Origin of the sequence: Paradesertivirga mongoliensis, from assembly GCF_024436395.1 — a bacterium.
In the GTDB taxonomy this organism is placed as follows: domain Bacteria; phylum Bacteroidota; class Bacteroidia; order Sphingobacteriales; family Sphingobacteriaceae; genus Paradesertivirga; species Paradesertivirga mongoliensis.
In genome coordinates this window covers 574,653-632,323 of the sequence record NZ_JAFMZO010000004.1, presented here as the reverse complement: position 1 = coordinate 632,323, position 57,671 = coordinate 574,653, and the positions used below count along the sequence as shown (strand labels likewise).

The following is a 57,671-nucleotide window of genomic DNA, read 5'->3' as shown; positions in this document are numbered from 1 at the left end:
CACACTCGAGGTTGATGGTGTAAAATCATTTAAGCCGCATGCAGGTGTTCCAATTTTAGATTTCACAAACGTGGAAGATGCGTTTTTATATGATTCATTCCCTGCAGCCGGAACAGACAATTTCTTGCGGGTACGAGGCGATAAAACAAAGAACATCACGCTTGACGGTAATAATTTCAAGAACGTAAAGACACCGGTTATTAAAGAGGCCGGAGTTTTAGAAACGATTCAGGTAGAACCCAGAAACATCGTGAAATAATGGCTCATCCCTTTTTTAAAAAAATAAGTTTACTGGCTTTAGGTGGATTGCTGATTGCAAGTTTCACTAAGGCTCAGGACTATAAGCTGTGGTACAATAAGCCCGCACAAAAATGGACTGACGCTCTTCCAATCGGAAATGGCCGTCTGGGCGCCATGATATTTGCAGGCCTGGAAAGCGATCGCATTCAATTCAATGAAGAAACACTCTGGACCGGCGAACCCAGAGACTATCACAGGGAAGGTGCTTTTAATCAGCTTTCGGAACTAAGAAGGTTATTATCTGAAGGTAAACAGAAAGAAGCCGAAGCTCTTGCCGCCGAGAAGTTTATGGGTATGAAAAGTACCGAAGGCCAGAAGGAGAAATGGTTTGCCGAGATGCGTTCATTTAAGGGCATGAACGGAAACCCTTCTCTAGAGAATTTTGACGACAGTAAATGGGAACTATTTCCGGTTCCTACTTATGAAGGCTGGGAAACTAAAGGTATGGAAATAGATGGTGCGGTATGGTTTCGCACTACCTTTAACCTGCCAGCTAAATGGAAAGGAAAAAACCTCGTTCTGGATCTGAACCGCATTCGCGATGAGGATTTTACGTATATTAATGGTAAACTAGTCGGGCATACCAGTAGCACCGAAGGCAGGAAATATACCATCCCAAAAGATGCGCTAAAAACGGGGGCGAATACCATCGCCATTCAGGTTTTAAACTACTTTGATAAAGGCGGAATTGCCGGTTATAAAGATACCAGCAGGCATATTGCGGTTTACCCGGAAGGTAGCACTGCAGCCGAAGGAATCTCATTAGTTAAACCATGGAAGTTTAAAGTACAAAACGATGAACCTCCTGCTGTACCAACGTTTCAGGCAAGTTATCAGCCTTTCGGCGATGTTTATCTTAATTTCAATGGAACCTCATCGGCTACGAATTACAAACGCGAACTGGATCTTCAGACCGCAGCATCAAAAACTACTTACACATTAAATGGTGTAAATTACACGAGGGAGTATTTTGCAAGCCAGCCGAACCAAGCAATCGTTATCCATATAAAAGCTGACAAAGCGGGGAGCGTGAGCTTTTCGACGTTGCTTAACAGTCCTCATAAATACTCAAGCACCCGTCACGTAGACGATAAAACACTGGGTTTATCGCTGAAAGTACGAAATGGTGCATTGCGAGGCGAAAGTTTACTGAGAGTCGAATCAAAAAGCGGAAATGTTTCGGTAGATAATGAAAAAATCACTGTAGAAGGAGCCGATGAAGTGACTCTTTACCTCACCGCGGGGACGAATTATGTGAACTATAAAAATGTTTCCGGAGACCCTCTCGCTATTTGTCAGCAAGCGCTGACCAGCATAGCCGGGAAGAAATATACTGAGATAAAAGAGGCACACTTAAAAGAATATCAACAATATTATAACAACTTCTCGATATCGCTGGGGAAAAGCGCTAATGATCATCTTCCGACAGACCAGCGTTTAGCCCGGTTCTCTGATTCGGTTGATCCTTCATTTGCGGCCTTATATGTGCAGTATGGTCGTTACTTGCTAATTTCAAGTTCAAGGCCAGGTACCAGACCTGCTAACCTGCAAGGCATCTGGAACGACTTACTTAGTCCGCCATGGAATAGTAAGTATACCACCAATATCAACGCCGAAATGAATTATTGGCCGGCAGAACTTCTGAATTTATCACCCATGCACGAACCGTTCTTCAAAATGGTAGAAGAGCTGGCAGAAGTGGGACAAAAGACTGCAAAAGCGCATTACAATGCTTCAGGCTGGATTTTGCATCACAATACCGATCTATGGAGAGGAACTGCCCCCATAAACGCGTCCAATCATGGAATTTGGGTAGGAGGAGCAGGCTGGGTGAGCCTTCACTTGTGGGAGCATTATTTGTTTACGCAGGATAAAGAATTTTTAAAGAACAGAGCTTACCCAATTATTAAAGGAGCGGCAAAGTTTTTTGTGGATTTTCTGGTAAAGGACCCTAAAACCGGTTGGTTGATCAGTACGCCGTCTAACTCTCCCGAGAATGGAGGTTTGGTTGCCGGACCTACAATGGATCATCAGATAATCAGAGATCTTTTCAAAGCCACCATTCAAGCCAGCGAGCTCCTGGGAACGGATGCCGATTTTAGCGAATCACTCAAGGCAAAATTGGGTCAAATTGCTCCTAATCAGATCGGCAAGTTTGGTCAATTACAGGAATGGCTTGAAGACAAGGATGATACCACAAACAAACACAGGCATGTTTCGCATTTGTGGGGCGTACATCCTGGCAGTGATATTACCTGGGACACAAACCCTGATATGATGAAAGCAGCCCGTCAATCCCTTATTTATCGCGGCGACGAGGGCACAGGCTGGAGCCTAGCCTGGAAGATCAATTTCTGGGCCCGCTTCAAGGATGGTGAGCATGCTATGAAAATGGTTAAAATGCTATTACGGCCCGCAAGTGGAAACGGGGGATCATATGTAAACCTTTTCGATGCACATCCTCCATTTCAGATTGATGGAAACTTCGGAGGTGCAGCTGGAATTGCTGAGATGTTGCTTCAAAGCCATACTAAATACATTGATCTTTTACCTGCATTGCCATCTGACTTTAAAGATGGTAAAGTAAAAGGAATTAAAGCTCGCGGTGGTTTTGAGTTCGACCTTGACTGGAAAAACGGGAAGCTTAGTTCTGTTACTGTGAAGTCTCTTGCTGGGAATGTTTGTACGCTGCGTTACGGAGATAAGGTTGTTAGTTTTCCTACAAAAAAAGGTAAAGAATATAAGTTGAATAGCGCTTTGTCGAAGAGGTAAACTCTTTGAGGCGCTTGTAATTCTGCGTTTAATTATTTGTCATTTTGGTCCGCCAGTTAACGGAAGGAATCTAAGCGTTTGATTGAATGCTGAAAGATCTCTCCTTCGTCGAGGTGATAAGGCGGGATAGACGAGGCGCAGGAACAAAGCGTTGATATTATGTATGCGATTTTCGACGCTCTGTCATTTCGACCAGAGGAGACCTGCGAAGCAAGCATGAATGCCATAGTAGAATTAGCGCTTATGAATAAATCTAAAGCGTTCACCATGCAGAAAAAGCGGGTAGATAATGCCCACAAATCAATTAAATTAAATTTGAATGGTACATCACACTACATTTCTCAAATTAAGATATATCCTCTTTTTTTCGTTACTAACAGTTTGTGAATCCCTACACGCTCAATCAGTCCGAAGAGATATTTCTCTCGATAGTGACTGGCATACCATAGCAAACGATACCAATAAACATGCTTTTGACGGCTTTCATAAGCCAGGCTTCAGTCCCCGCAACTGGGAGAAAGTAAACGTTCCGCATAACTGGGATAAGTACGAAGGTTATAGAAGAGAACTTCATGGAAACCGGCACGGCTATGCCTGGTACCGCAAAGTGTTTAAAGCCAGGGACCTCAAAAAATCTAAGCGTTATTTTCTCTTTTTTGAGGGAGTTGGGTCTTACGCCACTGTTTGGCTTAACGGAAAGCAGGTGGGGTATCACGCAGGGGGAAGAACAACCTTCACTATCGACGTAACGAATACTATCAACTTAAAAAGAGAAAATATCTTAGCCGTAAGGGCTGATCATCCGCCACATATTCACGATCTTCCTTGGGTTTGCGGCGGCTGTTCTACCGAAAGAGGATTTTCTGAAGGCTCGCAACCGATGGGAATTTTTAGACCCGTACATCTTATCGAAACAAACGACTTGCGTATCGAGCCTTTTGGCGTTCATGCCTGGAATGATAATAAAATATCCGCGAAAGCGGCATTGCTGAATTTCACCACGGAGTTGAAAAATTATGGCAAGCAAACCAGAACTGTATCAATCATAAACAGGCTGATCGACAAAAACGGAAGGGTAATCTCAATACAGAAAAATGCAGAAACCATTGCATCCGGAAAAACCCTGAAAGTTGCTCAAAGAACTGAAACAATATCTAATCCCATACTTTGGTCGATCGAGAACCCCTATCTGTACACGGTAGTAACATCTATCGAAGAAAAGGGAAAACTGCTCGATTCTATCCATACACCATATGGTATCAGGTGGATTAGCTGGCCTATCGGGAGAAATAATAACGACAAGCGTTTCTTTTTGAACGGTAAACCTGTATTTATCAACGGCATTGCCGAGTATGAACATTTATTGGGTCAAAGTCATGCCTTTTCGGCTGAACAAGTCCGATCGCGGGTATTGCAAATGAAAGCGGCTGGCTTTAATTCCTTCCGGGATGCGCATCAGCCTCATAATCTTCGTTACCAGGAATATTGGGACAGGGCCGGAATAACCTTATGGACCCAAATGGCCGCACATATCTGGTATGATACTCCTGAGTTTCGGACAAACTTTAAGAACCTGCTAGTGGATTGGGTGAAAGAAAGAAGAAATAGCCCGTCAGTGATTCTATGGGGTTTAGAGAATGAGAGTACGCTGCCGGAAGACTTTGCACGCGAATGTACCGAACTGATAAGAAGTCTGGATCCAACTGCGTCTTCGCAGCGTTTGGTAACCACCTGTAACGGTGGAAAAGGAACCGACTGGGATGTGCCTCAAAATTGGACCGGAACCTATGGCGGTGATCCAAAAACCTACGCAGAGGACGTTCAACGCCAGGTTTTAATCGGCGAATATGGTGCATGGCGGACACTTGATCTGCATACCGAAGGTCCCTTTAATCAAAGTGGCCCGTATAGCGAAGACCGCATGTCGCAATTAATGGAGTTGAAAGTCAGGCTTGCGGAATCGGTTAGCGACAAAACCTCGGGACATTATTTCTGGCTCTTTACTTCTCATGATAATCCAGGCCGTGTGCAAGGGGGAGAGGGTTTACGAGAGTTGGACCGCATTGGACCTGTAAATTATAAAGGCCTGCTTACGCCATGGGAAGAACCTCTGGATGTTTATTATATGTTCCGATCAAATTATGCGCCTAAAGAAACCGAACCAATGGTGTACATCGCCTCCCATACCTGGCCCGATCGCTGGACTAAGCCGGGAAAGAAAGACAGCATCACCGTATATTCAAATTGCGATGAAGTAGAACTGTTTAACGATGTTGATCATTCTTCCTTAGGAAGAAAAAAAAGAGGTGGGGTAGGAACGCATTTTCAATGGGATAATGCGAACATCAATTACAATGTTTTATACGCAAAGGGATATGTAAACGGAAAAGAAGTGGCGAAAGATTATATCGTACTTCATCATCTGCCACGGGCTCCACATTTTAATGAGTTTTTAAAAGACGCTAAGCCCGTTACCGCAGCACAGCCAAATTATAATTACCTGTATAGGGTAAATAGCGGTGGCCCGGATTATAAAGATGAGAATGGAAATATGTGGCTGGCCGACAGGCAGCAATCAGGTGAAAATACCTGGGGTTCTAACTCCTGGACGAAAGACTTCCCGGGTACACCGGCTTACTTTGCCAGTCAGCGCCGCACTCACGATCCAATAAAAGGAACAAGAGACTGGCAGCTTTTTCAGGACTTCCGTTATGGAAGAGATAAATTAAACTTCCAGTTCCCGGTACAAGATGGAGAGTATCTGGTCGAGTTGTACTTCGTAGAGCCATGGCTTGGAACTGGAGGAGGCTTGGATTGCACAGGCATGCGCATTTTTGACGTAGCAATAAATGGTGATGTGGTATTAAACGACCTTGATATCTGGAAAGAGGTTGGACACGATGCAGTGCTAAAGAAAACAGTAAATGCTAAAGTAAAAGGCGGACAAATAATTATCTCTTTTCCGGAAGTGAAATCTGGTCAGGCGCTTATCTCAGCTATCGCGATAGCCACTACTAATAAAGCTGCGGTTCCAGCACCGCCTTCTAAATCTATTGTTCAGAACCTGACAACCAACAGCGGAAGCGCCGGGAGCTGGACTCTGCAGACCTGGATGGATACTGGAATGAAACAGTACGAAGACGCCGAAGTGAAATTTGTTTCCCTGCCATCAAACCTCTACGGTGCCGAATGGATAAGAACATCATTAGCTCGGGCGACCTCAGGTGAGAAACTTTTCATTGTTGCTGAAGAAGCAGATGTTTTTCTGGCCGTCGACGAATCGGGACGCTACCTGCCAGCAATGCTTGAAGGTTATGAAGACACAAAGACCTTTATTATTAACTCAGAAAATCGGAAGTATCGTGTTCATCGCAAAAGGTTCAATAAAGGAGATCGTGTTTCGATAGGCAATATGTTGAGTGGACAAATGTACACCGTAGCCCTGCTGCCTGCTTCGAAACTGGAGCCTGCACATGATCTGAAGAAGGTAATTTCTTATAAGGCCATCGAAGCTAAATTTATCGGCTCCGGTTTGAAGAAAGAAGTGTTAATGGGGCGTGAACGTGTAATGTTTACGAAGCAATCCGGCGATATACTCGAATTTACGATGAACACCGGAGTAGCCGACACCTATTCTTTAACCGTAAAGTATCACAATCCTTTTCAAAAGGTATTGAAAGCGAAGATCGAGGTTTTAGCCGCCGATGGTACTTCGATGAAAAAAGCAGAGTCTTTCGATCTTGCCCCCACAAAGGAGGGCAAGTGGAATTATTTTACTACTAACACGGGTACAATGATTAATGCCGGCACTTATAAGGTACGAATCATTGCTGAAGACATGGCTGGAGTGAGCGTTGACGCCCTGGACGTCCAATAACATTTTTGATACAAACATGGTGATGGTAAAATCCTACATTAACATGATAATAATAACCACTTTTTCCGAACCGGATCTTGTTAAATTAGTGTAACGATATACACTGTTTGACTAGGCAATAACCAATTAAAGATCTTTATCAAGGTAGTATAAAATAGATCGAATTACTTCATTTTTCTAAAAACACATTTAGTGTTTAATGGAGAATTATTGTAAAATATTTTCATCCTGCGATAATTTTATTAACTAATTAAACCAAATGATATGAAACAATCTCTACTATTTTTTATGGCTGTTTTTGCAGGTCTTAAAACAGATTCATACCCCTGAACGCCGAAGGAGCGGTCTGAGCGAACGACAATGATGTTCCGTGGAAACAGGCCAAGCTTAATACACTGGATGGATTTGGCGAACGTGAAGAAACTCTACGACAAATCTTTTTAACTAACCGATTATTAATTAAAAACAAATTCATGGATTTGACATTATCAAAAACCCAGATTATGGGTCACACGCGCCTCCGGATACTTGAAGGGGGCAGCCTCAAAAAAGCGCTGTTAGTTACTAAAATGCTCTCTGTTTTTTTAGTAGCGGGCCCCTTAGAATTATCAGCCAAAGAATTCACGACTGAAAAAATCCGCTCTGTGTCGGCACTCCCCATCAGAGGAACTGTTTATGATGAGAACAACGAGCCCCTGATAGGTGCAAGCATCACAGTGAAAGGCACACGGAACTCCGTGGTTGCAGATGTGAACGGCTCATTTACGATAGATGCTGCCGTTGGCGATGTATTGGTGGTAAGCTTCCTTGGATACCAGGATATGGAGTTAAAGGTAACGGATGCAGGTACTGCCTTGAGTGTTAAACTTCAACCAGGTGATAACTCACTAAACGAAGTAGTGGTGGTGGGCTACGGTACCACGAAAAGGCGCGATCTTACAGGCGCTGTTTCCTCGGTAAAGCCCGAGGAAATTACGGCGAGGCCGGGGCCCAATCCTATAGAGTCATTACAGGGAAGAGTAGCTGGTTTAGATATCTCCCGTTCATCGGGACAACCGGGTGAAGGAGTTAGTATTCAGTTACGTGGCAATAGGTCCATTAAGGCAGACGGAACACCTTTGTTTATTATTAACGGGCTCCCCGGGGATTATGAAACACTAAATCCAAATGATATTGAATCTATCGAGGTGTTAAAAGATGCGTCTTCCACTGCTGTCTACGGTTCGGAGGGAGCCAACGGAGTCATTATTATTACAACAAAAAGCGGAAAAGCCGGAAAATTAAGTATTGATTTTAATTCCTATTATGGTTATAACGGCTTCTCGGTTACCCCGAAGATGCGAACAGGCCAATCTTATTTAGAGGCTAAACGCGATGCGTATAAATATACATACGATGCCACGGCTCAAAAATGGACAACAACCAATGCGCTTTGGAAGTCTCCGACTGATGACGAAGCGATCTTTGGCGCTGCGAGATATGACACGTTCCAGGAGGGGCAGTTTGTCGATTGGGCAGACTTGTTTTTACGCGATCATGCGGGCACACAGAATTATAGTCTGGGTGTTTCAGGTGCGAATGATGTAACTAAAGGATATATTTCGTTCAACGTTACAGATGAAAAGGGTCAGTATACCGGAGATCAGTATAAACTATATTCATCAACTATGCGGATTGACCATAAGATCAGGAAGTGGCTTTCGATTGGAAGTAATCTTCAGGGCTCATATGTAGACAGAGACAGAGCGCAGGACAAACTAGAAAACGCATTGGTTACTGACCCGCTCGTGAGACCCTACAAGGCGGATGGATCGCTCAATCCGGATTTGGGCAACAACGTATACAACCTTCTTCTTAATTATCAGCCCGGTGTGTATGGGAATGTGCAGAATAATACGAGTTTAATGATAAATCCGTATATCGAGATCAGGCCATTAAAAGGTCTAACCTTTTTAACCCGTGCCAGTGCACTGCTTAATTATAACAATACTTATCGCTTTGATGGTATTGGTTCTGTCGCCTATACTTATAATAATTCCAACGTTGCCAGAGCTCAAATCGATCAAAATCGCAGTCAACGATATCGATGGGAAAATATCCTGACCTACAATTTAAATCTGGCTGACAAACACGATCTAACCTTTACCGGTGTTACTTCCTGGTTTCATAGACAATCTACGGGAACCCAAATGAATCAAACAAACATTACATCCAATAATTTCCAATGGTATAATTTCCAAGGTGAGGATAATACAGGCGCTACATCTAATTATCAGATGGAGAAAACTTTAGGATTGATGGGACGCGTAAACTATTCTTTTTTAGGCAAGTACCTTTTTTCGGCTTCCTTGCGCCGAGACGGGGCCTCAGCACTATACAAAGACAACCAATGGGAAAACTTTCCTGCTCTATCTGCAGGCTGGAGAATTTCGGACGAGAACTTTATGGTCGGTACCAAAAATTGGTTGAATAATCTGAAACTTCGTGCAAGTTGGGGTATTACAGGGGCGGCAAGTATTCCTCCGTATAGTTCTGTGCAGACCATGGAGACCAGAGACATGTCTTTGGGTGGGGTAGCCCATCCTATTTTTCGTAATTCACCGTTTATTACTAACGCAGATCTGAGATGGGAGAAATCAAAAAGCACAAACGTGGGTATAGATGCCGGACTATTCAAAAATCGGATAGATTTAGCTCTAGATTATTATAATACAAATACAGATGGGGTTATTTATAACGTTACCTCGCCATCAATTTATGGAACGTATTCACCGGGTGTTTATTATCAAACCAACATTAACGTCGCTGAAACCAATAATAAGGGTATAGAACTTACATTGAACACCCGAAATATAGTTTCCAGAAATTTTGAATGGACTTCCGCCATTGCTTTTGCACGAAACAGAGAGAAAATTGTAAAGTTAACAGGAGGAACAGCTAATAATATTACCCTTAATGTATCGGATGGTGAAAATCGCGCTGCGGGAAACTACTCACTAACAATTGGTGAACCGATAGCTTCTTTCCGTAACTTTAAGTTAGACGGAGTTTGGCAAATAGGCGAAGAGGCTGATGCCGCAGTGTTCAGTAAACGTCCGGGAGATTTGAAAGTAAATGTTCCAGGGATGACCCGCGTTGGGGCCGGTGTTTTTGTGAAACAAGCTGCAGATGGTACAGAAACGTATTATTATACGAATCTTGCCGAGGCTCAGAAGTATAATCCTGCTCTAACAGCTGCCAATTCCAGATACAACGTAGGGAACAATGATTTCCAGATTGTTGGCCATAATACTCCTGACTGGTCGTTGGGTTTCCAAAACAACTTTAAGTACAAGGGCTTTGATTTGGGTGTATATACTTATTTCAGATGGGGGCAAACCATCAACTACACCATGATGGGATGGTATCAGCCAAGCTCATTCGCACTTAATGCGAGTCCATCGAGAACATTTCCAGAACATTTTAACTACTGGACACCAGAAAATCCATCCAACGATTTTCCGGTAATGAACTTCCAGGAAGCGCCTTCAACGATGACTGGATTTTCGGGTCTTAGCTATGTCGACGGCTCGTTCTTTAAAATCAAAAACATTACTCTTGGTTATACTTTGCCCAAAAACATCATTGAAAAAGTATCAATGCAGAGAATGCGTTTGTATGCCACTGTTACCAATCCCTTGGTGGTTGCAAAAAATGATCTGTTAAAGCAGTATGACCCTGAAATGAATGGTGAACTGGATTATCCATTAACTAAACAGGTTGTTGTAGGCTTGAATGTAACATTTTAATAATTAGGTGATAAAGCCGGGGATAGACGAACAACGTGATTTGTATTAAGCCTGTTCGCCGCTCTATGGTAAACCAATAAAAAATTATAAACATGAAAATTAACATAACAACAAAGAGAGTTTTATACAGGTGTGGATTAGGCTTGCTCATCACACTATCTGTACCCTCATGCAAACTGGAGGAGTTTAATCCAGCTGCCGTATCCGAAGAAAATGTATTGAGAGATTATAATGGCTTTAAAGCCTATCAATCCAATATTTATTCAAATCTTTGGGGTTCTCTTATAAATATGCCATACGGTCTTGTTGCTGAGCTTGGTACAGACCTTTGGACATTTCCTGCCAATGGCTCGAGCGTAAAGGAACTGATGGCGTACGAAGAATTTACGAACAATTCTGCGCACGTAAGAAATGTATGGGATTTTGGCTGGGGCGCTATCAATAATTGCAATAAAACGATCCAACTTTCCACTCAGCTAAAGGATGGAAACGCCAATGATATCAAAATCCTGGTAGCAGAAGCGAGGTTGATGAGAGCGTATTACTATTCAGTTTTAGTAACGAATTTTGGAGATATTCCATTAGTTCTGACCGACGATCCCGTTAAGAATTTACGTCCGACACGTGTGAAAGTTCCTGAAATTTATGCTCAAATTGTTACAGATCTAAAAGCTGCGGCGGTAGATCTGCCGGTAACGCCATTTGAAAACAATCCTCAGCGCGTAACCAAGAAAGCTGCGCTCGGTCTTCTTGCCCGTGTGTATGCTCAGGGAGGCGGAGAAGGGTTGACTGAAGAAGGCAAATCGTATTGGCTCCGTGCTAAAGAAGTAGCAGAAGATTTAATTAACAATAAAGCTACCTACGGCGCAATGTTGTATCCCGACTTTGCTCAGGTTTTTGCCGATGCCAACAATAGAAATAATGCTGAGGCTTTATTTACAGCTTATGGATTGAACCCCTATGATCCTTCATATAATGTAGCCACTAGCAACACCAAGCCAAATTATTATCTTCATTTCTATCCTAAGTTCGATGATGCATTCGGAACATCAGATGTTTTCAAAAGAAGCGTAAACTCTAATACCTCAAATGCCTATTATGGACGTTTAAACCAGGCGTTTGTTGCACCTACGAAATATTTGGTCAATTGCTTTAATGCAACATATGATAAACGATGGGAGAATACCTTTGCAACTGCGTTCACAAATTACTCGTCGGAGCAGGCTATCGCGAGTAATGGTGGTGCAAGCAATGCTCCCGCTCCCGCGAGAGTAACTTATAATTCCGCAACAGTTGAACTTACCGAAGCTATGGCTGCCAAATATGGTATCGACCCTTCGCATAAAGGAAAAAAGATATATCCTTATGTAGATGTAAACGCCAAAATGGCGCCCACCTTTGCTACATGGCAATACGTTCCTAAAGTGTGGCCCAAGGGTGTTCATACAGGAGCAATTTCAGCTTTGCAGACTGTTCCAAATGCGAACGTGCATCCTTATCCTCTGGCTCCGGACGAAGATAGATTCTTCGCATATTTGAGCAAAGAACCACTTAGCGCCGCAGACAAACAAGCGCGGGCCTATGTAACGGTGAATATTGATGACTTGTTCGATCCGGCAGATCCAACAGGCGGAACGTACAAAACGAATAATCCAAATAACGGATTAAAGCCATCAGGCCTGGCCACTCTGTTCCCGGCTATGATGAAGTTTAACCACAATTTCGAAGGAGGATGGCTCGGTGGAAACTTCCAGCAAAAACTAGGTAACATCATAGTAATGCGTATGGCAGAAGTTTATCTAATTGCTGCCGAAGCCACTCTGCGTTCAGGCGGAACTGGAGCAGCAGCTGCTGCACATTTAAATGTATTGCGTCAGCGTGCAGTCCGTAATCCTGCAGATTTCAATACCGGAACGGGTATGCAGTTGACTACAGCAACCATGAACGATGTATTTGATGAATATGCACGCGAACTTTGCGGTGAATTTAATCGCTGGGCCTTATTAAAACGTCATAAAGCGTTTGAAACCCGCTTAGCATCTTATAACTCCAGGGCTGCTGCAAGTTTTATTCCTGCCAGACACTACAATAGACCTATTCCGTTTAACTTCCTGAATACTATTCAGAATGCAGATGAATTTGGAAATAATGGTTATTAGAATTTTAAATAGATAAACTCATTCAGAATACAGCTTAGAAAGCAAGTCTTTTGTATGATGATAAAAGCTATAGTGATTCACTATGGCTTTTATCTTTTATGCTTAGCTAAGATCATATAAAACCTGGAGAAAATGCTATAGGAAATGGCCGCCGATGCGATGGATATTTGAATTAACCTTTTTATTAAAGCCTACAACTTATTAATGAACAGCCTTCCGCTTTTTGATCTTGCAGTAATCGTAGTATACCTTCTGGCCATGGTGCTGGTTGGGTTCTATTTTTCGCGGACAAATAAAGATTCCGAACAATTCACCACAGCTTCAGGTACGATTCCCGGTTGGGCTATCGGAATGTCTATTTACGCAACCTTCCTTAGCAGTAATACTTTTCTGGGGGTTCCCGGTAAGGCATTCGGATCTAACTGGAATGCGTTTGTTTTTAGCATTTCAATGCCATTAGCTGCCTGGGTGGCTTCGAGATATTTCGTGCCCTTTTATAGGAGTACCGGCGAAATTTCTGCTTATACACATCTTGAGCATCGTTTTGGTGCCTGGGCTCGTACCTATGCCGTTGTTTGTTTCTTACTTACTCAGCTCGCCCGTATGGGATCTATCTTCTTCGGCATCGCATTGAGTCTTCAGGCCCTAACCGGATACTCTATGCAAATGATTATGATTGTTATGGGCATCGTAATTATTATCTACACCGTGATGGGTGGCATTGAGGCGGTAATATGGACAGAGGTGGTACAGGCCGTTGTAAAAACGTTTGGCGCCGTATTGATTCTCTATCTCATCATTACAGAAATGCCGGGAGGTGTTCCCAAAATCATTGAGATAGGGCTTGAGCAGGATAAATTTAGTTTGGGAAGTTTTCTGCCTGACTTCACGCAAGCATCTTTTTGGGTGGTGCTTCTGTACGGATTTTTTATTAACCTGAATAATTTTGGTATGGATCAGAACTATATTCAGCGCTATCACACCGCATCCTCCGAAAAAGCAGCTGCGAAATCGATCTGGCTCTGTGTGTGGTTGTACGTTCCAGCCTCTTTGCTGTTTTTTATTATAGGCTCTTGTTTGTTCGCTTATTATCAGGTTAATCCGGAACTTATTGAGACTATAAAGCAGCAAGTTGCCGTGGAGAGGGCAGGAGTGGGCGCCTCTGCGACCGAAGTTGCAGCCATGGCCACGTCTTTACAACCCGCAGATTATGGAGATAAGGTAATGCCGCACTTTATGGTGACTAAAATTCCAGCAGGTTTGGTGGGACTGATAGTCTCGGCAATATTATCTGCAGCAATGAGTACGATTAGTTCGGGAATGAACGCCTCTGCTACGGTATTTTCAGTGGATATCTATAAACGATACTTTAAGCCCGGAATTAATGAGAAGCAAACTTTGAGGTTATTACATGTGGCAACCGTTGTTTTCGGCCTCCTGGGCTTAATTGCAGGAATTGCCATGATCGGAGTAAAGAGTATCCTCGACGTATGGTGGGAGTTATCCGGAATTTTCGCAGCAGGTATGCTAGGCTTGTTCCTTCTTGGGATTATCAGCCGACAGGCTAAAAACCACGAAGCATTAACCGCTACCATTATCGGTATTCTCGTAATTCTGTGGATGACATTTTCACATCTTATCCCAAGCGATTATGAGTTTCTGAGAAGTCCGCTTCATAAAAACATGATCATTGTGGTAGGAACACTTACAATCTTTTTAGTTGGGATCTTTCTTACACGACTGCGAAAGTCGTCGGCAACGGCTTAACAACATTTATTCAGACATTAACACTTTTTTATAATGACAACTACACAAAAAGGATTCATTCCAGTAATGCTCACTCCTTTTAACGATAATGGAAGCATTGATTTTGATACGTTAACAAGTTTAACAGAACTTTATTTAAAAGCCGGAGCAAAAGGACTGTTTGCCAATTGCCTTTCCAGTGAGATGTTCGAGCTGAGCGCTGATGAGCGGATCGCTATTATAAAACATGTGATTAAGGTTACTGACGGAACCGTGCCCGTGGTTGCTACCGGTACTTTCGGCGGACCGATCAAAGAACAGGCCGATTTTGTTAATAAGGTGCATGATACCGGGACAGCCGCTGTAATACTTCTAAACAGCTCGCTGGCAGAGCAGGATGAACCGGATGAGGTTTTTAACGAACGGGTTTTCGAACTGCTTGAACGTACCCCAAACGTCCCGGTAGGTTTTTACGAATGTCCGGTGCCATACAAAAGACTTTTGTCGCCACAGCAATTAAAAACCTTTGTTGCAACAGGCCGAGTGATTTACCATAAAGACACCTGCCTGGATATAAACCAGATCAGAGAGAAGCTCGCTGTAACCGAAGGTACCCCGAACTTTGGATTATACGATGCTTATATGGCGCACGCGGTGGAAACCTTAAAGGCAGGTTCGGCCGGATTATCTTGTATTCAGGGGAACTATTTTCCCGAGTTGATAGTCTGGTTATGCGACAATTACAATAATCCCCAATTACAGGGAGAAGTGGATAGGGTGCAGGCTTTTTTGATCGACAAAATGGATGTGATGCATAATGTGTATCCCATTGTTTCAAAATATTTTCTTCAAAAAAGAGGATTAAACATAGACACGTTCACCCGTCGTAATGTGGGCCTTTTTACTTCCGATCTGAAGTTACAAATTGATACGCTCTACCGCGATTATGAGGAAATTAAGACGGTGATGGGATAGATGCTTGATCCGGTTAGTCATCGGATGACTGATGTTGATTTCTGTAGATCGATAATCGTGTAAGTCATCCGACAACTAATCCAGGGTACAATGCTGTAAAACTTCGCTTAATCCATCGGATGAAATTGATAAATCGACCTATTCATCCGATGATCGAAGATAATTTTCGAGTTGATGATTGCTTCGAGTATTGGTTCCGGAATGGCGGGAATGGATGTTTTTAGCCGAGATTTAAGCGAAAAGCAGGTTTATGCCCGAATGCAGATTTTGTAGTATTGCTTTCGTAAGGTCAAGGTAAGGTGAAGCTAAGGTCAAGGTAAGGTCAAGGGGTGTGTGTCTCGTCATCGGATGAAATTGACAAAGGGGCCTATTCATCCGATGACAATAAATAGCAACAGCTAGGCAACATTCTGCTTAGACTTATTAAGATACTTTCTCTTATACTCCAAAGGAGTAATACCTGTAACTTTCTTAAAATGCCTGTAGAAGTTGGAAACGTTATTAAATCCGCAGTCGAAGCAAATTACCTCGGTTGGTAATTTATCTTCCACCAAGGCCCGGCATGCATGACTGATGCGTATTTCGATCAGGAAGTCGTAATACGTTTTCTTTGTCATCAATTTAAAATAGCGGCAAAAAGAGGTTACGCTCAAGTTACTGATCGAAGAGATCTCTTCCAGCGTAATATCCTTCTTATAATTAGTAAGAGTGTAATTACAAACCTTGTTCAATCTTATAGTATCGGTTTCGTTCGACTGGTAGAAGGTGCTTTGTCCGGAAACTATGGTTTTATATTCATCAGTTTCGGCAAGCGTTTTTAAGATCTTAAGTAAAACGATAATCTTGTCGAGATTGGTAGCGCTTAACGCCTCCCTCATTAACCCTGCAAGCTTTTGTCTGGTTTTACCGGTAATCGCCATCCCGCTTTTAGCGGCTTCAAATAGCTTCGGTAAATGATAGGCTTCGGGCAGGTTCAGTAAATATTTTCCCAGACAATCGGGGAGGAAGTGGATTACAATTACCTCAATCTCATGGTCGGGACTATTTTGGAAATACTCCTCGGTACACCTCCAGGTATGAGGCAGGTTTTCACCTATTAAAACAAGGTCGCCAGGCGAAAAGTTGCTGATATTATTTCCAATAAACCTAAGGCCTTCGCCCTTGATCACGTAATGCAGTTCAAGCTCCGGATGATAATGCCAGATTCCAACGAAGTTGGGCTTAATATCATGCCGGATACTAAAAGAACTTTCAAGCTTTACAGGAACTTTATGAAAAAGTGGCTTCATGCTGCTTACAAATTAGGTTCAACCTGTGTTTAATATATATGAACTTTAAATATAGAAATATATTTCAATGCAATGGTAACATCCTACACTAAATAGATAAAAATCAGCAAAATTTAAGTCCCTCTATTCTACACATTTGTATTGTTAGCGTTAGCGAAAAAGCTGATTATAAACATATATCATTCTCATCATTACGCATCAGTAACGATGAAATTGTTACAATTAATTATTCTATTCAAATCATATGAGCGAAAAAAACGAGATTTTAATTGTCGCAAGCGGAGATCTTAGGCTTTCGGCTAATCAAAGCTGCTGGGCTGCGCAGGAAGAAATGGAGAATTTGCTAAGGGCCGCCATCGAAAAGCAAGGCCGGACGGTAAGGCGAGCACATTTGTATGATAATGCAAAAAAGCACGGCTTTATTGATTCGCAGAAAATGGGAATGGAGGTGTTTCGTGGCATCGATAAAAAACAACCTCTGATTGTAGCGGAAAGCGTATGGCAATATTCTCACCATGTGCTGGCGGGTTTATTTACTCATGAAGGTCCGATTTTAACAGTTGCTAACTGGAGCGGGCAGTGGCCGGGTTTGGTAGGGATGCTGAACCTAAACGGGTGTCTTACAAAAGCAAATGTAAAATACAGTACGCTTTGGAGTGAAGATTTTAAGGATCAGTTTTTTGCGAAAGGATTGAAAGAATGGATAGAAACAGGTACAATCAAGCATGATCTTAGCCATGTAAAAAGCAATGCATTATCTGCTATACCCGCCGAAGACAACCAGACAGGCCGTGCTTTCGCCGCCCGTTTAAAAAGCGACAAAGCAATAATGGGTGTATTTGACGAAGGTTGTATGGGTATGTACAATGCCATCATACCTGACGAGCTCTTGCACCAGACCGGAATTTTTAAAGAACGTTTGAGTCAGTCTTCTCTTTATGCGGCGATGCGCAACGTGAGTAACGAAGACGCGCGCGCCGTTCTGGATTGGCTTTTCAGCAAGGGAATGACCTTTAATTGGGGGAGTGATCCGGAAACGGAATTAACGGAAGAACAAACGCTCGAACAATGCAAAATGTACATAGCGGCAGTTCGCATTGCCGACGAGTTTGGCTGCGATACTATCGGTATTCAGTATCAGCAAGGCTTGAAGGATCTTACCGTAGCCAGCGATCTGGTGGAAGGTTTGTTGAATAATCAGGACAGGCCTCCGGTGTTTTCGGCAGATGGAAGAGAATTATATCCCGGACAGGCGCTGCCACATTTTAACGAAGTGGATGAGTGCGCAGGCCTGGACGCCTTACTTACTTATCATCTATGGAAAGAACTTGGTTTGCCGGGCGAAAACACGTTGCATGATATTCGCTGGGGCGAAAACTTTAATATCGCCGGCAAGGACGAATTTGTATGGGTTTTCCTCATTTCGGGGGCAGCTCCACCTGCACATTTTATTGGCGGATACAAAGGGGCATCAAGCGACAGGCAGCCGCCAATGTATTTCAGATTGGGCGGCGGTACGTTAAAAGGAATAAGCAAGCCTGGTTATATTGTTTGGAGCAGAGTTTACGTTCAAGATAATACACTTCATTGCGATTTAGGTGTGGGAGAGGTGGTTTCACTTCCTGAAGAGGAAACCCGGAGAAGATGGGAAGGAACAACACAGCAATGGCCAATTATGCATGCAGTTTTAAAAGGAGTAAGCCGGAATCAGCTGATGGCAAAACACAAAGCAAACCATATTCATGTGGTGTATGCTGTTGACGAGGCATCTGCACATCGCGCTTGCCGGATTAAAGCAGCAGCCATGTCTGAACTGGGATTGCAGGTTCACTTCTGTGGAGACGTACAATTTTAAATTAATATCATATGAATCAATTAGTTAAAAGAATTACAATCCTGAGTATTGTGGTAATGACCTGGGGTACGTCTGTATTTTCGCAGGAGACGGCTACTGCTGCCGAGAAAGAAGCAGCCTATACTAAAGTGATCACCGAGCGTGCTGATAAAATAGTTCAAGCTTTAAGCATCTCGGATCAGAAAAAAGCGCTTAAAGTACGTGATATCATCGCCGGGCAGTACAGAGGATTGAATAATATTCATGAAGCCCGGAAGGCTTCAGTTAAATCTGCCAAGGAGATTAATAAAGAAAACAGGGCGTTAGCAGATTCCGCTGTAAAAAAGATTGAAGAGGAGGAGAAATTGCAACTCAGTAAGCTTCACACCGCTTATTTAAAAAGCCTTTCTGCAGAACTTAATCCTCAACAAGTTGAAGCGGTTAAGGATGGGATGACTTACCGTGTTCTGCCTATCACCTACAATGGTTACTTGCAAATGTTGCCCAACCTGACAGAAGATCAAAAAAAGCAAATCTTAGCATATCTTACCGAAGCGAGAGAGTTTGCCATGGATGCTGAGTCGTCTGAAAAAAAACATGGATGGTTTGGCAAGTATAAGGGTAAAATCAATAATTATTTGTCTGCTGCGGGTATAAATATGAAACAGGCGAGTATCGACTGGCAAAACAGGATAAAGCAGGAAGAGGCTAAAAAGAAGATGTAACGAGGCCCCGCTTAAGTGTAATTTCGACACTTGGCGGGAATGCTAACATCCTACAATATCTGGAAAAAATGCTATATAAAGCGGTGTGGGTTATGTAATAAATTTATACCAACTAAACCAATAGAACTTTTACAATTTTCAAGGCTTCGCATAAATGATGAGTATATCAGGTAAACCTGTTTGCGGCTATTTAATATATAAACTAAACTAAAGTCTGGGATGAAAAAGTAATTAACGCTCGGGGCCATGTGTAGTCATGCAGCCCAAACCTGTTTAACAGGTCTCGATTTGTCTAATGATAATTTTTAACGATCAACAATTATGAATTTATTTTTACAAACGCAGTATTATTTAAGCCGGGGGAACAAGATGAGCCTTGCTTTACTAATTGCGGCTTTTTTAACCGGAACGGCCAACGCCGAAACACACAATACCGGTTTAACCTCATCTATTAAGAAAAACCTGGAAAATGTAACGGGAACGGTGAAGGATGCAAAGGGAGAACCTTTGCCGGGCGTATCAGTTTTAATTAAGGGAACAAAAACCGCAACAGTTACGGATGTTGAAGGAAGATTTAGAATTAATCTGCCTACGGGAAATGAAACTTTGGTTTTTACGTATCTGGGGTTTGAAACCCGCGAGATTGCAATGTCGGGACGTACCACCATTGATGTTACCTTGAATGAAAGTACAGCAATGTTGGATCAGGTGGTTGTAACGGGTTATGGTACCAAGAAACGTTCTGAAATAGTAGGAGCGATTGCTACGGTAACGGGCGAGGAATTGATGGATATTCCTGCTCCAAACCTGGCGGGCGCCATGAGAAACCGGATTGCAGGGGTAGGGGTTAGCCAGGTTTCAGGTAGACCGGGAGCACCTATTACCTTAAATATAAGGAATGCATCGAGAAGTGACATTGCGGGACAGTTGGGTGCAACTACCGAACCTCTTTACGTGGTTGATGGTATTACCATTACTAGGGAGGAGTTCGATAATATAGACGCTTCAATGATTGAAAACATGTCTATTTTAAAGGATGCTTCTGCCTCAATTTATGGTGCGGCCGGAGCAAAAGGTGTAGTACTCATAACCACGAAAAGAGGGAAATCCGGAAAACCAAGCATTAGTTATAACGGATATGCTGGTATTTCAGACGCTGCCAGTACTCCCGAGATGCTTTCCGGATACGAACATGCGCTTTTGCTGAACGACACGTATCGGTTAAGAAATGAGGAAACCTCAAAGTTTTTTTCTCCTCAGGATTTAGAGTATATAAGGGGATTAAACAATAAAAGCTGGTTCGACCAATTATGGAAACCTGCTGCTACCCAAAGACATAATCTGAGTGTGTCGGGTGGAACTGAGAAACTTACATTTTTTGCCGGAGGCAGCTATCAAAACGAAAATGCGAACTGGGAGGGGATGAAATTTGATAAATATTCTTTCAGAAGTGGTGCAACAGCAACTATAACTGAAGGACTGAAAGCAGATATTGGTTTTAATGTTGATCAGAATGTAAGGACTGCCAAGCATAATTTAACGAACGAAGATCAGGTATTCTTCGAGAGAATTATTTCTGTTCCTAGCTGGGTTCCGATGTCTATTGACGGGCAGCTTGTAAACTATAATGGTAGTAATCCACGAGGCCTTTTAGAATCAGGCTATTTCAATGATCGTAAATCTCGTGGCTACCGTATTAACGCCAGCTTAAGCTATGAGCCGCAATTTCTTAAAGGCTTAACTGCAAAGTTGCAGGTCTCGCAGGGAAGTAACAGCACCAATAGTCGCAGTTATGATGCACCTTACAATCTGTACAACTTTGAAAGGATGGGAAATAATAATGAATTATTTTCAAATACTCCTCTTTTATCAAGTGATCCTGATAATGCTGGGGTTCAGGTTCCGTTCAGCCGAATCAGACGGGCTAACGATGCACAACTTTCACCAACATTGTCTGAGTTCAACAGTTACCAGGCCTTCTTTACACTTCAGTACGCAAAGACACTTGGACTGCATAGCTTCAATGTTTTAGTTGGTGGCGAGCAAAGCGAGGCTAATGATGAAACCTTAGGTGCGGTCTGGGCGAACCAATTAATCCCCGGTGGCGAGGAATTTTGGGCTTTCGACGCAAATCGGTTAACCAGAGGGCAGGTGAGCAGGGGAGAAAGCACAAAAAGATCTTTCTTCGGACGCTTTAGCTATGATATAGATAAAAAGTATCTAATTGAAGGTGTTGCCCGTTTAGATGCTTCATCAAACTTCGCTTTAGGCAATCGTTGGGGCCTGTCTCCAAGTTTGGGGCTTGGATGGGTGGTTAGCAGGGAAAACTTCTTTAAGGATAATGTAGATTTTGTTAACTTTTTAAAGCTTAAAGTTAATTACGGTATTGCGGGCGACGATCGCGTAGCGGCGAGATTATGGCAGGACCGATACATTATTGATACAAACAACGGTTATCTCTACGGGAACAACAACGGAAATTCGTTAATACCTAGTGTCTTTCCTAATCCCGAGATTACCTGGGAAAAGAAAAGAACCTTTAACGCCGGGTTAGAAGCAACAATGTTTAATAATAAGCTTGATTTAGGAGTGGAAGTATTCCAAAACTACACCTATGATGGACTCGACAGGGGGGCTAACAATCTGTATCCTTTGTATTTAGGAATCGATGCTCCGGTAGTAAATTACAGAGAAGTTTATAATTGGGGCTCTGAGTTCACAATTGGATACAAAGCGAAGATTGCGCGCGAAGTAAGCTTAAACGCAAGTATAAATTTTGGCTATGGCAATTCTGTGGTGGAAAGAACTATTTATGCGCCTGGAGACTTTCTCGAAACGAATTTGGCCGATGGCCTGGCCACCTCTTTTGGAACTGACCCTAGAAAATATAATCAGAGTAACATTGGGTTAATCTATCAAGGGACGTTCAGAACCCAGGCAGAGGTTGATGCCTTTATGGAAAAGAATCCTAATTATCGTTTGTATAACCAGATTCCGCAACCCGGATTTCAGTATTTTGAAGATACAAATGAAGATGGGATTATTAACGACTGGGACATGGTTCCGATGTACAACAACACCAATGCGGTCTTTAATTCTGGTATAAACTTAGGATTAGGTTATAAAAGCTTTAACTTAAGTACCAACATCTTTGCCAGAATAGGCGGAAAAGTATTTTACGATGGTCGCGCCAGAATTGCACCATCAACGACCAGAAATATTTTATCAATATGGGAAGACCGCTGGAGCCCGGAAAACCCGGATGGTAGGTTCCCAAGGTTTGATCAACCATCTTTAACGCGCAACTCAACGTTTTGGGCTGTTGATGGTACAACTGTAAGAATAAATAATCTCACCTTGAGTTATAAAGTTCCAGCTAAGTATGCCGGTAAGTTAGGATTAGGAGGTGCAAGAGTGTTGGCTACCGGTAATAACTTGTGGACTATCGTAAATCCACTTCCGTATAAAGATCCTTATACGTCGAGTGCTTATGATTACCCTATACTGAGAACTATTTCTTTAGGATTAAGTGTGAATCTATAATTTATTAGACATGAAAATTTACTCAAATAATATATTAAAAAAGGCGATTCTTGCCGTTACAATTGCTTGCAGTGTTTCTGCTTGTAAAGTAAATGATGATGAGTTTTTTGAACTCCCTGATAGAGGTGGAATAGATGCTGCTTCGTTGTTTGATGCGGAAGGATCTGTACAATTACATATAAACAGAGTGTATGACAACGTTATCCCTCAGTTTATTTATCAGGACAATGTCAGCTCGACCATGTCAGGTAGGTATGGTATACACCTGGCTAGTGATGAAAACATATTTCCCGCAGCAGACCAGTGGGCAAGGACTGCTCTTGGACTGCAGAGTGCTTTGATTAATCACGATGTGCGGTTCGCCGGTAATACTTACAACCACGCTTCGGGAGGTAATAAATATTTTGACATTGCAAAATGCAATGCTGCAATAAAATATATTCCTGGAGGGAAGATGTCTGATGCAAAGAAAAAGGAGTTTCTGGGTCAGTACCACGCGTTGCGGGCTATGACTTATTTTGAGTTGGCCAAAGTGTATGGCGGTGTTCCATTGACCTTAGAACCGATAGACCCTCAAAATATCAATGTGAAAGGCAGAGCGAGTGCAAGACAAATATTTGATGTTGTTTTGTCGGACATTAACAAATCGATAGAGTATTTGGAAGGAGTTCAGTGGCAAGATGCAAATGGCAGAGGTAAGATAGACAAGCTTATCGCCACTTGTATAAAAGCTGAAGTTCTGATGTATTGGGCCAGCCCTCAATTTAACCCGGGTAATGATGAAAGCCGTTGGATTACCGCTCGAGATGCAAATAAAGTTGCTTATGAATTAGCTTATAATACCCATGGTAAGAGGCTATTGCCCAACTATGCCGATATCTTTAGATTAGAAGGCACAGAAAATACTGAGGCGATTTTAGTAAGAACTTATTCCAGTACGCTAGAGCGAAGAGGCCATGACGGTGAGTACCGTGCAAGACCAGCAAGTGCGCAGGGCGGCGCGCATCAGGGCTTCCAGGCAAGCACCAGGTTATTAGATGCCTATCCAATGAAGGATGGTAATCCAATTGGATCAACTGCCAGTGCTTATACTTATGATCCGGTGATGTTCTGGCAGAATCGCGACCCGAGATTCGAAGCCACTATCGCTTATAATGGAAGTACCTGGCCATTAGATGGTGATCTGAATAGAAAGCAATGGACTTATAATACTGCTATCAATGAATCAAATTTAAGAGGAGTTTACAGTAAGAGGTTTACATCAATTGCTCCGCCAACATCCGTCAGATACCAGAGCAACTTAGGCGGAAATGGTATGGACTGGATTGAGATACGGTTAGCAGAAGTGATGTTGAACTATGCGGAATGTGCTAATGAAACTGGAGACCTTGCAACTGCCAAGGATATGGTTAGGGAAATCAGAAAGCGCGCAAAAATAGAGCAAGGTACAGGAACGAATGACTACGGCTTAGGATCAATAACTAGTGAAGGTCAAATGCGTGATTTGATCTTGAACGAACGTATGATTGAATTCGCATTCGAAAACAAACGAAATTCTGATTTAAGAAGAACACGCAGAATGCACCTGCTTACCGGAAATATGGAGACTATCGAGGTTTTGCTACGCAATGGCAATACTACAAAGAATATTCTGGAAGCTAAGGATGCAAATGGTGTTATGTTTAGAGATAAAATTAACATCAACGATAAAGCAACTTACTTACAGTATTTTCAGCAAGCAAGGGTTATATCCCCAGGAAATTATCAGCCCTATAACATTCCCGAATTTCATTATTTCTATACTTTCCATAATGATTTCGTCAACTCGGGAATCGATATTCAACCAACCATAGGTTGGGCTGGTGGTACTTTTGATCCGCTAGCAGATTAGTGAACAGAATACAAATGTTTTTAAAATATAGACATGAAAAATAAAAAAAATAAGTTGTTGAGTTTGCTTTTTCTGACTACGATAACAATCTATTCCTGTAAAAAGGATTCGGAAAATATATTTAATATGTTTGACGAAGTTGACGTGGTTTACACATCAGCTTTAAATAGCGATGAAATATTGCTGGACTTTGAGATTAGTACACCTACAAGTAATCCTACACTTAATCAGATGTATACAATAAATATATCTGAAACAGGCAGTACCACTCCCGTAATTACCAGAACTAACACAGCTGCTGAAAGAAATAAGTATGTGGCGACTATCAAAGTGAAAAAAGGTAGTCCTCAGAGTACCTACGAAGTTTGGGCTACTAACGCGAGCGGAGCTAAAATTGCCGCAGCTACTGTTCTGTATCATGGCAATCCGTTGGTTGACCCCAAGCTTGTTTCAGATTACACCAATGTAAATGATGGCGAAACCGTGTATATTGATTATTCAATTACATCAAGCAATGAAGACATGCACAGTGTTGTTGTTGAAAAAGTTGCCGGTTCAAGTAGTGGTAACCCTGAACGTACTGCGACGGTAGTTTCAGATGAATCAGAAAGAAGGAGTTATTCCAGAACTTTAAAACTAACGATGCAGAGGGACGGAAAAAGCACTTACCGGGTATATGCTTTAAACGAAAAAGGGCATTACATTGGCGATGGCTATAAGGAAGTAACGATAGAAGTAAATCCTAGTTATAAAGTAATTGCGAGCAGGAGAGTATATGCTCCTGATACTCTTACTAAGGTTAATCCTTCATTCTACTCGATTAGCAAGGGTACTTCATTTAGCTACACAGAAGGGCAGGCGAATTCTGCTGATATAGATTTTGGAATTTGGAGAACACCAGATCCCAGACCGGCGCATGCGGGAAGGTATATTTATAATTATTACTCTCTTAGTGCCACAACTAATCCTTTCCCAACCTACGATATCAGCGCATGGACGAAGAGGGCAACGGTATTTAGTGCACCGGTGACAGGTGGAACTAACACATTCCTTTACACATTAGTTTCTGGAAGTGTAATTGAGGAACAGGCAAAAGCAAGGACGCTTAATGTTACTTCTACGAATTTTACTACCTGGCAGGCTGGTTTGGCGGCAGGCAATGTTGTTTACTTTAAAACTCCTGAAGGCAAGTATGGGGCATTTTTGGTGAACGGGGTGGCTTCAGATTATGAAAACAAAGCTTACGTTAGTATTGATGTTAAGATTCAGAATTAATCGTATCTGAATATATTTAGTAAGAGGCCTGATATCTTTCAGGCCTCTTTTTTATTTACCGATTATAAGGTGTCGAAGCGATTCGATTATAGTTTTTGGACTTTTATAGTTTTTATTTCTACGCCCAGTGTCGCCGAACGTTTTTGAGTCGCTCGTTGTCAGACTTCAACCGGTTGGAAGGTTATTATCTATGTACATCGACAATAATACCGCGGAATAGGAGGATCTAGTGCCGTTACTAATAAATAACCTGGCGATGTCTAAACTGGTTTGCGATTGTTGCACTTTCTTAGAATCATTATCTGATTCGCCCCCTTTCAACCCCTTCAAAAAGATACCAAATCTTAACGCGATTTTTAGCGGTCTAACATTTTCAAATTGACGACTTTTTTCTTGGTACTGGTAATATTATAGCTCACTTAGTTGAAAGCTACAGGGCATCATTTATTTTTTGAAAAAAATATTATAATATCTTACCATTTTATTTGACTAGCTAAATCACAAAAATTACTAACTCCACGAATATTATCTTGTAGAAATCTCGATGTGAGTACTCGAAATTGTCAAAGGTGATTTTTTTTATAAAATCTTAATAATCAAATTTTAAGCTAATTTTAAGTTTATTTTAAGCTAATTTTAATCTCTTTTACACGTCTCACTTTATCGTCGTTTTTAAATTTAGTCGCATTGCTCTATTGGATTTATCGTCATTTTCTAATTGGTAAGATCATACAATCTTTGGAAAAAATGCTATATAATCCGCGACGGTTTTCAGGATACATTTGATATACCGTTTTAAACCAATAATCAGCTTTATAAGCGATGAGTTATTCAAATAAGTAAGGGGCGCAGGCAATACCTTACTTACAACGAATTCAGATAAAAAATCGGGAGAAAGTAACACATCAGGAATCATTATCTGACAGATTATCTGCTCCGATCAGTAACCGATAAATGCTAAAAAACACTAACAATTTAATGACTTCGTAATATGAACTTTTCAAAAACGCAGTATTATTTGAGTAGGGGCTCGAGGATAGCCTGCACTCCTTTATTAATAGCGATTTTTCTATCAGGAACTTCCCAGGCCGAGACGTCCAGCAAAATCGGGGTTACGCTCGGCGCAGAACTAAAAGACGCATTAAGGGACAACATCACCGGAAAGGTTACAGACAGCCAGGGTGAACCCCTGCCAGGCGTAACTGTGAAGATCAAAGGAACAACTACGGCGACTGTAACCGATGTTGAGGGTGTGTTCCGTTTGAACCTGCCTACCGGAAATGAAACATTGGTGTTTAGCTACCTCGGATTTCAGACTATGGAAGTGGCAGTTAAGGGGCAAACATCTTTTGATGTCAAACTTAAAGAAGATGTTACTGCTTTAAGCCAGGTTATCATAACGGGGTATGGCGGTACTACAACAAAGGGAGCGTCGACAGGAGCGATCGATAATTTGGACGCTGCAGAAATCGAAGATCTGCCTTTAGGGAATCTGGGTGCAGCTTTAGCGAGCCGGATGTTGGGGCTCTCTGTATCTGGAGGCACTTCGCGTCCAGGTTCTACAGCGCAGTTAACAATTAGAAACCCCTTAACCTTGTCAAAGGATGGAAGTAATTCTCCCTTATATATTATAGATGATGTAATCCAGGTAGACGCACAAGGCGTTCCTGACAACACTCTTTTTAATAATCTTGACCCATCGGAAGTTGAAAGTATTTCAATTTTGAAGGATGCCGCCGCTGCGATTTACGGTTCTCGTGCTGCAAACGGTGCCGTTATTGTTCAAACTAAACGCGGAAAGATAGGTAAGCCGCGAGTAAGTTATAGCAGTTCGTTCGCTATAAATGATGAAGCATACCGAACTAAAATGCTGACAGGCTATGAGTTTGCTCAATATATGAATATCAGAAATGGAGCATATGGTTCTAATAGGATTGCAAGCAGTCCTGGCGATGTTAAATACGTTTTTACAGCAGAAGAATTAGAGCATTATAAAAACAATAATTACGATTGGTTGGACGATGCATGGACCTCTGCTTCGAATATGCGGCATACTTTTAATGTAAGCGGCGGAGCAGATAAATCTACCTATTTTGCCAACATCGCTTATTATACACAAGATGGTAACCTGGGTAGTCTCGATTACAATAAGTGGACCTTCAGAGCAGGCGCAGATGTAAATGTTCTCTCGAACTTAAAAGCCGGATTGCAAGTGTCTGGTACTTTCGACGGACTTACCAAAACATTCAATAAAATCGGTGGTGAGCAGGAAGAGAATGATTACAGAAACCTGCTTCGTGCACCACAGTATATTCCTTACTATGTGGACGGATTACCGGTAAAACTTCCGGGAACCGATGCTCTTTCACGATATAATTATTATGCAATTACTGATCTGAATAACCTGGCAACCGGTGATGATAGAACTACTACCTTTAATTTATATGCCGAATACGAACTGCCTTTTATTAAAGGGTTGAAAGCCCGGGCATCGTACGCCAGGAACATAGGTTCGTCAAGGGGAACCCAAACCGGAACCTGGTTTGACGTGTATGATTATGGAACTGCGCATATTATCGATTCAAATACTCCTCGCAGTAAAAAGTCTTATGAGAATGGAAATCGTTTGTACTTTTCAAACAGACATTTTTTATCATACCAGGCAAATTTGTCGGCAAATTATACGCGCCAGTTTGGCCAGCACAATGTAAGCGGCTTTTTTACAGTAGAGCGATCTGAAGCCGAATCGTCTCAGGAGGATGTATGGCGGTATGACCCGACCTTAACAACAAACGGGCAACTTAACACCGCTTTTGGCGAATACGAAGGAAAAAGTGCCGGAAATGAGTCAGGTACCCTTGGTTATGTAGGTCGTGCTCATTACGATTTTGCAAATAAATATCTAGCCGATTTAGTATTCAGAAGTGACGCATCGACCAAATTTGCACCAGAAAACTATTGGGGAAGGTTTTACTCCGCTGCTCTAGGTTGGGTAGTTTCAGAAGAAAGCTTTTTCAAGGTACCTGCTGTTGATTTCCTTAAGCTGAGATACTCGGTTGGTTTACTGGGAAGAGATGATACTAAGCCATGGTTATGGAGACAGCGTTACAGTTACCAGCAAGGAAAAGGTGGCGTATTTGGCGATGACGACAGCAATCCAGCTAGTATAGGTATGAAAATGGAGGCGTCACCAAATCGTGATGCTACCTGGAGTGATGAATTCAAGCAAAATCTTGGACTCGACGCACGTTTTTTAAACTCAAGACTTTCGACTACTATAGAAGCTTTTTATAATAAAGGAACCAATATGCTAATAGAAAGAACTGCAAATGTTCCTGTTACAGTTGGTGGTAGTGTGGCCTCTGTAAATTTTGGAGCCGTAGATTTTTTCGGTTATGAGATTGGTTTAGGCTGGAATGATAATATCGGAAAGGATTTCAGATACGGAATCGACACTCGTTTCTCCTGGTATGATAATAAACAAACTAAAGGAAATTTCAACGATAACGATGCAGCATATCCATGGAGAGCCCAACCTGGAAAGTCAACAGATATAGGCCAATGGGGTTACGACTATTTAGGAATGTTCCGTTCCCAAGCAGAGATTGATGCGTACGTACAACAATACAATATTACTGAGGTGCATGATGTAGAGGCTGATAATTTAAAGCCTGGAATGCTATATTATAGAGATGTAAGAGGTCCTTTGCAGTCGGATGGTACATTTGCGCCAGCTGACGGTATCATTGACGACAATGATCAGGTTTTATTGGCAAAAAGAGCCGACAACCATTATGGATTCGGCATTACGCTCAGATTTGGGTATAAAGGTTTTAGTTTCGACAGTGCAATAGGTGGTTCTTTTGGTGGTTGGTCTGAAATTGACTCGAGAAAGCCCTTGAACCAGGATATCAGCCGAATTTACCAAAGCGTTCCCGCTTATTGGAACGATATTTATGATCCGGAATTAAATCCGAACGGAAAATATCCAAATCCTCACAACGAAGATATCAGTCTTGAGCCTACTTCAGAATTTTGGAGGGTATCCTCATTTAGAATGAGGATGAGAAACTTCAACCTAAATTACAGTTTACCCAAAAAGATATCAGACAAGTTGCATGTAAAGAATGCCCGGGTTGTGTTTACTGGTGTAAATCCGATAAACTTTTATAACCCCTTCGACTACAAAGATTCTGAAGGTAGCTGGGATGCATTCCCTGCTTTGAGAACATTTTCTTTAGGCATTAATCTTTCACTATAGATTTAGAAATTATGAACAGAAATAAAATTATATGGTTTTTTGCCTCGCTATGTATTATAGTTTCGGCAAGCTGTAAAAAAGACTTCCTGGAAGAGAAACGTGATTTAAATGGCGAGAACGAGCAAGTATTCAAAGATCCTGTGCTTGCCCAGTCATATGTCGATTATATGTACTACTCATTTCAGCCTGGAGATAATGCAGCAGCATTCTCATGGGAATTGGCCCATGGAGATGCCTTTTCAAGAACAACCGAAGAATTCGCAGGACAAACGGATTGGAACAGGGTATGGTCAAAAATCGACTATAATCAAAATCATGCCTCAAAATACTTTGGCGAGAAATTGCCTACAGGTGGGCCTAAAAATAATCCTTACACAAGAATCAAACAGATTAATATCTTTTTAAGTGAAATTGATAAATATGGTTTGCCAGAGAAATTGCGTGAGGAACTGAAAGGACAAATGTTGTTCTGGCGTGCTTTTCAATATTTTGATCTGGTAAGACTATATGGAGGAGTACCACTAATACTAGAACCTCAAAATCCAATTGTAATAGAAGGGGCGGCTAGTATTGAAGTGCCTCGTAGTAAATCCTCAGAGGTCATCGAGCAGATCGTAGCAGATCTGGACGCTGCCACCGAATTTCTTCCTCCTAACTGGGGAAACAGTGATTGGGGTAGAATTACAAGCGGTGGAGCTGCTGCCTTGAAAGGCCGCGTTCTTTTAACCTGGGCTAGTCCGCAATTTAATCGTAACGATGACAGAGCTCGCTGGCAGAGAGCTTATGATGCTAACCTTGCTGCAAAAAATTTGTTAGAAGCTAGCGGATTTGGTTTATACAAAAAAGGAAGCCTCGCTAATGCAACAGCATGGGAAAAAATGTTTTTTGAGGAATACAATAATCCGGAAGCCGTAATCATAACTGGTTTCAATAGTGTCATCTCAGATCAGGTACAGAAAAATAACGGTTGGGAACAAGCTGCACGTCCGAGAGAAATTGAGGGAGCAGGATCTTTATCTCCAACTAAGCAAATTATGGACGCGTTTCCTATGAAAGATGGGAAAGACCGCAATAGTTCAACATATACGTATGATCCAAATAAGTTTTATAAGAACCGTGATCCCCGTTTTTACAAAACATTTGCATATAACGGGTCGCATTGGCCCTTTAACGAAGACAAAAATTACAGGCTCTGGACTTATAGCTGGTTTTCTGCAGCAAGTAAAGCCACTCCGGATAAAACTACTGAAACTGCGGGCTCAAACAGCAGCGGAATTTATATAAGAAAAGGAACAAATCCAGATGCAAGTAACTCCCGCGGGGATTTTGGTTACAGCGGTACCGATTTTATGGAGATGCGTTTCGCTGAAGTGGTTTTAAATCTGGCTGAATCCGCGATTGGAATAGACAAACTTTCTGAAGGTTTAACATTAATCAAGTCAATAAGAGAGCGTGCCGGTGTTGAGAACTTAGATCTCGCTTATGGCTTAAGTAATGTTGTTACCCGTGATCAACATTTTGCGGCAGCTATTAACGAACGGAAAATTGAATTTGCTTTTGAAGGAAAACGCTTCTGGGATTTACGCCGCTGGATGCTATTCGATGACGAGTTTGGTACATTAACTCGTCTTGGTATGGATCCTTTAAATGGTACCCGACGAACTGGAATCTGGATTTACGTGAAAAAAGATGATGGAAGTAAATATGTTGAAGTGACTAAGCCTGATCCTACGACGGATCCGAAAGTTATAGGGGATCCTATGCTGGTAAATAGCCGCGGTGTTGTTCCGGTAATCTCACGTGAGCCAGCTGCTTATCCTCCAGGTATAACTACCTTCGACGAATATCTAGATTATCTATACGATAACCATTTTGTAGTTATCGAAAAAGATAATCTTGATCCTACCAACAACAATTGGAAGTTTAAATGGTACAAGGAATACTATTTCTTGGGTATCAATAAAAGTATATTAGATGTATCACCTTATCTTGAACAAACTCAAGGATGGAATAGCGTGAACGGAGCAGGAACTTTCGACCCATTGCAATAGTTGCTTTTTAAGTTAAAAAAAGGGGGCGCATGCTCCCTTTTCTTTTTTGACCTTCCAAATTGTGTTCTGTAACATTCTTGATGAAGCTAATATCCTACAGCACCATGAGAAAATTCTACAGAAAATAAAGTCCTTTTCGGCTGATATTTGATATTACTATAACGTTGTAGCCGGTTAAACTTAACTCAATGCCACGTCACACACCGAGACATTTTCATTTTGCAGCTAAAGTATTTATAGTTCTTATAGCTTCTTATCAAGTGTCCGTTTTTCAATCTTGTTCGAAATCGTACGGCGTAAATCCGGCCAATACGGTGTCCTACCTGAATAGCAATGGATACACAAAAACTGAAAAGTGCGTTTACAGTATAGATCCTCTTAAAAGCAGACTGGAAAGATCCGAAAAACAATTACGATACTTTGAATCTGCTTAAATAATAGCCATGATGAAATATTTTAAATTTATAAACTTCGGTGTCCTTCTTTTTTTGCTTAGCGCGTCTGCACCGCTGGTAGCTCAGACCGCCAAAACTGCTAAGGAAGAAAAAATCGCCTATAAGAAGGTACTAGAAGAGCGCGCAGATAAAATCGTTCAAAGCCTCGATGTCACCGGAAAATCGAAATCAACCAAGGTAAGAGAGCTAATCGCAGATCAATATTTCGCCCTGAATACTATCCAGAAAAAGCGAGATGAGCAATTAAAAGCTATTGGCAATACCAATCCTGCTAGGACCGCAGCAATTAAAAGTTCGGCCGAGCTGGAACTTAAAAAATTACACACTCAATATCTGTCTAAACTAGGCCGCCATTTATCTCAGGCCCAGATCGAAAAAGTTAAAGATGGCATGACGTACAACGTTGTCCCTCTTACGTTTGCCAATTACCTGCTGCAAACGCCCTACCTTACACAAACCCAGCAGGATAAAATAAAAGGTCTTCTGGTTGAAGCCCGTGAGCTTGCTATGGATGGTAGTTCTTCAAAAGAAAAGCATGCCTGGTTCGGAAAGTATAAAGGTAAGATTACCAACTATCTGGCTGCGGAAGGATTCGACATGAAGAAGGAGAGTGCCGACTGGGCTAAAAGAAGAGATAAAAGCTCAACAGCTATCGAGATTGTTCAATCAAATAAAGTAACAAAAGCTCTTGATATTAAAGACAAATCGCAAAGCGAGGCCGTCAGAAATCTAGTCGCTCATCAATACCAAAAGATACAGGAAATGATAGCGGAGCGGGATGCCAAAATGAAGGCAGCCAGTCAGCAGCCAAAGAGTAAAGAAGAAACCGATAAGGCAGCTTCTGATATTTGGGCCAGCTATCAAACACAGCTTCACGACCAACGCAAGTTATTCCTTAAGAAGCTTTCGACTTTAGTGGATTCGAACAGGGTTGAACTTGCCCAGAATGAAATGACCGACCATCGGTTACAGCAAGAGTATACTCATTTCCAGGCCTTGTTGCCAAACCTCAGTACAGAGCAAAAGAAACAGGTCTACGATTATTTATCAGAGGCCCGGGATAACGCCATGAATGTTTTGGACGAAGGTGACCGCCTTAAATGGTTTATCAAATTCAGAGGAAGGGCGAATAATTATCTGGCCAAAGCGGGTTACAATCTGCGCAAAGCCACAGAAGAACTGGAAGCAAAACTTCAGACCGAAAAGATAAAGTAGTTAGAAATATACACATCCAAATAATATAAAGCATGAATAAAGTTTTAAAACGTTCTTTTCTACTTGCGGGCCTATGCGGAATAGGACTCACAAGTTTTGCGCAGTATCCAAAGGTTCCGGAGGCAGTCGGCCGTGCATCGGCTGCTATGATGGATCAAGCTCGTAAACAATCAGATATTGCCTGGCAAAAAGCTCTTCCGATCATTGAAGCCGAAGCCAGACAAGGAAAACCATATATTCCATGGGCCGGACGTCCGTCAGATTTACCTCAGGCTTCAATCCCGGCGTTCCCTGGTGCAGAGGGGGGCGGTGCCTTTTCCTTTGGTGGTCGTGGTGGTAAAGTTTACGTGGTAACCAGTTTGGCCGATAGCGGTCCGGGTACATTACGTGAGGCCGCCGAACAGGGTGGTGCACGTACTATTGTTTTCAACGTAGCCGGTATCATCCGTTTGAAAAGTCCGCTGATCATTCGCGCACCATATATCACAATAGCAGGACAAACAGCACCCGGTGATGGTGTTTGTGTAGCCGGTGAATCAATATGGATCAATACGCATGATGTGGTGATCCGTTACATGCGTTTCAGAAGGGGAGAGACCAATGTGGGTCGCCGCGATGATGCGATAGGTGGAAATCCGATAGGAAACATCATGATCGACCACGTTTCTGCCAGCTGGGGATTAGACGAAAACATGTCGATGTACCGCCATATGTATAATGACAGCACCGGCAAGGCAGAAGAAAAACTGGGTACGGTGAACCTTACCATCCAAAACTCTATTTTCTCTGAAGCATTGGATACCTGGAATCACGCTTTTGGAAGCACATTAGGTGGCGAAAATGCTACTTTCATGCGTAATCTTTGGGCCAACAACGCAGGAAGAAACCCTTCCATCGGCTGGAATGGTTTATTCAATTTTGCCAATAACGTTGTATTTAACTGGGTACACAGATCTACAGATGGCGGCGACTATAAAGCCACTTTTAATATCATAAACAATTATTACAAACCAGGACCTCTTACGCCAAATACGCCGCTTCGCTACCGTATTCTTAAGCCAGAATCAGGAAGAAGCAAATTGCCGTATGTCGTTTTCGGCAGAGCGCATGTACAAGGAAATATCGTTGAAGGAAATGCAGACGTCACAGCTGATAACTGGAACGGTGGCATCCAGGTAGAAGGTAAAGATGGAGAATTGATGAGCCACAGTGCAGCCAAGCCATATTTCGCTGCTATGAAAGTGGATAAGCCTTTCCCAATGCCTCCGGTTGCTATACTTCCCACGATGCAGGCTTATAACTTCGTTTTAAACAACGCGGGGGCTTCCTTGCCTAAGCGTGATCCGGTAGATACCAGGGTTATTGAGCAGGTGAGAACCGGAAAGATCGTTACACCTAAAAACGTAAAGCTTCCTGCAACTCAATTCGAACATCGCAGATTGCCTATCGACTCTTATAAAGGTGGTATTATCACCGATATCAGTCAGGTAGGCGGATATCCTGAATATAAAGGAAAACCTTATAAAGATTCTGATAATGATGGTATGCCTGATAACTGGGAATCTCAAAACGGATTAAACCCTAAAGATGCTTCAGACGCAAGCCTGGATAAAAATAATGATGGCTATACAAATATCGAAGAATATTTAAATAGCGTGGTTGCAGTTGCTACTGTGAAACCTTAAGACTTCATTGGTTAGTTGGTTTATGGGGAGCTGGTTACTCCCCATTTTTTTTGATTTCAAGAGCTTTTGTGTATGGTAAAATGCTATAATAGCATGAGAAAATAATACAGTATATCGGGGCTTTTAACCTTATTTTTGTATATAGTTTATATGTTCTAATCATTAAATAACCTTTAGAGAAAGCTTGCTTAGGTAATAAGCTTTAAACTATTCGGTTTAACACAAGCTATTTCGAATTTTTAAACTCGATTCATGACGAACAAAATATTTAAAGGGCTGCTTAGCCTTCTTATTGTAGCATCTAGTCAGGCGGTCTTCGCCCAGTATCCTACCATCCCTCCAGCTTTGGAAAAGCAAGGCGATTCTGCCTTAAATGAAGTTAAAAAACTGTCGGACATAGCATGGGCAAATGCATTGCCTCAAGTTGAAAAAGAAGCTAAAGCCGGTAAACCATTTATTCCATGGGCTGCAAAGCCTTCGGATCTTCCGCAATCTCCCGTGGCTGCCTTTCCTGGCGCTGAGGGCGGAGGCGCATACTCCTTCGGTGGCCGGGGCGGTAAAGTATACGTTGTAACCAATCTTAACGATAGCGGAAAAGGTAGTTTTCGCGAAGCCTGTGAACAGGGAGGTGCGAGGATTGTAGTTTTTAACGTAGCCGGAATTATTCGTTTAAATTCTCCTGTAATCATACGGGCACCGTATATCACTATAGCCGGACAATCTGCGCCTGGTGATGGAATTTGCATTGCAGGGGAATCGGTTTGGATAAATACACACGATGTGGTGATCCGTTATATCAGATTCCGCCGTGGCGAAACGAACGTGTTGAGGAGAGATGATGCCATTGGAGGTAATCCGGTGGGAAATATCATCATCGACCATGTTTCAGCAAGCTGGGGATTAGACGAAAATATGTCGATGTATCGCCACGTATATGATGCAGGCGATGGAAAACAGCAAAAGCTTCCGACAGTGAACATCACCATCCAGAATTCTATCTTTTCTGAAGCATTAGACACCTATAATCATTCCTTCGGAAGCACACTTGGTGGCCTGAACAGCACCTTTATGCGTAATTTATGGGCAAATAATATCAGCAGGAATCCATCCATCGGTATGTATGGCGATTTTGGATTTGTAAACAACGTGGTGTTTAACTGGTGGAACCGCTCAGCTGATGGCGGCGACAATAATTCTTTATACAATTTTATCAATAACTATTACAAACCAGGTCCGATGACACCGCGTGACAAGCCAATTGGGCATCGTATTCTAAAACCTGAATCTGGTCGCTCTCAGGATAAAAAGACGCTTTACGGTAAAGTATACGTTAGTGGTAATATCATTGAAGGAAACGAGCGGGTCACAAAAAACAACTGGGACGGCGGTGTTCAGATCGAAGATATGCCCGATGCAGGCAGATACACCGATAGTATCCGGGTTAACCAGCCTATGCCAATGGCAAAGGTCTCCATCATACCTGCTCAGGATGCCTATAATTACGTTCTGAAAAATGTAGGAGCGAGTTTACCCAAAAGAGATCCGGTTGATTCCAGGATCATCGAAACTGTGAAAACAGGGAAAATATATTACAAAGAAGGCGGTAAAACCGATGTAGGCAAAGAGTTTATCAAACGTCGTCTGCCGTCAGACTCTTACAAATCAGGTATAATTACAGATATCAGCCAGGTTGGCGGATACCCCGAGTATAAAGGAACTCCTTACAAGGATTCGGATAATGATGGGATGCCTGATGCCTGGGAAGTAAAAAACAAATTGAATCCTAAAAACGCCGCTGATGCCAGCATGGACGGAGATAAAGACGGATACAGCAATATCGAAGAATATTTGAATGGTTTAGTTCAATTGAACACAGTTAAACCACTATAATAACACAGCGTAGATGATTTTCAAAGTCACCAGCCTTCTTAAGTTTAGTTTTTTTACAGGTGTTTTGGCCTGTAACACGCTTGTATTGGCTCAAAAGCCGAAACCAGCACCAGAACCGGTTGCTTTTAAGGAAGGTAAACTAGTTTATCATCCGAACGAAAAAGGTGACAGGATTCCCGACTTCTCTTTTGCAGGATACAAGGCAGGCGAAGAAGCCATTCCGACTGTTCATGTAAAAGTTTTCGTTCCTTTTAAACAGGGTGATGCTACCTTAAGAATTCAATCAGCGATTGACTATGTTTCATCTCTGCCTGTAGATAAAAATGGCTTCCGTGGAGCAGTTTTACTGGATAAAGGTTTGTTTTCCGTTGGAGGATCACTTAAAATCAACGCTTCGGGTGTTGTTCTTCGTGGAAGCGGCGCTGGAGAAAATGGTACAACAATTTTAGGAACAGGCTTAAGCCGGGAGACTTTGATTTCGGTCGCAGGAGAAGCCGATAAACGTAATTCGACCGAACAAAAGATTGCTGAGGCGTATGTTCCTGTAAATGCGATGAAAGTCTCGGTTGTAAATGTAAACGGCCTTAAAGTCGGAGATTACATCCAAATCCGCCGCCCTTCCACTCAAACCTGGATTGATAAGCTAGGAGCCGGCCATTTTGGTGGTGGAGAAACCTATCTGGGATGGAAACCCGGTCAGCGTGATATTTTTTGGGATAGAAGAGTTACCGCCATCAATGGTTCCACTATATCTTTTGATGCCCCTCTAACAAATGCCCTTGATACCGCTTTTGGCGGAGGATTTATTGCCAAATACACCTGGGCGGGTCGTATTAACAATATCGGAATTGAAAATCTTCAACTTAAATCCGCCTATAATCCCGCCAATCTGAAGGATGAAGATCATCGCTGGATGGCTATTTCGTTCGAAAATGTAGTCGATGCCTGGGTTAGGCAAACGGAGTTCCGTCATTTTGCCGGTTCTGCAGTATTTGTTCAGGAAAGCGCAAAGCGGATAACCGTTGAGGATTGTAAATCACTGGAGCCTGTTTCAGAAATTGGCGGACAACGGCGTTATACGTTCATCACCGAAGGTCAGCAAACTCTTTTTCAACGACTGTATGCAGAAGGTGGTTATCACGATTTTGCTGTGGGATATCGCGCTCCCGGACCTAACGCGTTTGTTCAGTGCGAATCGCGTTTGCCATACAGTTTTAGCGGCACGATCGACAGCTGGGCTTCGGGGGTTTTATTCGACATTGTTAATGTAGACGGGCAGGCTTTGAGTTATTCCAATCGCTGGCTTGCTGGCCAGGGTGCCGGCTGGACTGCGGCAAATAGTGTTTTTTGGCAGTGCTCTGCCAGTCGCGTAGACAATTACGCACCTCCAACCGCTCAGAACTGGGCCTTCGGTACCTGGGCACAGTTTTTTGGCGATGGTTATTGGGCAATGTCTAACGAACATATCAGACCTCGCAGTCTATATTATGCCCAATTGCAAGATCGTCTGGGCGATAAAGTCCAATCACGGATTCAGCTATTAACCATGGATACGGAAGCTTCCAGCAGTCCGTCTGTAGACGTTGCTATGGCGCTAACTGCCAAGGCGGCTAAACCTCTTCCAATTTTGTCGGATTTTATCGACCAGGCAGCGTCGAGAAATCCGATCACTATAAGCACCAAAGGGGTAAAGACTATCGATCAGATCGGTCTTAGGAAAATTACTACCTCAGGAAAAGCCGGAGAATTTAAAGTTCAAAACGGTTTGCTGGTTCGTGATAACACTTTAATTACCGGCAAGCGTCGCGATATACGCTGGTGGAGCGGAAGCTCACGCCCTCACGGCTTAGCCGGAGCAACGCCTCATGTTACCCGTTTCGTGCCGGGAAAAACCGGAAGAGGATTAACCGACGATCTTGAAACGATGTCCGACAGTATGAAGCTGAACAACATTGTGGCTTTAGAACATAACTATGGTTTGTGGTACGACCGCCGCCGGGACGATCACGAACGTGTGAGAAGGATGGACGGAGAGGTTTGGCCCCCATTTTATGAGCAGCCTTTTGCCCGCAGCGGACAAGGAACAGCCTGGGATGGACTAAGCAAATACGACCTTACAAAATACAATAACTGGTATTGGAACCGACTCAAAGAGTTTGCAAACCTGGCAGATCAAAAAGGTTTGGTGTTGATACATGAGAACTACTTTCAGCACAATATTATCGAAGCTGGTGCTCATTATGCAGATTTTCCGTGGCGACCAGCTAACAACATTAACAATACCGGTTTCCCTGAACCTGTGCCGTATGCGGGCGATAAAAGAATTTTTATGGCCGAGCAGTTTTACGACATCAGCCATCCCGCAAGAAGAGAGTTGCACAAAGCCTATATCAGAAAATGCCTCGACAATTTCGCAGCTAACTCCGGGGTAATTCAATCGATCAGTGCAGAATATACCGGCCCGCTTCACTTTGTACAGTTCTGGCTGGATGTTATCAAAGAGTGGGAAAGAGAGAAAGGGAAAAATGCCTTAGTTAGCTTAAGTACAACCAAGGATGTTCAGGATGCGATTCTTGCAGACAAAGACAGAGCATCGGTAGTCGACATGATCGACATCAAGTATTGGCACTATCAGGCAGATGGCAGCGCTTATGAACCTAAAGGCGGGCAGAATTTGGCGCCAAGGCAACATGCACGTTTGTTAAAGCCGAAGAAATCTTCGTTCGAACAGGTTTACCGTGCGGTTAGAGAATACCGGGATAAATATCCTGAAAAGGCAGTGCTCTATTCGGCAGATAACAGCGAAGAATTCGCACTTGCTTCTTTTCTTGCAGGAGGTTCTTTAGCAGCTGTCGCTGATCTTCCGAAACGTATGCTGCAACAAGCAACTGACATGGAGCCTGTGAAAGATAAAAACGGTGTGATGGGCTTGGGCAATAAAGAAAACGCAATTATTTATAATCCCGGTGCCGACTCCCTGCCGGTTGACTTTAGCCAAACTTCAGGAACTTTTAACCTGTCCTGGGTCGACTTAAGAACAGGAGCAATCGTAAAAGAGGACAGGAATAAGAGCGGTAAGGATATTATTCATTTTAAAAAGCCCCAGGGGGGAAATCTCATTCTGTGGGTATCTAAAAACTAAATATGCTAAGAAATATATCTCTCGTTGGTTTATTAATTATCGGATTACTGGCTTGTAATTCGCAAAAAGAAATTACAACTGATGCCGGTTTACAGGCTTTAAGGGTTTCGGAGAACGGACGCTTTTTAGTGACCGCTGATGGCGAACCCTTTTTCTGGCTGGGCGACACCGGCTGGCTTTTATTCAATAAACTAAAACGTGAAGAAGCGGATACATATCTTGAGAACAGAAGAGAAAAAGGCTTTAATGTAATCCAGGCGATGGTTTTGCACGATGTGCCTAACTCGGTAAATGCTTATGGAGATTCAGCACTGGTAAACCTGGATGTGGCAAAACCCGATACAACTCAGGGTAATTCATTTGCGGACTCGACACAATATGATTTCTGGGATCATATCGATTATATCATCGATAAAGCAGCAGAAAAAAACATCTATATGGCCCTCGTTCCGGTTTGGGGATCAAATGTTAAAGGCGGTCATGTTGATCAGAAGCAAGCAAAAGCTTATTCAGAGTTTTTAGCAAAACGGTATAAAGACCGGACAAACATCATCTGGTTAAATGGTGGCGATATCCCGGGAAGTGATTCATTGGACGTATGGAAAGTAATCGGCTCAACCATCAAACAAATTGATACTGCACATTTAATGACCTTTCATCCAAGAGGCAGAACTGCGTCTTCTGAGTGGTTCCACAATGAAGAGTGGTTAGATTTCAACATGGTGCAATCTGGCCATAGAAGATATGATCAGGATACATCGGCAAAAGAGAAGCGTCACTTCGGCGAAGATAACTGGAAGTTTATGGATTATGACTATGCCTTGAGTCCGGTGAAACCTACCATCGATGGCGAACCTTCGTATGAAATGATCCCGCAAGGGTTACACGATACTACGGAAGTGCTCTGGAAGGATTACGATGTAAGAAGATATGGCTATTGGTCGGTTTTCTCAGGAGCGTTTGGATACACTTACGGACATAACTCGGTGATGCAAATGCATCAACCAACAGATACTACAAGCGCTTATGGTTCGAAAGAAATGTGGACATCTGCAATCAACGCTCCAGGTGCGGGGCAGATGATACATTTAAAGAATCTGATGCTTTCCCGCCCATTTTTGGAGCGTGTGCCTGATCAGTCTCTGATTGCCGGACAAAACGGAGAGAAGTACAATCGCCTGTTGGCTACCAGAGGGAAAAATTATGCCTTTATATACGCCTATACCGGCCGAAACATTAACGTTAATATGGGCAAAATAGAAGGGGAGAAGGTTAAAGCTTCATGGTTTAATCCGCGTGATGGAAAAACTACTACCATAGGGGAGTTTGAAAATAAGGGTACCAAGGAATTCAATCCTCCGGGCGATGAAAAGCCTGGGAATGATTGGGTGTTGATACTCGATAGTCTGTAGTGATGGATTTTTAGCGGTTGGTGGGGACACCAACCACGGCGCTGGAATCCGGTGTTGGTGTCCCCACCAACATCTGTAGAAGATCTCTCCCGTAGTCGAGAGGACACAACGTAAAAAGAAACAGATTGAAAAGAGATAAAGCTCAAGTGTAAATGAAAAGATATTTAGTGATATTAATTGTCGTTTTTCTGTCTTCCTGCTCAAAAGAAGTGTATCTATTCTCTTCTTTTCATGAGCCCGCAGATCAGGGCCTGCGCTTCCTTTACAGCTATGACGGCTATAAATGGAATGATCTTAATAAAGTGTATTTAAAACCCGAGATCGGAAATCAGAAAGTAATGCGCGACCCATCTATCGTAAAAGGACCTGACGGAACTTTTCACCTGGTGTGGACAAGCAGTTGGAAAGGCGATAAAGGCTTTGGTTATGCCAGTTCGAAAGATCTGGTTAACTGGTCTGAACAGAAGTTCCTTCCGGTAATGGAGCACGAACCAACAACAGTGAATGTTTGGGCACCAGAGTTGTTTTACGATCAGGATAATGAGCAATTTATTATTATCTGGGCTTCAACAATTCCATTTCGTTTCCCGAAAAAACTGGAAGAAGAAGATAACAACCACCGGATGTACTATACCACTACAAAAGATTTTAAATCATTCAGTCCGACCAAGCTTTTTATCGATCCGGGATTTAGTGTGATCGATGCCGTAATTGTAAGGCGAAAAGCAAATGATTTTGTGCTGGTACTGAAAGATAACACTCGCCCTATGCGCAACATTAAAGTAGCTTTTGGAACTTCAGCTGTAGGCCCTTATACTAATGTTTCGGAACCCTTTACAGGTAATTTTACAGAGGGTCCATCCGTTGCTAAAGTAGGCGATGAGTATCTGATTTATTTCGATTCCTACCGGGATAAAAAGTACGGAAGCGTTAAAACCAGCGATTTTAAAACCTTTACAGATGCTTCCGGCCAGACCAGTGTCCCGGTAGGGCATAAACACGGAACCATTTTCAAGGCGAATAAAGCGATTTTAAAAGGATTACAGAGAACTGCGGGTATCGATACCGCAAAGGTGAATAAGTAATGATGGATTTAAAATATAACAAAGGTTTAATTTTTCTTCTTGGCGCTCTAAGCTTTACACAGCTCCAGGCACAGGATACAGTACGATATACCGGTACGACAATTTCCAATGTAGATTATCACCACGGACAGCTAAGTCCGGCAGTTGGTGTACATAACATTCAGGTTTTTAGAGCGAACAGAGAACGGCCCGAACTAAATGATGGCTTTAGCTGGACCTATAACCACGCACCTATGCTGGCATACTGGAATAATACTTTCTTTCTCGAATATCTAAGCGATCCGGTGGGCGAACATATTCCACCAAGCCAAACCTTGCTGCATACTTCAAAGGATGGCTACAACTGGTCTAAACCGACAATATTATTTCCTCCCTATAAAATTCCGGATGGCTGGAAAAAAGAGGGATATCCGGGAGTAGCAAAAGATTTGTATGCCACCATGCATCAGCGGGTAGGCTTTTATGTTTCTAAAAAAAATAGGTTAATTTCTCTGGCTTATTACGGCATCGCAATGGATGCTAAAGATGATCCAAATGATGGGAAAGGAATCGGCCGGGTGGTTCGCGAGATTAAAAAAGACGGGAGCTACGGACCGATTTATTTCCTGCGCTACAACTCGACATGGGATCCGAAGAAGTCGCAATATCCTTTTTACACCAAAAGTAAAGACAAAGGTTTTGTTCAAGCCTGCAATGAAATCCTCGCCAACCCATTGATGATGCAGCAAATGGTGGAGGAAGCGGATAGAAACGATCCTTTAATTCCGTTTAAGCGCCCCGTTAAAGCCTTAAGTTATTACCATTTGCCAGATGGCAGAGTGGTTGGATTGTGGAAACACGCCTTAACTTCAATCAGCGCAGACGGCGGCAGATCATGGAAATACGATCCGCTTCGGGCGCCTGGATTTGTAAATAGTAATGCTAAGATCTGGGGGCAACGTACTTCTGACGGACGTTTTGCTACAGTATATAATCCTTCGGAGTTTCGCTGGCCACTGGCGGTTTCTACCAGTGATAACGGACTGGACTATAAAGACCTATTGTTAGTAAACGGTGAGATTTCTCCCATGCGTTATGGCGGTAATTATAAGTCGTACGGTCCTCAATACATCCGCGGTATTCTCGAAGGAAATGGAAATCCTCCTGATGGTAAAATGTGGCTAACCTACAGCATGAATAAAGAAGACATGTGGGTCGCTGGTGTTCCTATTCCTGTGGTTTCTACTGTCTCTTCGCATGCAAATGAGAATTTCGGTCAGTTTACAAAGTTATCAGACTTGAAATTGTGGAATATCTACAGTCCGCTTTGGGCTTCTGTAAAAATCGAAAAAACAGCGGATGGTAGTAATGCTTTAACCTTACGGGATAAGGACCGCTACGACTACGCCAAGGTTGAGAGAGTTATTCCTTCATCAAAGAAGGTGGCTGTAGAATTTTCAATCATTCCGGCGCAAGCCGATAAAGGAAGTTTGCAAATCGAATTCACCGACGCTAAAGGTCAGGCTGCTTCAAGATTAATTTTTGATGCTGAGGGTGAGTTTCAGGCGAAAGTCGGTTACAGAAATTCAGGCATAATGAAATACGAAGCGGGCAAGCAGTATGATATCCGCATAGAACTTGATCGCGATAAGCGAATTTATAATGTATTGGTTAATGGCCAGAGCAGAGGAGCGAAGATTCAATTCGCACAGGTTCCATCGTTTGAACGGGTAGTTTTCCGTACCGGCGATGTTCGCCGCTTTCCAGACGCGGATACACCAACTGATCAGAGCTACGACTTGGAAAATCCCGGGACACCGGTTGCTGAAGCTGTATATTATATAAAGTCGTTTAAAACCTCTGCTTATTAAGATGTTAAGATCTGCATTTATCATATTCGCACTTCTGTTTTCAGCCGGTCTGGAAGCGAAAGTAATATTGCCCCGGATTTTGGGGCACGGTATGGTATTGCAGCAAAAAAAGCCTTTAACCATTTGGGGGACGGCATCGCTCGGCGAGCAGGTGACAGTGGAATTTGCCGGTCAGACGAAGAAGGCCCTCGCCGATGCTTCGGGAAAATGGAGCGTGGTTTTAAAGCCATTGAAAGCTTCGTCGAAACCATCTTCACTGGTCATTTCAGGGACAAATACTATTAAGCTTGATAATATACTTGTAGGAGAGGTATGGCTCTGTTCCGGGCAATCGAACATGGAATACACCATGCGCAAAAACAGTAAAGTAAAAAGCCGGCCAATTGTGAATGGCTATAGCCCCGCAGATGAATTGAACTACGCAAAGAATGATAACATCCGGATATTTTTAGTGAACCGGAAAGAGCTAATTAAGCCAGATCCTTTACATAGGGGCTGGAGTGTGGCACGTGACTCTGCTTTGCGTTCTTTTTCTGCGGCTGGGTATTTCTTCGCAAAAGAGCTTTACAAGAATTTGAATACCCCTATCGGGATTATTTCTTCCGCCGTTCCGGGAAGCGCTTTAGAGCCATGGGTTCCGGCCAATGCTTTTGTAGAGTCGCCAAGGTTTAAAGATCAAAAGGTTGGCAACGATCCGGGGAAATTCTATGATCCGATGATAGCTCCGCTTATTCCTTTTGCGATAAAGGGATTTTTATGGTATCAAGGGGAAACCAACTGTTTTCTTAAAGAAACTCTGAGCTATACCTATAAAATGGAAACGCTGATTAATAGTTGGAGAACAGCCTGGGACGACAAGAAACTTCCATTTTACTATGTGCAAATAGCCCCCTTCAAATATTCTGAATCAAAAGGGAAAGTTGCCCTGACAAAAGAGACACTTCCAGAGTTCCGGGAAGCTCAGACACTGGCTCTGAATATTAAAAATACCGGAATGATAGTTACAACCGATCTGGTAGATAATCTGGACGATATTCATCCTGGATTTAAGTGGGAAATAGGCCGGCGACTGGCTCTCGTTACTTTGACTAAGAGTTACGGGTTCAAACAAATAGTCGCATCAGGACCGGTTTTTCATAAAATGAAGGTGAAAGGCAATAAGGCGCAGCTTAGCTTCAATACAGCTGGATCTGGTTTGATGAGTAAAGATGGCCAGCCGCTTTCGCACTTTCTGATAGCGGGTAATGATGGTGAATTTTTTCCCGCGCAAGCGATAATAGAACAAGAAAAACTTATTGTTTGGTCAGATAAAGTTGCTAATCCAACGGCGGTTCGGTTCGCCTGGGATGAAACAGCGCAGCCAAATTTTTATAACAAGGAGGGATTGCCGGCGAGGCCTTTTAGAAGCGATAATCCTTTACTAAGTCAATATTCGAAGATAGATTAATGAATAAAGTATACTTCCATATTATTTGTTTTGCCATTTGGTTCCTGTCGTTCTGCCCGGTAATGGCGCAGCAGACTCAGAAACTATATCTTTCTGGCACAGGTAACGATAACACTGTGCAATGGGATTTTATGGTTTCGGCGGGGATGAATGCAGGCAAATGGTCGAAAATTGCAGTGCCCTCCAACTGGGAATTGCAGGGCTTTGGCAAATACGACTACGGCTTTACAAAAGATAGCATTAGGGGTAAGGAGAGTGGCTTTTATAAACACACGTTTAATGTTCCCGCAGGTTGGAAGGGACGAAAAGTAAACATTGTTTTCGAAGGTTCCATGACCGATACCGAGGTTAAAGTAAACGGTAAACAGGCTGGCGAAATACATCAGGGTGCTTTTTATTCATTTAAATACGATATTAGCCAGTTGCTTAATTATGGAAAATCCAATCTCCTGGAGGTTAGCGTTGCCAAGCATTCGGCCAACCCATCGGTTAATGAAGCAGAACGCAAAGCTGATTTCTGGATCTTCGGCGGAATTTTCAGACCGGTTTTCCTGGAATCGCTTCCGGTAAGCCACATTGAACGGGTTGCAATAGATGCGAAAGCAAACGGATTGTTCAAGGCTCAGGCATTTCATTCTTCAAAGGCTGATAGAATCACCGTACAATTGTATACATCTGACGGAAAGAAATTCGGCGCTGCACTAAGCAAACCAATCAGCAATTCGTCTTCTACCTTAATTTCCGGCAGGTTTGCTTCTCCAAAATTATGGTCTTCAGAGTTTCCGAACCTTTATAAAGCGGTCTTCACACTTTACCAGGGAGGTAAGGCTGTTCATACCATAAATCAAAAAATAGGTTTCCGCACTATTGAAGTAAAGCAACGTGATGGCGTTTATGTCAACGGATCTAAAATCAAGTTTAAAGGCGTAAACCGCCATTCATTCTGGCCAACGTCGGGCAGAACGTCCAGCAAAGATCTTAGCATCAAGGAAGTTAACCTGATGAAAGACATGAACATGAACGCTGTTCGTATGGCTCATTATCCTCCCGACGATCACTTTCTAGAAGTCTGTGATTCTCTGGGATTATATGTGATGGACGAACTCGCGGGATGGCACGGACATTATGATACTCCAACCGGTACCAAATTGGTAAAGGAAATGCTAGATCATGACGTGAATCATCCATCAATCGTTTTCTGGGCTAATGGTAACGAAGGTGGGCATAATCGTGAACTAGATCGTTTGTTCACAGAATTGGATATTCAAAAGCGCCCGGTTTTGCACCCCTGGGAAGATTTTAATGGCTTTGATACTCAGCATTACCGCGAGTACAATTACGGGATAGGGAACTATATGCATGGCCACAGCATTGTTCTTCCCACCGAGTTCTTACATGGTCAATTTGACGGCGGACACGGAGCAAGTCTGGAAGACTACTGGAAAGAAATGCTTTACCATCCTAAAGCTGCAGGAGGCTTTTTATGGGATTTTGCCGACCAGGGGGTGGTTCGTACGGATAAGAACGGGGAACTCGATACGGATAAATTCAGAGGCGCCGACGGAATAGTAGGACCTTATCATGAAAAAGAAGGAAGTTATTTCACGATAAAAGAAGTTTGGAGTCCGGTGTTTTTTGAGCGCAGGGATATCGTACAAGGTTTTGATGGTGTTTTTAACGTCGAGAACCGATATCATTTCACCAATCTTAATCAATGCAAATTCCGCTATACGTTCCAAAGTCTTAAAAATAAAGCTGCTGAGACTGGAGCTATTCCGGCGCCAAATGTTAAGCCTTTCGAAAAAGGTACATTAAAAGTAAAATTCCCGGCCGACTGGAAGAAGTATGATGTTTTATACATCACCGCTACAGATCCGCACAACCGGGAACTTTTTACATGGAGCTTCCCAATTACCTTACCTCAGGAAGAAGCAAAACGACTGGTGGTAAAAGACGGAAATTCTCAGGTAACCATTACTGAGGCCGATACCACCTACAATGTTTCTGTTAACGGCATTAAGCTCGGATTCAGCAAACGTACAGGGATTCTTCAACGGGTAGAAAATTCAAAAGGTGTGATCCCTTTTACCAACGGACCAATTGTTCAGGAAGGTGCAACGAACTTCCAGAATATTAAACACCGGATGGAAGGTACAAATCTTATTATCGAATCAACCTTCGACAGAAAATCGGCTTACAATACCTTACAGTGGACGGTTTATCCTTCAGGATGGATTAAACTGAATGTAAAGTATTTCCCTGCGGAATACCTGACAAACTTCGTCGGTATCAATTTCTCTTTCCCTGAAGCGAAGATCAAGGGAGTCGAGTATATGGGTAATGGGCCTTACCGCGTTTGGCGGAACCGCTTAAAAGGAAACCAGTTTGGCATTTGGAACAAGGCATATAACAGCACCGAAACTGGCGAGCAATGGGTATATCCCGAATTTAAAGGATATCATTCGAATATGTACTGGTGTAAATTCATCACTACAGATCAATCTTTTTCGGTGGTTACCGAGAATGAGGATTTATTCCTGCGCCTGTTTACTCCAGCCTGGAAAACCGACCAGTGGCATAATTACGAACCGATATTTCCTTCAGGAGATATCTCATTTATGCAAGGAATTCCGGGTATTGGCACAAAAACCCAGCGTGCCGACAGAAGTGGCCCCATGGCTGGAAAGAATGTGTTTTACGACTACGAGAAAGAGCCTGCAAGGGCCTTGAACATGACATTATACTTTGACTTTACAGGACGATAAGATGAAATTATTTAAAGGGCTTCTTATTCTGATGACAACGCTCAGTCTCACATCATTCAAAACGAATGAAGTGCTGGTAGTTGTACAGAACCTTCGTATCGAGATGTTGTCAAACCCTACCGGGATTGACGTGCTCCAACCAAGGTTGAGCTGGGAAACGGTTTCCCTGCAAAGGGGAACAGAGCAAATAGCTTTTCAGATCCTGGTAGCCTCGACAGCAGAAAAGCTTTGGACCAATGAGGGAGACCTTTGGAATTCGGGAAAGGTTAATTCAAGCGCATCGCAGTATGTAAAATATACGGGAAAACCTTTGAATAAAGGTGAGAAGGCTTTTTGGAAAGTTAAGGTCTGGACGAATAAAGGCGAATCAGATTGGAGCCAAAACGCTTCATGGACACTTGGTTTACATCAGTACAAAGACTGGGAAGGCCGTTGGATTGGCTTTGATCGCTATTTTCCATGGGATAACGCCGATCAGCCAAGGTTATCTGCACGATATTTCCGAAAAGAATTTGCTACCACTAAACCCGTTAAATCGGCCACTGCATCCATTATTGGATTAGGGTTATACGAACTTTACATTGATGGAAAAAAGATCGGCGACCAGGTTCTTGCTCCGGCACCGACCGATTACACACAAAATATAAAGTACAACACTTTCGATGTTACGCAGCAACTGAAAGAGGGGAAGCACGCTATCGGCGTAATTCTGGGTAACGGTCGCTTTTTTGAAATGCGTCAAACCAAAGCGTACAAACAGAAGACTTTCGGTTTTCCTAAGTTATTGATGCAGGTAAATATTGTCTATGCCGATGGTAGCAAATTAACTGTCAAAACAGACGAGAGCTGGAAAGGTACAGCCAATGGCCCCATTCTGGCAAACAATGAATACGACGGTGAGGATTATGACGCCCGCAAGGAAATGCCAGGCTGGAACCAGTCCGGATTTAATGAGCAAGCCTGGTTGAAGCCTGAATATGTACAAGAACCAGGCGGTACCTACGAAGCCCAAATGAATCAGTTTATGAAGGTGATGCAGGACGTTGCGCCGGTTTCCATCACTAAACGGCCCAATGGGAATCACATTATAGACTTTGGACAAAACATGTCGGGCTGGGTAAAATTCCGCGTAAAAGGCGAAAAAGGCCGCAAGCTGACTTTGAAATTCGCAGAGTCGCTGCAGCCGAATGGTGAGTTGTTTATTGCCAATCTGCGCGATGCGAAAACTACTGATACCTATATTTTAAAGGGACAGGGTATTGAAGAATGGGAACCGCGTTTCGTGTACCATGGATTTAGATATGTGGAAGTTAGTGGTTATCCCGGTACACCGTCTAAAAATGATTTTACAGCACGTTTTGTGTATGATGATATGCAAACTGTAGGCTCGTTCGAGAGCTCAAACCCTCTTCTTAACCAAATCCACCAGAATTCCTGGTGGGGAATAGCCTCGAATTATAAAGGTATGCCGGTAGACTGTCCGCAACGAAACGAGCGCCAACCATGGCTGGGCGACAGGCCTACGCAGGCTTACGGAGAAAGTTTCTTGTTTGACAATACGGCTTTGTACAATAAGTGGCTTCAGGATATCAGGTATGCTCAAAAACCTGATGGGGCTATCCCCGATGTTGCACCGGCTTTCTGGCGCTATTACAGCGATAATATGACCTGGCCGGGCACACTTCTTATGATTTCCGACATGCTTTATCGTCAAACCGGTGATATTTCGGTGTTGCATACTAATTACCCGGCAATGAAGAAGTGGTTGCTTTATATGCACTCCAGATATTTAAACGACGAGGGAATTCTTACAAAAGATAGTTATGGCGACTGGTGCGCCCCGCCCGAGAGTATTGAAGCAGGGCGTGGTGTGAATGCGGATCAGAAACATCCAAGCATGTTAATCGCGACAGCCTACTACTACCATTACTTAAACATGATGTCCCGTTTTGCTAAACTGACTGGCAACGACGCTGATATAGCCTCATTTGAAGCGCTTGCTTCTGTTGCTAAAACTGCCTTCAATAAAAAATTCTATAACGAGAAGGGGTATTACGGTGAAAATAAGCTTACTGATAATCTTCTTGCGGTTCATTTCGGATTAGTGGAGGATCAGAACAAGGATAAAGTACATCGCGAAATCGCAAACATCATCGAAGTTAAAAACAAAGGTCATCTGAGCACAGGACTTGTCGGTACCCAGTGGTTAATGCGCACACTTTCAGATATCGGCAGAGCGGATCTGGCTTATACGATTGTTTCAAAGAAAACTTACCCTTCCTGGGGATATATGATTGAGAATGGCGCTACCGCGATCTGGGAACTTTGGAACGGCAATACTGCTAATCCTAAAATGAACTCACAAAACCATGTGATGATGCTGGGTGATCTGATGGTGTGGTATTATGAAAACTTACTTGGTATTAAGTCAGACTATTCGAATCCTGGCTTTAAGCAGATCATCATGAAACCAGAAATGATTGAAGGACTCAATTATGCCAAGGGAAGTTATAAATCGCCCTACGGTTTAATAAGCAGCGACTGGAAGAAAGACGGGAAGGCTTTCGCCTGGAAGATTACGGTTCCGGCAAATACAAAAGCTTTGGTATATGTCCCGGCAAACTCAGCGGATGCTGTCTCTGAATCAGGAAAGAAAGCCGGTTCTGCTGCTGGAGTGAAATTTATTAAAATGGAGAGTAACAGGGCCGTATATGAACTTGGCTCAGGAGTTTACTCTTTTAATTCATCGATATAGTTAATAGTGCAAAAAGATAAAACCATGAAAAGAACTTTAAAATCAGGGATTTTTAGCGCGGCAATAGTAACCGCTACCATGCTGTCGTTCGACGCATTTAGTCAGGCGCCGGCTGCGCCGAAAACAGAAACCATGTCGCCCGAGGCTCGGATAAAATCGGACGCGGGCATGGATGCAAAGGCCGACGAATGGGTTAAGTCTTTAAGTCTTAACGATGCAGCAAAAGAATCGAGGCTTAAACAGCTTATTTCTAACCATCTGAAAACTACTCGCGACTGGCACAATGAGCATCCATACACGACGGTTCCGGCTGGAATTAATCCGGTAACGGGAACAAAGCTTTCCAATCTGGACCGACAAGTTATCGCTAACTCGGCCATGCCTGTCAGTATTCATCAAGACCTGATGAGTGGCTTAAGAAAAGATTTAAGTGAAGAGCAGGTAGAACTTATTTTGGATAAATATACTATCGGTAAGGTTGCTTTTACTATGAAAGGATATCAGGCCATTGTGCCAAATATTACCGCAGAAGAGGAAGCAACCATCCTGAAGTTCTTAAAACAGGCTCGTGAACAGGCGATAGACTTTAAAAACATGGAGCAGATCTCGGCCATCTTTGAGATCTATAAAACCAAGTCAGAGCAGTATCTAAACTCAAACGGACGGAACTGGAAACAGATGTATAAAGATTATACTAACATGGTAAAGGCGAAAAAAGCTGCTGATGCTGCGGCTGCGGCAGAGAAAAAGAATAAGTAGAAGTATAAGTATAAGTAAGTAGATAGATAAACACTGACAGGCTTCGAAACCCTGTCAGCGTAAGACAAATCCAATGATAACAAACACCATAAAACTCATTACTATCCTGTTGATAAGTTCAACCGGATTTCTATCGGCTCAAACCAAACCCTGGAAAAAGGGGATACTTGTTGACGAATTTATCTACGATAGTGCGCCTTTTCCAGAGGCACATTCTGCAACTATAGTAGAAACACCGAAGGGTTTGGTCGCCGCTTTTTTTGGAGGAACCAAAGAGCGGAATCCTGATGTGTGTATTTGGGTAAGCCGCCACGAAAACGGTAAGTGGACAGCCCCTCAAAACGTTGCTAATGGCATTATGCCTGATAAGCGTTACCCAACATGGAATCCTGTTTTATATCAGATTCCAAATGGAGAGTTAATGCTGTTTTACAAAATAGGGGCAAGTCCGGGTACCTGGCACGGCTGGTTACGCACTTCCAAAGATCACGGATTAACCTGGTCTGAGGCACGTGCTTTACCAGAAGGATACCTCGGCCCGGTTAAGAATAAACCCGTTCTATTAAGCAATGGTAACCTTTTCTGTCCAACAAGTACCGAAGGAAATAAAGGTCCAAACAGTTGGCTTATCCATTTTGAAGTGACTCCGGATTTTGGAAAGACTTGGCGCAAGATCGGTCCTTTGAAAGCTGATTCTGGTATCAATGCCATCCAACCAAGTATTTTGGATCACGGAAACGGTAAACTTCAGATCCTGGCAAGAAGCCGTAATCGCGCGGTAATCCAGTCATGGTCGTATGATAATGGCGAAACCTGGGAACCTTTAAGCAAAACGAATCTGCCTAATAATAACTCTGGCACCGATGCGGTTACTATGCAAGATGGCCGTTTTGCGTTGGTATATAATCACGTGCTGCCTCCCGGCGACCTAGCCAAAGGTCCCAGAACTCCTTTAAATCTTTCTATATCAAAGAATGGGAAGAAATGGTATGCCGCAGCAATTTTGGAGGATTCCCCGATAAGTCAGTATTCCTACCCATCAATCATTCAAACAAAAGACGGATTGCTCCATGTAATTTATACCTGGCGCCGGCTTAAAATTAAGCATGCGGTAATAGATCCTTCGGAGGTGAAATTAAAGAAGATTAAAAAGGGACTTTGGCCAAAGTTGAAAGGCTACACAGCTCCGGTTGCAACAGAAATTACTAACGATTAATGGATCAGCAGTTTAAAATACATTTTCCTGGCAAGCTGGTTTTTGGTAAAGGATGCATAGCTTCTTTAATTGAAGAACTCATTGAAGTTACACCATCTACCGTGTTGATTATTACCATAGAACCGCTTTTATCAGCTTTAGAAAATTTGATTAGCGGGCTTAAAGAGAATAATATTTCAGTTCTGGTTGATACAGGAATTAAACAAGAGCCATCGTTTGATGATTTCAAGTCGCTGATGAAAAAAGTGTCGCAAGGTAATCCTGATGTGGTTGTTGGAATTGGCGGTGGAAGCGTTCTCGACATCGCAAAACTTGTGGCGGCTCAACTCGGAAGTGAACAAAGCCTAGAAGAGATCGTTGGCATAGGATTGTTAAAGGGAAGAGCTAAAAAGCTGATCTGTCTGCCCGCCACATCCGGCACAGGAAGTGAAGTATCTCCAAATGCAATCTTAGTCGACAATAAAGACAATCAGAAAAAAGGAATCATCAGCCCGTTTTTGGTACCGGATTCAGTGTACGTGGATCCGTTGCTAACCATGAGTGTGCCGCCTGCAATTACTGCAGCTACAGGTTTAGATGCGCTTACCCATTGCCTTGAGGCTTACACCAATAAGTTTTCGCAACCCTTTATCGACATGTACGCTTATGAGGGAATGCGATTAATCGCAGCTCATATTGTGCAGGCAGTTCAGAATGGTAGCGATGAAGAAGCCAGAACTCAGGTTGCCATGGGAAGTCTTTTAGGTGGTTTTTGTCTGGGCCCGGTAAATACTGCCGGAGTGCATGCGCTTTCTTATCCTTTGGGAAGTATGTTTCACCTGGCGCATGGCCTGTCTAACGCCATGCTTTTGCCACATGTTATGGAGTTCAATATTAGTGCCTCACCCAAGAAGTACGCCGAAGTAGCCATTGCGCTTGGATGTGAACGCGCGGAGGACGATTTGACCACCGCTAAAAAAGGTATTGAAAAAATAAAGTCATTAATCAGCCTGTGTGGAATACCCGCAAGGTTACGAGATCTTGATATCCCAAAAGAATGCATTACGGAGATGGCCGAGGATGCGATGAAGATTACCCGATTATTAAAAAATAACCCAAGGCCCATCACCCTTGAAGATGCAATAACCATTTATACAGCAGCCTACTAATATGAGTATTAAGAAGAAATATCATGGTCTGATAGTTCCGGTAATAACACCCATAACCCGGGATTACAAACTGGACCATGAAGCAGTGGATAAGATTTTTTCGCATTTGTACAACAACAATGCCTCGCCCTTTTTTCTGGGGACAACAGGCGAAGCGGCATCGCTTCCCGCTTCGGTTAAGATAGATTACTTAAAACAGGCCATAAAAAACAAGCGGCCGGGAACCCTGTTGTATGCTGGGATCTCCTCAAACTGTCTGGAGGAATCGATTGATTTCGCAAAGAGGTGTTTAGATGCGGGAATTGATGCGGTAGCGGCAACTCTGTCGTCGTATTATACCCTGTCTGAAAGCCAGATGCGGAGATATTTCGAGCAATTGGCAGATGAGATAAAAGGGCCCTTGATTATTTACAACATCCCCGCAACCACTAATATGTCAATTCCGGTGAGTCTGATCGATGAGTTGAGCTATCACGAAAATATTGTTGCCGTGAAGGATTCGGAGCGTTGTGAGGACCGCTTGCAAGCATCTTTAAAACTGTGGTCAAAGCGTGAAGATTTCAGCCATTTCCTCGGTTGGGCAGCAAAATCTGCCTATGCTCTTATAAATGGCAGCGATGGCCTTATTCCAAGCACAGGCAACCTTCATCCGGAATTATATGCCGATCTGATGGAAGCAGTTCGCAATGGTGATTACGATAAAGCATATCAGTACCAGGAGCAGTCAGACAAGCTGGGGAATCTTTATCAGGGACAAAAATCATTAGGTGAATCATTATGGGCATTAAAGGTATTGATGCAGGATTTCGGCCTATGTCAATCCAATGTTATGCCGCCATTGCACGCATTATCTCCGGAGGAAGAAGTGCGTTTGCGGACAACCTTACAAAAACTATTACTTAACGAAGGAATTAAAATCAATTTACCATTATCGCATGTCTGAAAAACCTATTATAGGGATTACCATGGGCGACCCGGCCAGTATCGGGCCAGAAATAGCAATTAAAGCGCTTTTGCAGGAAAAAATTTATGAAATATGCCGTCCGGTTTTAGTCGGCGACGCGGGTGTGTTTAACCATATTATCCAGCTGTTGAATCTTGAAGCCACTATTAATCCAATACAGGAGATCCAGCAGGCGAAGTTTCAATTTGGATCTATTGATGTATTTGATTTACAAAACGTTAATCTGCCTGAGTTAAAGTTTGGTGAAATATCGGCAATGGCCGGCGGCGCATCTTTTGAAGCAGTTAAAAAAGTAATAGAGCTGGCTCTTGACGGTAAAGTGGAAGCTACCGTTACCGGGCCAATAAATAAAAAATCGGTTAATGAAGCCGGGCATCATTTTGCCGGACATACCGAGATTTATGCGCACTTCACCGATACTAAAAAATACGCGATGTTGCTGGTGGAAGATAACCTGAAGGTAATTCATGTTTCTACCCATGTTTCGTTGCGTCAGGCCTGCGATCTGGTAAAGAAAGACCGCATCCTTGAAGTAGTTGATCTGCTTCATCATGGCTTGATAAGCCTCGGAGAAACAAATTTGAAGATCGGAATTGCCGGACTTAATCCGCATGCAGGCGATTCAGGTTTATTCGGAACGGAAGACGACGAAGAAATTCTTCCAGCGGTGGAAGAAGCAAAACGTCGTGGATACGACGTCGAGGGCCCCGTTCCGGCAGATACGATGTTCTCAAAAGCAGCCACCGGATATTTTGGAGGAGTCGTAGCCATGTATCACGATCAGGGCCATATTCCTTTTAAGTTAACCGGGTTTAAATGGAACCAGGAAAAACAACAGATGGACAGCGTAAAAGGCGTGAACATTACTATGGGATTGCCGATTATCCGCACCTCTGTTGATCATGGAACCGCTTTTGAAATTGCTGGAAAGGGCATTGCAAGTCCCGATGCAATGGTATTGGCAATAGAATCTGCAGTTCAGCTCTCCAGGAATAAAAAATAAGTATGATTGCTGTTATTGCAGACGATTTAACCGGAGCAGCCGAAATTGGAGGGATTGGCCTGAGTCGCGGTCTTTCTGTTGAGGTTGCCCTGGAAGTTAATCCTTTGTCGACTGCTGACCTTCTGATTATTTCGACGGATACCCGGTCCAAAACGGAGTCGGAGGCGGTTGCGGAGATCGAAGCGGTAAGTAAAAAGATAGCTGCTCTCAAGCCTCGCCTTATTTTTAAAAAGGTTGATTCGGCTTTGCGCGGGCATATCATACCAGAAATTGAAGCTCAGCTGAAGATCTTCGGCAACAGAAAAGCGCTTGTGGTTGCGGCCAATCCGGCTCTTGGCAGAACTATTGTAAACGGACAGTATCTTATCCATGGCAAGCCGCTCGATCAAACAGC

General features: G+C 42.9%; 31 protein-coding genes (2 of these 31 cut by a window edge). 30 read left to right on the top strand and 1 reads right to left on the bottom strand.

What is annotated here, in order from left to right; translation table 11 throughout:
• The 7 genes from J3P43_RS18155 to J3P43_RS18125 form a co-directional block, all read left to right on the top strand.
• Window positions 1–259, top strand: partial view of a glycoside hydrolase family 28 protein gene (locus J3P43_RS18155; protein ID WP_255905080.1) — the end only. Its footprint begins 1,349 nt before the window's first position; only the last 259 of its 1,608 coding nucleotides appear in the window; the start codon falls outside the window, past its left edge; it ends in the stop codon at window positions 257–259.
• Entirely contained in the window at window positions 259–3,072 is a 2,814-nt protein-coding gene (locus J3P43_RS18150) for a glycoside hydrolase family 95 protein (RefSeq protein WP_255905078.1), read from the top strand. The genes J3P43_RS18155 and J3P43_RS18150 overlap by 1 nt, the downstream gene beginning before the upstream one ends.
• Before the next feature lie 319 nt (window positions 3,073–3,391).
• On the top strand, window positions 3,392–6,949 hold the full coding sequence (locus tag J3P43_RS18145; protein WP_255905076.1) for a malectin domain-containing carbohydrate-binding protein: 3,558 nt from the start codon (window positions 3,392–3,394) through the stop codon (window positions 6,947–6,949).
• 473 nt (window positions 6,950–7,422) lie between these two features.
• Entirely contained in the window at window positions 7,423–10,737 is a 3,315-nt protein-coding gene (locus tag J3P43_RS18140; protein WP_255905074.1) for a SusC/RagA family TonB-linked outer membrane protein, read from the top strand.
• Window positions 10,738–10,829: 92 nt separating this feature from the next.
• Window positions 10,830–12,896, top strand: a complete 2,067-nt coding sequence (locus J3P43_RS18135) for a RagB/SusD family nutrient uptake outer membrane protein (RefSeq protein WP_255905073.1) — start codon at window positions 10,830–10,832, stop codon at window positions 12,894–12,896.
• 204 nt (window positions 12,897–13,100) lie between these two features.
• Window positions 13,101–14,663, top strand: coding sequence for a sodium:solute symporter family protein (locus J3P43_RS18130; RefSeq protein ID WP_255905072.1), 1,563 nt, complete (start codon window positions 13,101–13,103; stop codon window positions 14,661–14,663).
• A gap of 33 nt (window positions 14,664–14,696) precedes the next feature.
• Window positions 14,697–15,617, top strand: coding sequence for a dihydrodipicolinate synthase family protein (locus J3P43_RS18125; RefSeq protein WP_255905071.1), 921 nt, complete (start codon window positions 14,697–14,699; stop codon window positions 15,615–15,617).
• A gap of 398 nt (window positions 15,618–16,015) precedes the next feature.
• On the opposite strand, the gene J3P43_RS18120 is transcribed toward J3P43_RS18125, so the two are convergent.
• Window positions 16,016–16,906: an AraC family transcriptional regulator gene (locus J3P43_RS18120; RefSeq protein WP_255905070.1), complete on the bottom strand. Its 891-nt coding sequence runs from the start codon at window positions 16,904–16,906 to the stop codon at window positions 16,016–16,018.
• 244 nt (window positions 16,907–17,150) lie between these two features.
• On the opposite strand from J3P43_RS18120, the gene J3P43_RS18115 reads away from it, so the two are divergent.
• The 23 genes from J3P43_RS18115 to J3P43_RS18005 all read left to right on the top strand — a co-directional run.
• On the top strand, window positions 17,151–18,761 hold the full coding sequence (locus J3P43_RS18115; RefSeq protein ID WP_255905069.1) for a fucose isomerase: 1,611 nt from the start codon (window positions 17,151–17,153) through the stop codon (window positions 18,759–18,761).
• 11 nt (window positions 18,762–18,772) lie between these two features.
• Window positions 18,773–19,465, top strand: a complete 693-nt coding sequence (locus J3P43_RS18110; RefSeq protein WP_255905068.1) for a DUF3826 domain-containing protein — start codon at window positions 18,773–18,775, stop codon at window positions 19,463–19,465.
• Between the two features lie 321 nt (window positions 19,466–19,786).
• The gene (locus J3P43_RS18105; protein ID WP_255905067.1) at window positions 19,787–23,008 is read left to right on the top strand and encodes a SusC/RagA family TonB-linked outer membrane protein; all 3,222 of its coding nucleotides are present in this window, start codon (window positions 19,787–19,789) and stop codon (window positions 23,006–23,008) included.
• Between the two features lie 10 nt (window positions 23,009–23,018).
• A complete protein-coding gene (locus J3P43_RS18100; protein ID WP_255905066.1) occupies window positions 23,019–24,899 on the top strand; it encodes a RagB/SusD family nutrient uptake outer membrane protein in 1,881 nt (626 codons plus the stop codon).
• Between the two features lie 33 nt (window positions 24,900–24,932).
• Window positions 24,933–26,174 carry a hypothetical protein gene (locus J3P43_RS18095; RefSeq protein ID WP_255905065.1) on the top strand — a complete coding sequence of 414 codons (1,242 nt, stop codon included), beginning with the start codon at window positions 24,933–24,935 and terminating at the stop codon, window positions 26,172–26,174.
• Window positions 26,175–27,165: 991 nt separating this feature from the next.
• The gene (locus tag J3P43_RS18090; RefSeq protein ID WP_255905064.1) at window positions 27,166–30,435 is read left to right on the top strand and encodes a SusC/RagA family TonB-linked outer membrane protein; all 3,270 of its coding nucleotides are present in this window, start codon (window positions 27,166–27,168) and stop codon (window positions 30,433–30,435) included.
• Window positions 30,436–30,446: 11 nt separating this feature from the next.
• A complete protein-coding gene (locus J3P43_RS18085) occupies window positions 30,447–32,486 on the top strand; it encodes a RagB/SusD family nutrient uptake outer membrane protein (RefSeq protein WP_255905063.1) in 2,040 nt (679 codons plus the stop codon).
• Window positions 32,487–32,929: 443 nt separating this feature from the next.
• The gene (locus tag J3P43_RS18080) at window positions 32,930–34,156 is read left to right on the top strand and encodes a DUF3826 domain-containing protein (protein WP_255905062.1); all 1,227 of its coding nucleotides are present in this window, start codon (window positions 32,930–32,932) and stop codon (window positions 34,154–34,156) included.
• 32 nt (window positions 34,157–34,188) lie between these two features.
• The gene (locus J3P43_RS18075) at window positions 34,189–35,841 is read left to right on the top strand and encodes a pectate lyase family protein (RefSeq protein ID WP_255905061.1); all 1,653 of its coding nucleotides are present in this window, start codon (window positions 34,189–34,191) and stop codon (window positions 35,839–35,841) included.
• A gap of 252 nt (window positions 35,842–36,093) precedes the next feature.
• Entirely contained in the window at window positions 36,094–37,731 is a 1,638-nt protein-coding gene (locus J3P43_RS18070) for a pectate lyase family protein (protein ID WP_255905060.1), read from the top strand.
• A 13-nt stretch (window positions 37,732–37,744) separates the two neighbouring features.
• Complete coding sequence (locus J3P43_RS18065) at window positions 37,745–40,873, top strand: DUF6298 domain-containing protein (RefSeq protein ID WP_255905059.1); 3,129 nt, start codon at window positions 37,745–37,747, stop codon at window positions 40,871–40,873.
• Between the two features lie 2 nt (window positions 40,874–40,875).
• Window positions 40,876–42,285 carry a glycoside hydrolase family 140 protein gene (locus J3P43_RS18060; RefSeq protein WP_255905058.1) on the top strand — a complete coding sequence of 470 codons (1,410 nt, stop codon included), beginning with the start codon at window positions 40,876–40,878 and terminating at the stop codon, window positions 42,283–42,285.
• A gap of 152 nt (window positions 42,286–42,437) precedes the next feature.
• A complete protein-coding gene (locus J3P43_RS18055) occupies window positions 42,438–43,370 on the top strand; it encodes a glycoside hydrolase family 43 protein (RefSeq protein WP_255905057.1) in 933 nt (310 codons plus the stop codon).
• Window positions 43,370–45,220, top strand: a complete 1,851-nt coding sequence (locus J3P43_RS18050; protein ID WP_255905056.1) for a sialidase family protein — start codon at window positions 43,370–43,372, stop codon at window positions 45,218–45,220. Before J3P43_RS18055 ends, J3P43_RS18050 begins: the two co-directional genes overlap by 1 nt.
• 1 nt (window position 45,221) lies before the next feature.
• A complete protein-coding gene (locus J3P43_RS18045) occupies window positions 45,222–46,667 on the top strand; it encodes a sialate O-acetylesterase (RefSeq protein WP_255905055.1) in 1,446 nt (481 codons plus the stop codon).
• Window positions 46,667–49,432 carry a glycoside hydrolase family 2 protein gene (locus tag J3P43_RS18040; RefSeq protein WP_255905054.1) on the top strand — a complete coding sequence of 922 codons (2,766 nt, stop codon included), beginning with the start codon at window positions 46,667–46,669 and terminating at the stop codon, window positions 49,430–49,432. The genes J3P43_RS18045 and J3P43_RS18040 overlap by 1 nt, the downstream gene beginning before the upstream one ends.
• A 1-nt stretch (window position 49,433) precedes the next feature.
• Window positions 49,434–52,187 carry an alpha-L-rhamnosidase gene (locus tag J3P43_RS18035; protein ID WP_255905053.1) on the top strand — a complete coding sequence of 918 codons (2,754 nt, stop codon included), beginning with the start codon at window positions 49,434–49,436 and terminating at the stop codon, window positions 52,185–52,187.
• 24 nt (window positions 52,188–52,211) lie between these two features.
• Window positions 52,212–52,946 carry a DUF3826 domain-containing protein gene (locus J3P43_RS18030; RefSeq protein WP_255905052.1) on the top strand — a complete coding sequence of 245 codons (735 nt, stop codon included), beginning with the start codon at window positions 52,212–52,214 and terminating at the stop codon, window positions 52,944–52,946.
• Window positions 52,947–53,019: 73 nt separating this feature from the next.
• Window positions 53,020–54,162: a sialidase family protein gene (locus J3P43_RS18025; protein WP_255905051.1), complete on the top strand. Its 1,143-nt coding sequence runs from the start codon at window positions 53,020–53,022 to the stop codon at window positions 54,160–54,162.
• Window positions 54,162–55,310, top strand: coding sequence for an iron-containing alcohol dehydrogenase (locus J3P43_RS18020; protein WP_255905050.1), 1,149 nt, complete (start codon window positions 54,162–54,164; stop codon window positions 55,308–55,310). Before J3P43_RS18025 ends, J3P43_RS18020 begins: the two co-directional genes overlap by 1 nt.
• A 1-nt stretch (window position 55,311) precedes the next feature.
• On the top strand, window positions 55,312–56,253 hold the full coding sequence (locus J3P43_RS18015; protein ID WP_255905049.1) for a dihydrodipicolinate synthase family protein: 942 nt from the start codon (window positions 55,312–55,314) through the stop codon (window positions 56,251–56,253).
• Entirely contained in the window at window positions 56,246–57,277 is a 1,032-nt protein-coding gene (gene pdxA / locus J3P43_RS18010) for a 4-hydroxythreonine-4-phosphate dehydrogenase PdxA (RefSeq protein WP_255905047.1), read from the top strand. Before J3P43_RS18015 ends, pdxA begins: the two co-directional genes overlap by 8 nt.
• 2 nt (window positions 57,278–57,279) lie before the next feature.
• On the top strand, window positions 57,280–57,671 hold the beginning of the coding sequence (locus J3P43_RS18005) for a four-carbon acid sugar kinase family protein (RefSeq protein ID WP_255905045.1). It continues 763 nt past the right edge of the window; the window shows 392 of its 1,155 coding nt (coding positions 1–392); its start codon is at window positions 57,280–57,282; its stop codon lies off the right edge, out of view.

Excerpts from the sequence above, each read along its gene's own strand:
- J3P43_RS18030 (WP_255905052.1), top strand. The coding sequence starts at position 52,212 with ATGAAAAGAACTTTAAAATCAGGGATTTTTAGCGCGGCAATAGTAACC.
- J3P43_RS18035 (WP_255905053.1), top strand. The coding sequence starts at position 49,434 with ATGAAATTATTTAAAGGGCTTCTTATTCTGATGACAACGCTCAGTCTC.
- J3P43_RS18060 (WP_255905058.1), top strand. The coding sequence starts at position 40,876 with ATGCTAAGAAATATATCTCTCGTTGGTTTATTAATTATCGGATTACTG.
- J3P43_RS18075 (WP_255905061.1), top strand. The coding sequence starts at position 34,189 with ATGAATAAAGTTTTAAAACGTTCTTTTCTACTTGCGGGCCTATGCGGA.
- J3P43_RS18045 (WP_255905055.1), top strand. The coding sequence starts at position 45,222 with ATGTTAAGATCTGCATTTATCATATTCGCACTTCTGTTTTCAGCCGGT.
- J3P43_RS18120 (WP_255905070.1), bottom strand. The coding sequence starts at position 16,906 with ATGAAGCCACTTTTTCATAAAGTTCCTGTAAAGCTTGAAAGTTCTTTT.
- J3P43_RS18125 (WP_255905071.1), top strand. The coding sequence starts at position 14,697 with ATGACAACTACACAAAAAGGATTCATTCCAGTAATGCTCACTCCTTTT.
- J3P43_RS18115 (WP_255905069.1), top strand. The coding sequence starts at position 17,151 with ATGAGCGAAAAAAACGAGATTTTAATTGTCGCAAGCGGAGATCTTAGG.
- J3P43_RS18065 (WP_255905059.1), top strand. The coding sequence starts at position 37,745 with ATGATTTTCAAAGTCACCAGCCTTCTTAAGTTTAGTTTTTTTACAGGT.
- J3P43_RS18025 (WP_255905051.1), top strand. The coding sequence starts at position 53,020 with ATGATAACAAACACCATAAAACTCATTACTATCCTGTTGATAAGTTCA.
- J3P43_RS18105 (WP_255905067.1), top strand. The coding sequence starts at position 19,787 with ATGAATTTATTTTTACAAACGCAGTATTATTTAAGCCGGGGGAACAAG.
- J3P43_RS18100 (WP_255905066.1), top strand. The coding sequence starts at position 23,019 with ATGAAAATTTACTCAAATAATATATTAAAAAAGGCGATTCTTGCCGTT.
- J3P43_RS18110 (WP_255905068.1), top strand. The coding sequence starts at position 18,773 with ATGAATCAATTAGTTAAAAGAATTACAATCCTGAGTATTGTGGTAATG.
- J3P43_RS18140 (WP_255905074.1), top strand. The coding sequence starts at position 7,423 with ATGGATTTGACATTATCAAAAACCCAGATTATGGGTCACACGCGCCTC.
- J3P43_RS18020 (WP_255905050.1), top strand. The coding sequence starts at position 54,162 with ATGGATCAGCAGTTTAAAATACATTTTCCTGGCAAGCTGGTTTTTGGT.
- J3P43_RS18090 (WP_255905064.1), top strand. The coding sequence starts at position 27,166 with ATGAACTTTTCAAAAACGCAGTATTATTTGAGTAGGGGCTCGAGGATA.
- J3P43_RS18145 (WP_255905076.1), top strand. The coding sequence starts at position 3,392 with ATGGTACATCACACTACATTTCTCAAATTAAGATATATCCTCTTTTTT.
- J3P43_RS18085 (WP_255905063.1), top strand. The coding sequence starts at position 30,447 with ATGAACAGAAATAAAATTATATGGTTTTTTGCCTCGCTATGTATTATA.
- J3P43_RS18150 (WP_255905078.1), top strand. The coding sequence starts at position 259 with ATGGCTCATCCCTTTTTTAAAAAAATAAGTTTACTGGCTTTAGGTGGA.
- J3P43_RS18130 (WP_255905072.1), top strand. The coding sequence starts at position 13,101 with ATGAACAGCCTTCCGCTTTTTGATCTTGCAGTAATCGTAGTATACCTT.
- J3P43_RS18135 (WP_255905073.1), top strand. The coding sequence starts at position 10,830 with ATGAAAATTAACATAACAACAAAGAGAGTTTTATACAGGTGTGGATTA.
- J3P43_RS18015 (WP_255905049.1), top strand. The coding sequence starts at position 55,312 with ATGAGTATTAAGAAGAAATATCATGGTCTGATAGTTCCGGTAATAACA.
- J3P43_RS18050 (WP_255905056.1), top strand. The coding sequence starts at position 43,370 with ATGATGGATTTAAAATATAACAAAGGTTTAATTTTTCTTCTTGGCGCT.
- J3P43_RS18095 (WP_255905065.1), top strand. The coding sequence starts at position 24,933 with ATGAAAAATAAAAAAAATAAGTTGTTGAGTTTGCTTTTTCTGACTACG.
- J3P43_RS18080 (WP_255905062.1), top strand. The coding sequence starts at position 32,930 with ATGATGAAATATTTTAAATTTATAAACTTCGGTGTCCTTCTTTTTTTG.
- J3P43_RS18055 (WP_255905057.1), top strand. The coding sequence starts at position 42,438 with ATGAAAAGATATTTAGTGATATTAATTGTCGTTTTTCTGTCTTCCTGC.
- J3P43_RS18040 (WP_255905054.1), top strand. The coding sequence starts at position 46,667 with ATGAATAAAGTATACTTCCATATTATTTGTTTTGCCATTTGGTTCCTG.
- J3P43_RS18070 (WP_255905060.1), top strand. The coding sequence starts at position 36,094 with ATGACGAACAAAATATTTAAAGGGCTGCTTAGCCTTCTTATTGTAGCA.
- pdxA (WP_255905047.1), top strand. The coding sequence starts at position 56,246 with ATGTCTGAAAAACCTATTATAGGGATTACCATGGGCGACCCGGCCAGT.